This is a genomic window from Gemmatimonadaceae bacterium, assembly GCA_019752115.1.
Taxonomy (GTDB): domain Bacteria; phylum Gemmatimonadota; class Gemmatimonadetes; order Gemmatimonadales; family Gemmatimonadaceae; genus Gemmatimonas.
The window spans coordinates 1-56,943 of record JAIEMN010000030.1 but is presented as its reverse complement, the minus strand read 5'-3'; the positions used below and the strand labels follow the sequence as shown (position 1 = coordinate 56,943).

Genomic DNA, 56,943 nt, shown 5'->3' with positions numbered 1-56,943 from the left:
GCTCTGCGTGTGCAGAAGTGGGCAGGCGCCTGACCGTCGCGGTGCTTGGGGCGCGATCGAAAGAGATGGTGGTCATCGGCGTGCGCCTCCGCTTATGAGGCGCGCGAGCGAGTCCGGGTGAACCCGAACGAGTCGGCCAACCTGAATCGCTGAAAGCTCCCCGCGTCGGATCATTCGACGCACGGCGTCAGTTGAGCAGCTGAGCTGCTCGGCGACCGCGACGACATCTAGCAGTCGCGTCGAGAGTGCTGCGTTCGCAGCCATCTTCCGCATAACCCCCCCACCACACCAAAGAACCGCTGCGATCTCGCCCGCAGCACTGCGACCCTCAATAGAGAGTTTGGGTAACACCCTGCGCGTGGCCCGCTGCGCGTGTCCCCGTGTGGTGTGGTGCTGCGATTAGCAGCGCCGTGGTAAGCGGCACCTCTATGGTGACGACGATCAGCGCGCTTGTCAACACAGGTCGCCGCTCTGCAATGCAGGAGTCGCTCATCACGTTCGCACTGTTGTGCAAACCACAACACACTCGCGCTTTTCGCGTCAGTGCGGACGCAGCTGATCCGCCAACTCAGTAAGGCGAAGCGGCCTAGAGTCGCGCGCGATAAGATCGCCGAGACTTACGTATCCCTTTCGCCATGCTTCTGCACGGGTACGACCGAGGATCTTGTTCTGCGTCGTGTCGGTCTGCTCTCGAAGCCACGATTCGTACGAGCGACCACGCGGAATCACGGGCTTTCCGGCGTTCGGTCCGCTCGCCCACGTGACGATCGGCACCAGCGCGCTACGGCACTGCGGATGGCGAGGAGGTAGTGGAAGATCAGCGTCATCGATGTCGTACTCGCTGTCATCCAACGCTGCGCAAATGACGCTGGTCCGTGCATCGAGGATCGCCTCGAATCGGACGCGCGTGATCCCAGCTGCCCGCATTCCGTCAAGGGAGGCCCGCGTCTGCACAGCGGTTACCGCCGTTCGCATCACCGTGCGCGCGGCCTTCACTGTTCCCTTCCAGGCCTCGCCGCCCGCTGTTCCAGTTACCTTGCTCTTCGCGTGATGGACCCGCCGTGCGATCTGGTGCGGATGCTCGCCGCGCACGAGACCAATCTGCACCTGATCTTGTACTCGACTGAGCGCGGCCTTGGCCCCCTGCGTCCACCACTGACCGAAGTTGATTCCGCGAAGGGGGATCTCGTCGACAATGTGCGGCAGGGCTGCCGCCTGCACCGCGAGCGCGCGAGGAACCTGCGTACCCAACTCCAAGCCGATTGACGGCGGGTGCGAGACGGCCACTCCGGCGAGTGCCGCGCGCTCCGCAGCATCGATCTGCAGGAGTCCTTCGGTCGCCACTCTACGCGCATCGGCGTATGCCTCATCGATGATCTTCTCGATGCTCTTCAGTAGGGCGGTGTACCGTGCGCGAGTCGGGTTGTCGATGCCGAGCTTGGCAACGTCCTCCGCGATCTCGCGGTGGGCGTCGCGTAAGACGCGAAGGACGTCATTGGCGAGGGTCTCGCCAGCCCGGGCGCGCGCGATGATGGACCGGAGCTGCCACTCCGGGCCGAACATTTCGGTGGTGTCGTTCATCGACGCGGCTTCCGACTGCGGGGGGCGTGGCGCTTCGGCAGTTCGCGGGTGATACCATCGGATGTTGTATGGACCGCCGTTCGGGTGCGGCTCTGAATCCAACGAGCAAGCGCCTTCGTCGAGTAGAAAATTCTGCCGCCAAGTTTTGAGTACTCGGGGCCGGTACCCAGCGTTCGCATCTTGTCGAGAGTAGACGGCGCGAGCCGCACGGCGGCAGCCGCCTCCTTCACCGTCAGGAGGAGGTCTTCGTCGTCCACGGAAGGGACGGGGACTGGCAATGCTGTCATCGGGTACGCTCCAACTCACGAGTCAGGCGCGGCGCTAAGGCGCCGAGCGCGGTGACACCGTGCCCCAAGTAGCACGGTGTTGCTCGTGGTCGTCGGAAGGGGGCGCCATCGCGCAGCCCCAGTGCACCCGTGAGTGCGACCGCGAATTCAAGCCAAGAGTCCGACACCGCATCCTACAAAACGAAAGATCCGCCAGCAAGCGAGGGCTGACGGATCTGTTGTGTAGGGCTCTTGGGATATTCCTTCTTGGTTCGGGTCGCCGCGTCTTAGGGCGCAGAGGACTCTGACGGTGGCGCCGGAAGCCCGAGGCGCGCCCCCAACGTGCGGCTCGTCTTGTCGGCGAGCGCCCGCACCGATTGGTCGGCGAGGTGGGAGTAGCGCTGGGTTGATTTCGCGTCCCGATGGCCGAGCAGCTTCTGGGTGAAGTGCTGGGGCGCGCCATCGTTGGCGGTGAGCGTCGCGAAGTTGTGCCGGAGATCGTGAATACGCAGGTCCTTTAGGTCCGCCGCGTGGCGTACGGCGTCCCAGAGGCGATTCAGGCTCCTGATGGGGAAGACGCGCGGATCGCTCTTCCTACGCTTTTGCTGCCTAATGAGCTGCAGTGCATCGGCGCCCAATGCCCGGACAGAACGACCCGTTTTCGTGTCCGTGAGGACGGCAACACCGAGATCGAAGTTGAGGTCGTCCCATCCCAGCGTAAGTGCTTCAGAGAGGCGCCATCCGCTGAGCAGCAGAAAACGAAGCGCTGCCACGGCGATGGGCGAGGCCGGAATCGGCTTATCGGCCGACTTTGGCCGATGCTTGGCCGTCGTTTCTGACTTCGGCTTCTTCCGATAGCGAGGGGCAGGCGGGAGGCCGTGGAGCTCGGCCTCGGTCAGTGCTTCGCTCAGTCGATCGAACTCCTCGACGGTTAACACCCGTTCGCGCGGCGACTCCTTGAATTTGTCCACCAGCAGCGCGGGGTTCGCGCCTGCTGGGATCAGGTCACGCTTCGCCGCCCATGTGTAGAAGGCGCGAATGACGGCGAGCGCTCTGTTGCCGACGTACGCTTTCTTCTTGAAGCCCTCGTGCCATCGGACAACATCCGCGCGAGTAACTGCCTCGACGGTGCAATTGCCGAACGTGTCGGCAATCTCGCGGTCGAAGAGACGCTTGTATTCCGCCAGGACTCCCGGCTTCAGGATGCCCGCTCGGCTCTTCAGGTATTCAGCGAAGAGCATCCCAATCGTCTGTGGGGGCGCGGGTTCGGGGGCCGGTGCTGCCTTCTCGGGTCGCTCCGCCAGATAGACGAGGGCCTCACGACGGGCATCTCGCAGGCTGAGGAATTGGCGGCTGCGAGGATCCATCTCGCCGAGCTTCACGCGGCGCACGGTGCTCGCCTCCCGGCCACCGGGGGTCCGGTAGCTCACCGACCACGTCACCGAGCCATCCCGGTTCACGCGAGCCTTGAAGCCCTTTACAGACCCAAGGCCGAAATCGGGAATGTCACGGGGCCATGTGTGGGGCTCGGCGAGCACCGCGTCGATCTCTTCGGCAAAGGTCGCAGCTCGGGCTCTCGTGGGTGTCTGCTCAGTAACAGGCATTGTGGCGCCTTTGTTGGAGTCCACGGCTACACGCACGGCTACACACGAAGGGGGATTTCCGGAAATTTGCGGCAAGCATCGGAAAAGCCGTGCGGTGTTAGTGTCTATATTTGAATAATTTAGCGCATTTGTGGAAACATCGTCAGGTGGTATAGACTGGCGTGTGCCCTGACTCTGGATCAGAAGGTTCCTGGTTCGACCCCAGGAGGGGCAATCGCCGAAAGGCAATCAAAAGTGCCGTAACGACTTAGGTCGTTACGGCACTTTTTGTCTTGCGACCTCGGTGCATCACATTCCTAGTTCCTGCCGGCGGCTTTGGTCGAAGGCGCGCGGGATATCAAGGGGAACTCTGCTGGCGAACGTATCGAGCGGACAGCAAGATCCACGTCCAACTGTGGCCAATACAGGTGATCGGGGCTCGGCCACTCCACCTGCGTGAGTGCGTCAATCGTCGCGTGCCGGAACCACGGAAAGTCGTCGAAGCGCACCAGTAACTCCTCGTCGCCGAGCAGCAGCCAGAAACCGTGCCGCGAGACGTGTGTGACTTCAGGCGCCGAAGTGGCGAATCCAGGCATCGCGAATCTCCCCGGTGTGGCGTTCTACAATGTCCTGCGCCTCAGCGAGCTGACGAGCCGAGAGTCCGACCGAATCCGCCAACGCGGTCGCGGGCTCGAGCCAGAACTTGGCCTCGCCGTCCGGATGCGAGACGTGCACATGCATTCGCGGTTCCTCGCGTGAAAAGAAGAACAGGCGAAAGGGACCCTCGCGGAGCACGGTCGGCGACATAAATGGGAATATAACCGACCGTCTGCTCCGTTCGGCTTGTCCTACCGCGTCCAGAGCCCAACCACCGCGCAGTACCCGACTCCAGCATACTCCGGCGGCATCTCACTGCGCCGGTAGAACTCGAGCGCGACGATGCTCGCCGGATGGAGCTCGGTGAGCACGTCCTCTGCACGCAGTCCCTGAAGCGAGCGGGCATCGAAGCCGCTGCGCGCCGCCCATGTGCGATCGACGCCGTCCACGAAGACGCCGACGAGGCTGTCCTTCCCGGCGCACCGGGTGACTCTGACCTTTCGCACCGCGTAGCCCGCGCCCATCAGCGCGTTGATCCCGTTGAGGCGGTTGAGGGCGTCACCGAGCGAGATGCTCCGCGAGATCTCCTCGCCGACGAGAAACTGCCCGCGGCCTCGCTCCTGTCGAGCGAGAAAGTCCTCATAGCGCCGGGCCTGCAACTCCTTGGGCGCGCGGCTCGCCCTCGTGATGCGTGTTGCCAAGACCTGCGCACTGCGAAGCTGTGGGCTCCACTGTACAACACCCGTATCGGCGGCGGTCAGCACGCGATAGGCGGGCAGCACGCCAAGCCGGCGAACACCCACGATGTCTCCACCGCGTCGAACGGTCGTGAGGCGGTATCGACCGGTGGAATCGGTGCGCACCGGCGCGACGTGCCCGGTGGAGAAGACTTCCACGTCGGCGAGTGCTCGCCCTCGCTCGTCGCGAACCACACCGGTCACGCTCACCGTAAGGCGTGGGCCGCTTGCCGTCATGGCTGTTTCTGCGGGGTCGGCGTCGACCAATGACATCGAGCGAAGCGCCTGACCGTCGGTCGAAACGAGAGCTGAGAGGCGCCAGCGCAGGCTGTCGACCCGTGTCCAGAGCAGCACATCTTCCTGCTCGCGTTCACACGCCGCGTCGCAGCCCTGAACGGCCACCGCGAGGGTGATGGGCGCGTCGCTCAGGCGCGTGGGGCGATAGCGCAGGCGTAGTTCCGTAAAGCGTCCGGGTCGATCAGGGTCATCCAGATAGCTGCTGACCAGCAGATCGTCGCCGTTCGGGCTCACGCCTATCTGGGCCGAATCGAGCGCGCTCAGGCGCGGGCTGAGGCCGATCAGGCGATCCCGAAGTGCGGTGTCGCGTTCCGCGATCATCGTACGCGCCTCGGCCACCGCGTCGAGCAACTGCCGCTGCGCCCACTGCTTGCTCCATCCACCGGCTGTCCACGGGCGCTGGCGTGGAGCTTGACTACTCTCGATCACGCCGAGCCGTGAGCGCTCCGCCGTGACCACGGACTGGGCAAACGCCACGCGGGTGCTGACCATCCCGAGCAATGCGAGCCAAACGATCCGTTTGATCATGCTGATCTCCGTCGGTTCCAATCGCCGCGCCGGGTTGAACCAATGACCTCAGCATACCGGGATTTGGGCGCGCCGCAACCGCGAGTCGAGCGGGAGAGCAGTTCGGATCCGTCCGTGCAGCGTGCGGCATATCCGGGGCCTCGGCCGTCCCGGAAGGCCCTCACGGCGACCCCAGGAGGGGCAATTGCCGAGAGGCAATCGCATACGCCGCCGTCACTTACGAGTGATGGCGGCGTTTGCGTTTCTCCCGTGCGGGTATTCACGCGTCCGCGTTCGCGTCGGCCTCGCTGAAGTCCACCACCGGGCGGACCTCGACGCCTCCCGTGTGTGCGCCCGGGATGCGTGCCGCGATCTGGATGGCCTCGTTCCGGTCGCGCGCCTCGATCAGATAGAAGCCGCCCACCTGCTCGCCGGTCTCGACGCACGGGCCATCGGTCGTCGTGAGCTGGCCGTGGCGTATGCGCACGGTGGTGGCGGTATGCGTGGGCTGCAGCGCCTCGCCCGCGACGAGCTGCCCGCCATCGAGAACGGACTGCGTGAACGCCATGTACCGGCCCCGCAGGGCGTCGAACTCCTCCCTTGGCATCGCCGCCAGCGCGGTCTCCTCGTGATAGATGAGGCAGACGTATTTCATCGATGGGTTCCTCGAACGGGATGGAACGGCGTCCGGTCCGCCGAGTGCGGACGTTGGCCACCCTGTTGTCGCCGAACGGGGGCCAAATTCGACAGCCTCGCCGCGGGTCCTGATTTCCTCGATATTCCGGCGAAATACGGTCGCCTGTCGAAATCGCGCCGCCCCGCCCGACATAGTCACGGGTGAGGCATCGGGCCGCACCCGCCGACATTCTTGCCACGGGGTTTTCCTATGAAGTACATGATGCTCTTCGCCGAGCCCGAGCAGCACATTCAGCAGCGCCAGACCGCCGACGCCCCGGCGTACTGGGCGGCGTGGAGCGCCTTTGCGAAGGCGATCAACGAGAGCGGTCTGGTGGTTGAAGGCAACGCGCTCCAGGACAAAACGACGGCGACCACGGTCCGATTCACCAACGGCAAGCGGGTCGTGCAGGATGGGCCGTTCGCCGACGCCAAGGAGCAGCTCGCCGGCTACTTCATCCTCGAGGTGCCGAGCATCGATCCGGTGCTGGAGTGGGCCGCCAAGGTGCCGGGCGTCGAGACCGGTACGGTCGTCGAGATTCGCCCGATCCTGTCGGTGCGGTAAGTCGTCGGCGGAGCATCGTGCCGGAGCGGGTCACCCCATGACGGACGCCGTGCAGACCGTGGAGCAGGTCGCACGCAATTCGTACGGACGTCTGGTCGCGTATCTCGCGGCCCGCTCCCGCGATCTCGCCGCCGCCGAAGATGCCCTCGGCGATGCCTTTCTGGCCGCGCTCGATCAGTGGCCGCGCGATGGTGTGCCGCAGAAACCCGAAGCGTGGCTCCTCACGGCGGCGCGCCGTCGCATGATCGACGCGACGCGACGGAGCGCCACCGCCGACGCGGCGCTCCCGTCACTTGAATCGGCTGCGCTCGACGCTCAGCGCACGGCCGACACCGTCCGCGACTTTCCGGACGAGCGACTCGGGTTGCTGTTCTACTGCGCGCATCCCGCGATCGACGAGGCGGCCCGCACGCCCCTGATGTTGCAAACGGTGCTCGGGCTCGACGCGGCGCGCATCGCCGGGGCGTTCCTCGTCGCGCCAGCCGCGATGTCACAGCGTCTGGTACGCGCAAAGACGAAGATCCGGGTGGCCGGCGTCCCGTTCGAGATTCCGTCGGCCCGCGAACTGCCGGAACGGGTGGACGCGGTGATGGGCGCGATCTACGCGGCGTACGGAACGGCGTGGGATGACGCCTTCGGCACCGATGCGAAGCGGCGCGGCCTGGCCGACGAAGCGATTTGGCTGGCGCGCGTTCTCACCGACACCATGCCGGAGAACGCCGAGGCACATGGTCTGCTCGCCTTGATGCTCTTTTGCGAAGCGCGTCGTGCCGCGCGTCGTTCGCCCTCGGGGGCGTTCGTCCCGCTCGACCAGCAGGATGTCTCGCTGTGGTCCGCGCCGATGATCACCGAGGCCGAGCGCGCGCTGCGGACGGCGAGTGCGCTGGCGGCACCGGGACGTTTTCAGATCGAGGCGGCCATTCAGAGCGTGCATGCGCAGCGCCTGTTCGGTGCGCCCGTGCAATGGGATGCGGTCGCGATGTTTTACGGCTCGCTGGTCGCCATCGCGCCGACGATTGGCGCCTATGTGGGGATGGCCGCCGCGCTCGGCGAGGCGCGCGGGCCGGATGTTGGATTGACGGTACTCGACGGCCTGCACGAGACCGATATCGCAGACTACCAGCCGTACTGGGCCGTGCGCGGTCACCTGCTGGCCGGTGCCGGTCGGGGGGCTGAGGCGCGCGTCGCGTATACGCGTGCCATCGACCTCAGTGACGACGTCGCGGTGCGAGATTTTCTTCTGGCTCAGGCAGCGTCGGTGTTGTAGTCAGCACCGCGAGTCGCGTGTCGCGTTTCGGGATTGGTTCGCCATCGCGGCCAGTCGGCGCGTCGGCCTAACGCTCGACTAACGCCCCCCGCCGAGTTTGATGGCGCCTCCGTTGTTGGATGACCATCACCTCGAGCCGTCGGAACGCCATGCACTCGTCCCGCCAGCCGGCGTCGCGATACGCCGCCCTCCTGCTTTGGTTCCTCGTTGGGTGCGGGGGCGCCGTACAGGGCCCGCAGAGCCCTGGGACCGCGCCCGACGTCACCAGCGATCGTTGCGTCAAAAAAGAGCTGCGCGTGGGTGGCAGCGCATCCGGCAACACCGGCGGAACACTGTGCCAACTCGTGGGGGGCTCCGGGAACGTCTTTACGCTCACCGTCACGCAGTCCACGGCGATGATCCTCACGGTGAGTGGCAACAGCTTCCCGGCGTACTTCGGGATCTACACCGCCGAAGGCAAACCGCTCGACGCCAGGACCTCCAATGATTCGTCGCTCACGATGCCCGTCGTGTTGGGGCCGGGGGGGTACCTGCTGATGATCAGCAGCTTGACCCCGGCCGAGGGGCCGTACACCGTGTCGGCCCCGCCGCTCGACGCCGACCGCTGTTACGAACCCTACCGCATCACCATGACCAAGGGTGCGTCGTACACCAGCACGGTGGGGCTCTCGTCGTGCCGGACACCGAATGGCGGCCGCCGGTATCAACTGTTCACCTTCGCCACCGGCGACCCGACCACGTTCGCGGTGACCACGACCCTTGATAAGCCTGGACAGGCGGCGTGGCTCACCGAATCCAACGAGTTCGGTCCTGGCACGTGGACCGCACGTTTGCCGTCCGCTCCCGACGGGATGTTCCAGCGGAGCCGCGGGGCGCTCCTCACCAGCGCCAGTGCCTCCAGCACGTCGATTCCGCTGGCGTACACCATTCGCGTGGAGTAATCGCGCGCGCTCGACCTACGGTGAGGTGGCGGCTCCGGTCTCAGACGTGTCGGCGCTGCAACAGCGTCCGCCGGGGCCTGCCGCCTGCACCGGCGGGCACACGACGGTGCCGTAGGAGCAAAACACACAACAGTCGCCGGCCTTTGGGCGAAGCCGCGTCCCGCATCCGGCGCACTCGTGAAAAAAGACGCAGGCGTCGGTCGGCATCAGCAACGCCTCGTCATGCCCGCAGACGGGGCAGTGCAGGGTAGAGGCGAGGAGGACAGCGGTCATGCGGTCAATATAGGGAACGACCCGTCACCGCCGCTTCCGCCGCTCCGCCACGCGCCACCGTTTCACGTGGTCGATCAGCGCCTGGAGTGCTCGTGAGGCCTGTTTGCGTTGCGGATAGTAGAGCGCGTAGCCGGTGAACGGCTCGCAGAACTTGTCGAGCACCGTCACCAGCTCGCCCCGCGCCAGCTCGTCGCGGACGTGGCCGTCAATGGCCATCGTGACGCCCAACCCGGCCACCGCGAGGCGGCGATTGACGATCGATGACGTCGAGAGCACCCGCGCCGGCACCGCCACACTGAACTCTCGGCCGCCTTCGGTGAACTCCCACTTGTACGGCGCGGCGGTCGGTGAGGCGCGCCAGTTGAGACATGCATGTTTCAGCAGGTCGCGGGGATGCCGGGGCGTCCCGTGCTGCTCGAAATAGCGTGGCGCACCAATCACGACCATGCGCAGGTCGCCCGAGACCGGCACGGCGATCATGTCCTGCTCGATCACTTCCCCCAACTGAATGCCGGCGTCGAACCCTTCGGCGATGAGATCGACCGGCGACTCGCTCACGACGAGCTCGAGCCGCACGGCGGGGTGGTCGGCGAGGAACGCGGGCAGCAGGGCTTCGCTCATCATCATCACGGCGGGGCTCGCGGCGTGCAGGCGGAGCGTCCCCTGCGGTGTGTCGCCGAGCTCGCTCACCGCGGCCGCAGCCTCCCGCACCGCCGAGAGCGCCGAGCGGGCCGCCGCGTAGTAGCGGGCGCCTGCCTCGGTGAGCTGCACGCTGCGCGTGGAGCGCCGCACGAGGGGAGCACCCAGCCGCGCCTCGAGCCGCTGAATCGCCTGGCTCACCGCCGAGTGGCTGATGCCCAGCTGCTCGGCGGCGGCGCGAAAGCCGCGGGTCTCGGCGAGTGCGACAAACGTCGCCAAGCCGTCCAGTTCGTCGGTCATTGGTCACCTCAACTTACCGGTCCGGTGCGCGGCGGCAAGTAGCCCGCCGGGTGGCGGCGAGGTTGCTTCTCTCAACGACCCGCCCACGTACCCGGAGACACCCGCGATGCAGACACGATCCCTTGGCCACAGCGGCCTGCAGGTTTCCACCCTCGGCCTCGGCTGCATGGGGCTCAGCTTTGGTTTTGGTCCCCCGACTGATCACGCCGACGCGATCGCGCTGCTGCACGCCGCGGTGGAACAGGGTGTGACGTTCTTCGATACCGCGGAAGCCTATGGCCCGTTCGCCAATGAGTCGCTGCTCGGTGAGGCGCTGGCGCCGTATCGCGAGCAGGTCATCATCGCCACGAAGTTCGGCTTCGATATCGATCCGGTGACCGGCGAGAATCGCGGTGGTGTGAACAGCCGGCCCGCGCACATCCGGAGCTCACTCGAGGGCTCCCTGCGGCGCCTCGGTGTGGAGTGCATCGACCTCTACTACCAGCACCGCGTCGATCCGCAGGTGCCCATTGAAGAGGTGGCTGGCACGGTGCGGGATCTGATCGCCGAGGGCAAGGTGCGGTTCTTCGGCATGTCGGAGGCGGGGGCGTCCACGATTCGGCGTGCGCATGCGGTGCAGCCGGTGGCGGCGCTGCAAAGCGAGTACTCGCTGTGGTGGCGCGAGCCGGAGCAGAGTGTGTTTCCGGTGCTCGAGGAGCTGGGTATCGGCTTCGTCCCGTTCTCGCCGCTGGGGAAGGGGTTCCTGACGGGACAGATCGATCACACGACCGCGTTCGCGCCGGATGATTTCCGCAACCGGGTGCCGCGCTTCTCGGCTGACAATCGCGCGGCGAATCAGCGGGTGGTCGATCTCGTGCGCACGTTCGCGAGCGCCAAGGGGGTGACCCCGGCACAGATCGCGCTGGCGTGGGTGCTCGCGCAGCGGCCGTGGATTGTGCCGATTCCGGGCACCACCAAGCGGCATCGCCTCGAGGAGAACCTCGGTGCTGCACAGGTTGTGCTGAGCGCCGAGGAACTGCGGGCGATGGACGAGGCGACGCGCACGCTCGCGGTGTCGGGCGAGCGGTATCCGGAGGCGTTGCAGCGGCTGATCGACCGCTGATGGGGCTGGCGCGATGCGGGGGCGTGATCAGTATTGGGCGACGGCCCTCGCCGCCGCCGGTTCACGGCCCCTCCTCTCGCACCACGGCCATGTCTGCTCGCCTCCGCACGTCCCGCCTCGCGGCGCTGCTTGCCACGGTGTTCGTTCTGCCGCGCATCGCCATGTCCCAAGCCCCCTCCGCCGCCCAGTTCGCCAATCTCGCGCGCTATCAGGCCGAGAACGCGGCGCTGCCGGCACCGGTCGCCGGCGAGCCGCGCGTGGTGTTCTTTGGCAACTCGATCACCGAGGGTTGGGCCAAGTACTTCCCGGCGATGTTTCCCGGCAAGCCGTACATCGGGCGCGGCATCAGCGGGCAGACCACGGCGCAGATGCTGCTGCGCTTCCGGCAGGATGTGGTGGCGCTCAAGCCGGCGGCGGTGGTGATCCTGGCGGGGACGAATGACATCGCGGGGAACACCGGTCCGGCAACGCTCGAGGAGATCGAAAGCAATCTCGCGGCGATGACCGAGATCGCCCAGGCGAACAACATCCGCGTGCTGCTGTGCAGCGTGACGCCGGTGTTCGACTATCCGTGGAAGCGGGGGCTGGAGCCAGCGCCCAAGATCGTCGCGCTCAACGCCTGGATCGCGCAGTACGCCGCATCACGCGGCGCGCTGTACGTGGACTACCATACGCCGCTCAAGGATGAGCGGCTCGGCATGAAGGCTGAGTACGCCAGCGATGGCGTGCATCCCACCGAGGCGGGCTATCGTGTGATGGCGGGCGTGGTGGCGCCGCTCATCACCCGGGCATTGCGAGACGCCAAGCGATAGAATTCAGCGGCGCGAGTTGCTCGCGCTCCCGCCCATTCCTGCGCGCTCCCCACCGACCCGAGCTACCGCTTATGCGCCACTCTCCCCGCCTGCTGCTTGCCGCCGCTGTGCTGGTGACCTCCACCGCGTCGGCCGCGGTGCTCCACGATGCCTGGGAAGGCATGGTGATGGGCAAGGATGGATCGAAGATCCGCGGCGAGATCGAAATGGAAAAGGGCAAGGCGCCCAAGACCACCGTGGCCAGCGTGGACTACAAGAATGACGTGGCCGGCGCGGTGCGCCCGTGGCACGTGCACGTGGGCAGCTGCGCCAAGCCGGGCCCGGTGCTCGGCGATGCGAAGGCGTACACGCCCATCACGGTCGGCGCCAACGGTGCGGGGAAGGCCACGGCTACGCTCGCGATGGTCATGCCCGAAGACGGCAGCTACTACGTGAACATTCATGAGTCCGCCGCGAACATGAGCAAGATCGTCGCCTGTGGCGACCTGCTCATGCACGAATAGCCGCGGGCAGTACAGCTGCGGTTCGTGTAGTAGATTGCGGGACGTCACGCGACCGTCGCGTGTGCGTCCCGCCCCGCCTTTCCGGTGGAACTGTCATGGTTCGGATGCTGCTGCGGTTTGCGGCCCTGTGGCTCGTGCTCGTCCCTGCACGCGGGCGCGCGCAATCGCCAACGGTAGATTGGGCTGCGGTGGAGGCGGCCTTCGGCCGCCCGAGTGCCGCGCAGGATGGCGGCGTGCATCGCTGGAGCATGCCGCGATCAGACCTCACGGTCGTTGCGGATGGCGTGACGCTCCGCCCGGCGTTCGCGCTCGGGTCGTGGATGGCGATGCTGCCCGGCGCGAACGGTGTGCTGGCGATGGGCGATCTGGTGCTCCGCGACGACGAGCTCAATCCGGTGCTCTCGGCGCTGCAGGAGGGGGGCATCGAGCAGAGTGCGATTCACCATCACGTGATTCGTGAATCGCCGCGCATCCTGTACGTGCACATTCACGGGCACGGCGATCCGGTGGCGATCGCGAAGGCGGTACGCGCGGCGCTGACACACACCGGTACACCGGCCCCGCCCGCGACCGCCGCACCCGCCGCGCCGGTCGCTCTGGATACGGCCGCCATCACGAGTGCATTGGGTGCCCCCGGGAAGAGCAACGGCGGTGTCTGGCAGGTCTCGGTGCCGCGCATGGAAACGCTGCACGATGCGGACGTGGTGTTGCCGGCGTCCATGGGCGTGGCCACGGCGATCAACTTCCAGCCGACGGGCAACGGCCGGGCGGTGATAACCGGCGACTTCGTGATGATCGCGCCGGAGGTCAACGCCGTGATTCGCGCGCTGCGCACCGCCGGTATCGAGGTCACGAGCCTGCACAACCATCTCCTGATGGATGAGCCGCGCCTCTTCTTCCTGCACTTCTGGGGCAATGCCGACGCGGTCACGCTGGCCAAAGGGCTGCGCACCGCGCTGCAGGTTACGAACGTTCGAGGAGCTCGGTAAGTGCCGAAATCACACCGTCGGGCGCTCCTTGACTGATCAACAAAACTTGATATAATCATCCCATGTCCGCGACATCCATCGATCTCACGCACTCCGCCACGCTCTTTCATGCGCTCTCCGATGAGACGCGCCTGGCAGTGCTGGACATGCTGCGTGAGGGAGAACGCTGTGTGTGCGATCTGCAGGCCGATCTCGACACCGCGCAGTCACGGCTGTCCTTTCATCTCAAGGTGCTCCGCGAGGCTGGCCTCGTGAGCGACCGCAAGGAAGGGCGCTGGTCGTACTACCGCATCAATGCCGAGGCACTGGAGCAGGTCCATGATCTGGTGCGCGTGCTCGGCACGGATGCCACGGCCGGGAAGCGGCAGCTCAAGGTGTTCGGCCGCTGCTGCGGCTAGGCTCGTGACTTGTGGAGCGACGGCGCCTGCGGGCGCCACTTCGTTGGTTCAACGCATCAAGAAATCTTGCTGAACGGGAGCGATCATGTCGGCGAATCAGATCGATGTCACCACCCTGGTGCGCGAGAAGTACGGCGCCGCGGCACGACGGGTGCTGGAGGTTGCGGAACCGGCGGCCGGTAGCTGCTGCGGACCGGTGAACTCGTGCTGCGGCGGCGCGGCGTTCAATGGCAGCGTGGATCCGATCACCTCGAACCTCTACGTGAACGGCGAAACGGATGAACTGCCGAGTGCCGCCGTCCTCGCGTCACTCGGCTGCGGCAACCCGACGGCGCTGGCCGAACTGCGCGAAGGCGAGGTGGTGCTCGATCTGGGCTCCGGTGGTGGCATCGATGTGCTGCTGTCGGCGCGGCGGGTGGGGCCCACCGGCAAGGCGTATGGCCTCGACATGACCGACGACATGCTTGCGCTGGCCGCGCAGAACGCCGCCGAAGCCGGCGTCACGAACGTGGAGTTTCTGCGCGGTCGTATTGAGGAGATTCCGCTGCCCGCCAACTCGGTGGATGTGATCATCTCCAACTGCGTGATCAACCTGTCGGGCGACAAGCGCCGCGTGCTGGCCGAAGCCTTTCGCGTGCTCAAGCCCGGCGGACGGTTTGCAGTGAGTGATGTGGTGGTGCGCGGTGATGTTCCGGCCGCCGTACGCAAGTCGATGGAGCTGTGGGTCGGCTGCGTGGCTGGTGCGCTCGAAGAGCAGGAGTTCCGCACGCTGCTCACCGAGAATGGCTTCACCGGCGTGGACATCGAACCGACCCGCCTGTACCAGAGCGAGGATGCCCGCGTGTTCTTGCAGGAGAGTGGCATCGACGTGCACGCCAATCTCGACGAGATCGATGGCAAGTTCATGGCCGCCTTCGTGCGCGCCACCAAACCGGCCGACGCATGACGCCGACGTTTCGTGCTGCCACCGCCGCCGACGAGCCCGCGGTGACCCAGTTGCTGCGCAGTCAATCGCTCCCCACCGCCGGTGTCGCCGAGATGTTCGCGCAGGACGCGACCCAGTTCATCGTCGGCGAGGCGGACGGTGAACTCGTCGCGGTCGCGGGTGTCGAGGAATGCTGTGAGCACGCGCTGCTGCGCTCGGTCGCCGTGCGCGGCGATTGGCAGCGCCGCGGGTTGGGCAACACGCTCGTGGAACGCGCGGTGGCGCAGGCCGAAGCGCGTGGCATTCACGCCCTCTATCTGTTGACGCTCACGGCCGAAGACTACTTCCCGCGCTTCGGCTTTGAGCGGGTTGACCGGGCGAGTGTGCCACCTGCGGTGGCGAGTACGGTGGAGTTCACCAGCGCGTGCCCGGCCAGTGCCATCACGATGACCAAGTCGCTGGCGGGCGCCTCGTCGGCGGGCGCCTCGTGGGCGGGCGCCTCGTGAGCAATCCCGTTCGGGTGCTGGTGCTGTGCACCGGTAACTCCGCGCGCAGTCAGATTGCGGAAGCGCTGCTACAAACGCGCGGCGCGCAGCGCCCCGGCCGACGCGTCGAGGCGGCCAGTGCCGGCTCGCGGCCGGCGCCGCGGGTGAATCCGTTCGCCGTGGAAACGCTGGCGGCGCACGGGATCGCGTGGGAAGGGCGCGTGCCGCAGTCGATCGAGGCGCTGGGGAATGCCCCGTTTGATCTGGTGATCACCGTGTGCGACAACGCGCGCGATGCGTGCCCGTTCTACGCTGGTGGTACCGTGCAGGTGCACTGGGGGCTCCCCGATCCGGCCGATCACGAGGAGCCCGCGGCGGCGCGGGCCGCGTTCGCCGCGACGTACGCCGCTCTCGACGCCCGCGTGCAGGCGCTGCTGGCACTGCCGCTCGAACAGCTGGCGCCGGCTGCCCTCGCCGCGGCGGCAACGGCCATTCATGCCGCTGCCGAGGCCGACAGAAACGCTTATCTGAGGCGTTGTTCGGCGAACGCCGAGTCGGGGAGTGCGGCGGCGTCGAGTTCGAGCGCCGCGCGATAGAAGGCGTGCATCTGCGCCCGGTGCGCACCGGCGTCCACGAACAGCAGGGGATCGGCCTTGATTGCCGCCGGACGGATCTCCACCACGTCGTACGCCCCTCCCCAGACGGGGGTGAGGGCGGCGGCCGCACGGCTGAACGCACTGAGGTTGTTGCCACTCATCTGCAGCACCTCGGCGCCCCACGCGAACTGGAGACAGAGCACAACGCCCGCGAGGCGCTGCGCACTCCGCACGGAGCGGGCGCGGGCACTCCAGATGGCGATCGCGCCTCCGCGCTCCACGCGGAGGTCTTCGGAGTCGGCGCACTGCACCACCAGCTCGTTACTGGTGATCTGCACCGTGTCGCCATCGGCCGGCGTGCCCCACCAGCGCTCTACCAGCGCGGTGGCGGCCTGCCACTCGGCGTCGGTGAGGGCGCGGCTCAGGGTATAGACGACTTCGTGGCGCATGGGGGGCTCCGGGGCGGGCGGCGGAAAGGATGCCGTCCCTGCAACGTCATCGCCGCGCCCCAATTGGGCAAGCGCCCGTGCGTCCTTACCGGAGAATCGGGATGGTCAGGTGGCTCCCCTGCGCACCACCGAGCCACAGCGTATGCTGCGCCGCGACGAAGTCGGTGGCGTTCGCCGTAAAGATGTTCGGCACGAAGCGCTGGGGATTGCGGTCGAACCACGGAAACCAGCTCGATTGCACCTGGACCGCCAATCGGTGCCCGGCCCGGAGCGTGTGCAGTACATCCGGGAGCGAGAGGACGACCCGGGTGGCTTGCCCGGGCACAAAGGGCTCGGCGTGGGCACCGCCACGGCGGAAGCGCCCGCGAAGGATCTCGCCACGGACCAGCTGATACGCCCCGGCGGGATCGACGTCGATCACCTTCACGACCAGATCGGCGTCGGTCTCCGACGTCGCGAACCGCAGCGTCGCCGTGATCGGTCCCGCCATGGTGACGTCGCGGGTCAGGACCGGCGACGTAAAGGTTAGCACGTCTGCCCGGGTCAGCAGGCACCGTTGATCGTCGCTCATGACGAGATTGGGGGCGCCATCTTCGATTGTGGTGCCGGTGCAGCGTGCGGGAACCGGGTGGGCGGGATCGCTCGTCCAGCGGCGGCTCGCCGGTGTTGCGGGCATCGAGTCCACCGTGCCGTTGGCGGCGAGCGACCAGGTAACGGGGCGCGCACGCGGGACCGGCCAGCGGGGAACATCGCGCCAGCGGTTGGTGCCGGTATCGAACACGTGCGCCCCGACGGGCGGCGCGGTTCCCTCGCTCTTCAGGCGCGCCCGGAAGAACGCGGCTTCCACATCACGCTGCAGCTGCCACGCGAGGGAATCACCGAACATCCGCGTGCCGTGCACGGTGGGCCCCACGTTGCGTTCACTCCACTGCCGATGGCCAAATGGCCCCATGGCGAACGTGACCGCCGTGCCGGTCGCCGCCAGCGCCCGCTGCACCGCGAGCGTGCCATTGAGGTTTTCGGCATCGAACCATCCGCCGAGCAGCAGCACCGGGGGCAACCGCGTGCCGTGCGCGCGCAGCTGCGGCGGCAGTGCACGCGCTTGCCAGTAGCGGTCGCGCGTGGGGTGCGTGATGAGTGCGCGCCACCAGCTGTCGTTCTCGAGCCACTGCACGTTGGCGAGTGAGCCGAGGCGGAGCAGCCACGCATAATCGTTGGCCATCGCACTGTCGGGGATCGCCCCGAAAGCCTCCGCCCACCAGTGCGCCGCCGTGGGGGTCGGTCGCGGGGTCCCGAAGATCGGTACCGCCCACAGCGATGTCAGGACGAACGCGCCCTGGTGATGGAAATCCTCCATCCAGAAATCGGCCGTGGGTGCCTGCAGCGAGAGCGCCGCGATCGCCGGATGCTTCGACAGGGCGCCGATGGCCGCGTAGAAGCCGCCGTAGCTCACGCCGTGCAGTGCCACCCGGCCGTTGTGGCCCGCCACGTTGGCCAGCAGCCAGCGGATCGTGTCCTCGGCGTCACTGATCTCGTCGGTCTGCCCCGCCGCCCGCGCAGCGGGCGTGCGTGGCGGGCGCATATGCTCGAAGGTGCCTTCCGAGCGATAGCGGCCGCGCACTTCCTGCTGCACGAAGATGTAGCCATCGCGCAGCATCACCGGATCGGGGGCGATCGTCGGCGGAAAGACCGTGTCGGCCTCGGCGCCAGTGGAAAACGGGGTGCGGGTGAGCACCACCGGATAGCGGTGCGCGGGGCCAACGTCGCGTGGCGTGTAGATCTGCGTGAAGAGCGCTACACCATCGCGCATGGGAATGCGCGCCACCCGCTTCACATAGCGGTCGCGGGCGAAGGCGGCTTCGGCGAGTGCCGTACCGAACGACTGGGCCGTGGCCCGCACCCCGGTCAGGGCGCTCAGCAGCAGGGCGGCGCCGACGCGCGCCACACGAAACGAGCAGGGCATGCGCCAATGCTAGCCCGTTGCCGGGGCGGCCGACGCCGGTTCGCGCGCATTCTGACATATTTCTGTCATGACGACTCGTCCCACCGCGCTGATCACCGGCGCTTCACGCGGCATCGGGCGCGCGATTGCCCATCAGTTGGCTCCCACCCATCGCCTGGTACTGGTCGCACGCGATGCCTTGGCGCTCGACACGGTCGCCGCCGAGGTTCGCTCAGGCGGTGGTGACGCCGACGTGCTCGTGCTGGATGTGGCCGACGCCTCCGCAGTTGAGGCGGCACTCACCGATCGGGCGGTGGACGTGCTGGTGCACAACGCGGGCGTTGGTGTCATGAAGCCCATGCTCGAGCTCACGCCGGCGGAGTGGCACCGCATGATGGATGTGAACGTCAACGCCCTCTTTCATGTGTCGCGGGCGCTGCTGCCGGGGATGATCGCGCGCGGACGCGGCCATGTGGTGATCATCGGGTCGATCGCCGGTCGCAGCGCCTTCGTGGGTGGCGCCGGCTATGCCACCACCAAGCACGCCGTCATGGGCTTCGCCGAGAATCTGATGCTGGAAGTGCGCGACGCCGGCGTGAAGGTCAGCGTGGTGAGTCCCGGATCGGTGGAGACCGAGTTCGCCGGCCGCCGTGGTCCCAAGGGAAGTGCGCAGCTGCTCGCCCAGGATGTGGCCGCCGCCGTCCGCAGTGTGCTGGACACGCCGCCCGAGGTGCTGCTGCATCGCGTCGAGGTGCGTATTCTGTCACCCAAGCGGCCTCGCGGCGAGGAGACGGCATGACCACGCTCCCGCCGCTGGAGCATGTCGATGTGTTGATCGTGGGAGCCGGGCTTTCGGGCGTGAGCGCGGCGTGGCACCTCCAGCACGCGTGCCCGTGGCTGTCGTACACGATCGTGGAAGCGCGCACGGCAATGGGCGGGACCTGGGATCTGTTCCGGTACCCCGGCATTCGTTCGGATTCCGACATGTACACGCTCGGCTATCGCTTCCGGCCGTGGCGCGAAGCCAAGGCCATCGCCGACGGCCCCAGCATCAAACGCTATATCGAGGAGACGGCGCGCGATGCGGGCATTGACCGGCAGGTGCGCTTCCAGCACACGCTCGTCGCCGCCTCGTGGTCGTCGGAGACCGCGCGCTGGACGGTCACGCTCGCGGTGGGCGACGAGGCACGGCCGCAGCAGATGACGTGCGGGTTTCTGTTCAACTGCAGCGGCTACTACGACTACCGTGCCGGCTACACGCCGACGTGGGAGGGGATGGCGCGGTTCCGCGGGCGCATCGTGCATCCGCAGCAATGGCCGGCGGATCTCGACTATGCGGGCAAGCGCGTGCTGGTCATTGGGAGTGGCGCGACGGCGGTGACGCTGGTGCCGGCCATGACGAGCGGCGCCGGCGCAGCGGCGCATGTGACCATGCTGCAGCGCAGCCCCAGCTATGTGGCCACGCTCCCGACCGAGGACACCATCGCGGCGACACTGCGCCGGACGCTTCCGGCGGGCGCGGCGCACATGGCGATCCGCTGGAAGAACATCCTGCGCAGCATGTTCTACTTCTGGGTCGCGCGAAATCGCCCGGAGACGTTCAAGCAGGGGTTGCGCCAGGAAGCGGTGAAGCAGTTGGGCGCGTCGTATCCGGTGGATGTGCACTTTGCGCCACGCTACAACCCGTGGGATGAGCGCCTCTGCATCATCCCCGACGGCGACCTGTTTCATGCGCTGCGCAGTGGGCGCGCCGACATCGTGACCGACCAGATCACGCACTTCACCGAACGCGGCGTTGCGCTCGCGTCGGGCGCGGAGCTCGAGGCCGACGTGATCGTCACCGCGACCGGGCTCCGCATGTCGCTCATGACCGGCGTGGCGATCACGGTTGATGGCGCGCCATTCGATCTGCGCCAGCAGTTCGTGTACAAGGGGCTCATGCTGAGCAACCTGCCCAACTTCGCCATGACGGTCGGCTATACCAACGCCTCGTGGACGCTCAAGGGCGATCTCATTGCGCAGCACGTCTGTCGCCTGCTGCGTCATATGCGCCGGCATGGGTATCGGCAGGTCACGCCACGGTGCGATGCCAATATGCCCGGGCGCTCGGTGTTTGATTTCACCTCCGGCTATGTGCAGCGCGCCCAGTCGGTGCTGCCGCGGCAGGGCGATGCCCGCCCGTGGCGCCTGTATCAGAACTATCTCAAGGATCTCATGATGTTGCGACACGGCACGGTGGCGGATCGGGCCCTTGAGTTCCGGGCGGGAACCTTCGCGGCGCCGGCGCCGGGAGCGCGCGCATGAACTCGCTGCTGCTGAGTGTCTTTCTGGCCATCGCCGCGGTCTACGTCGGGCTCGTGTGGTTCGCGTGGACCACCAAGCGCAAGGTAGAGCGTTTGGTGCCGCCGCATGGCACGTTCGTGACGGTGCAGGGGGTTCCGGTGCACTACGTGTCGCGCGGCGACGGACCCATCACGGTGCTCTGCATTCATGGACTCGCCGGCAACGCGCGGCACTTCACCGCCCACGTGCTCGAGGCGTTGAGTCAGCAGTATCGCGTGATCGTGGTGGATCGCCCGGGCGCCGGATATTCCGGTGCCTTGTCGGTCACGCCCACGCCGCAGGCGCAGGCCGCGTTTCTCGCCGCCGTCATCGAGGCGCTTGGACTCGAGCGGCCCCTGGTCGTGGGGCATTCGCTGGGCGGCGCCGTGGCCCTCGCGCTGGCGACGGAGCACCCGGAACGCGTCGCTGCGCTCGCGCTGGTGGCACCACTCACGCAAGCGCCGTCGACTGTGCCGGCCGTGTTCGCGGGCCTCGTGCTCCCCAGCGCCCTGATGCGGCAGGTGGTGGGATGGACGCTGGCCATTCCGTTGTCGATTGCGCGCCGCGATCAGGTCCTCACCGCCGTGTTCAGCCCCGAGCGGGTGCCGGCCGACTTTCCGCTGCGCGGCGGCGGACTGCTCGGGATGCGCCCCTCGGCGTTTGCCTCATCGTCCACCGATCTCATGGCGGTGACGCCGCCGGAGGTCATGGCGGCGCTGACGTCGCGCTATGCCGGCATCACGGTCCCCGTGGGCGTGTTGTATGGCACGCACGACCGCATTCTCGAGCCTCGGCTGCAGGGCGAGCGCCTGATGCAGCAGATCCCGCACGCGACGCTTGAGTGGGTGGAGATGGGTGGGCACATGCTGCCGCTCACCGTGCCCGACCGTGTCGTGTCGTTCGTGCAGGAGGTGGCGGCCCGCGTGGCTCCCGCGGCGGCCACGGCCGGTTAGGTTGCCACGATGTCTCGAGCCTTTCTTCGCGATGATGCCGAGGGCGAAATGCCGCGGCGCCACTACGATCTGCCGCCGCGTGATGATCCGGGATACGATCGCGCGGCGGCGCGGGCGTTGCTCGAGGCTGCGCGCGTGAGCGAAACGCAACTCGCCGAGCGAGCCACCGGCTACTACTGGGGCGAGCCGGTGCTTCGGCCGCATGTCGAAGAGATTCGCGCGGCCGCCGAGCGCAGTGGTGACGACCGCCTGGAGCAGCTCGCGCGGCGCTTTCTGGCGTAGCGCCAGTCCCGGTCAGCGCGTCGGCCGTGGGGCAGCGCAGCGCGCGAACACCTCGTGCGCCGTGTCGGAGTCTCCGCCCGGTTCATGACTCACGAAGAGCGCCGTATTCACGCGCGCAAATGGCACGAACGTCGAGTCGGCCGGTCGGCGGTACTCCCCGCAGATAAGAATGGTGTCGGGGTGGAGCGAGAGCGTGACGCCGCGCACGGCGAGTGACGGTCCCGTCTGCAGCTTGAGGCGGAGGAGGTCCACGGTGCGCTGCTCTTCATAGCCGAGCGTTGGCGTGGGCGCGGGCGGCGGCGTGAGCGTCGGCGCGATGGAGGCCGCGGCGGTGACGCGCAACCGCTCGCGCGCTGGCGAGAGCAGATGCTGCTGGGCCACATCGTTGGCGCCCGCGATGTTCACGGCGACCACCGGTGTGGCCTGCGTGGCCATGTAGGCCGTCAGGCTGGCCATGGACAGCACCAGCAGAATGGCGCGCGCGTGCATTGGGGGAGGTGCTCCACATGGGTCAGTCGGCTGTCGTGCCCGGCATCGCGCACGATCAGCTTCCATATTCCAATCACCAGCACGCCTAATAGACGATCGGCGAGGCCTGGCGTTAACACACGGTTCGTCCCTGCCCGACCACTACTCAAATGGGCAGGAATGTTTCACTATCTGGAAGGTAGCACGCGGACCAGGCGGCGTCGAGCGCGGCAAGGCGCCCGGTCCCCACTCGTTACGGCCGTGTGACCCGGCGCTCGGCGGGGCGGACCAGGGTCCGGTACACGACGACGGACGCGGCGGCGCAGAGCGCCTGCAGCGTGGCGAGTGAATGCGCCGTGCGGCCATCAAAGAACGTCGAGACGAGCGCGCTGACGCTGGCGCCGGTCACCATCTGCCCGGCGCTCATGAGCGCGCTGGCGACGCCGGCGACTTCGGGGACGGGCTCGAGCGCTCCCTGCACGACATTGGGGCGCACCATGCCATGGCCGATGAAGCCCAGCACGGCCAGCGGCACGATCGACACGACGCGCGCCGCACCGGCGAAGGACAGGCCGAGCATGACCAGCGCGGTGCCCAGAATGGCGGCCATCCCCCAGCCGATGAGCACGTGATGTGGTACCCCGCGGCGACTCAGGCGCGCATTGGTCAGCGCGCCGACCATCAAGCCCAGCGAGGTGCAGGCGAACAGGGCACCGTAGGCACGCTTGGAGACGCCCAGCACGCCGATCAGCACCAGCGACGAGCCGGACACGTAGGCGAACAAGGCGCCGAAGTTGAGCGCGACCATGGCAATGAATCCCACGCTGACCGGCTGTCGCAGGACGCGTGCATACCCCGCCGTCACGCGTGCGAGGTGCTCCCGGGCGCGCGAATGATCCTGTCGCTCGGTCGCGAGCGATTCATCGAGCGCGAACCACGCGGCGATGGCCAGCGTGGTCGCGCCGGCGGCCAGCACCGCGTAGATCGCGCGCCAGCCGCCCATGGCGGCCACCACGACGCCCACGGTGGGCGCGATGACCGGTGCGACGCCGGCAGCCAGATTCACGTACGACTGGCGCACGCGCGCTTCCGCGCCGGTGAACAGATCGCGCACCATGGCGACCACGATCACAAAGCCGGTCCCCGCCCCGGCGCCCATCAGCAGGCGCCAGACGAGCAGGGCGCCGAGTGAGCCGGACCACGTCGCGAAGATGCCGGCCACCGCGTAAAGCGTGGTGCCGGCGAGCAGCACCGGGCGACGGCCCAGATGATCAGAGACGGGTCCGGAGACAAGCGGGGCCACCGCGAACCCGATCATGAACGTGCTGAGCGTCAGTGCCGCGCGCCCCACCGGGACGCCGAAGGTGGCGGCGGTGTCCCCCAGGACCGGCAAGCTCATGTCAGTGGCAAACGCGGAGAGCGTCGCCAGCCCGGCGAGGAGCAGCGTGAAGAGCGGGGACGTGGCCGCGAGGCGGCGGGGAGGATGCCGGGGCGCCGGCGCGGACGAGGGCATCGGCGGAACTTAGCCGCCGGTTCGGCGACCTGGATCACACTCGTCGTGTCACGCAGCGGGCACGCGTGCACCGGGTGTGATGCGCGCTACACGGAGCGTGTGCCCGTTTTGAACAAGATGCCGTCATGATGCCGTTCGTCCCATCTCTCTCGGAGACATCATGAAGCGTAGTGCTCTTGTTCTGATCGGTGGCAGCCTGACGCTGGCCGCGTGCCGCAGCGACCTGCCGACGGCCGTGGCGCCCGGACATCAGGCGCCGTCGTTCGCCGCCAATCCCTCCCCCTCGGGTCGCTACATCGTCGCATACCGCGATGAGGTGGAGGATGACGAGGACGAGGATGATCGCCAGGAGCAGGCGCTCGGCTTCAAGACCCGCCATCGGTACAACAGCGCACTGAAGGGCTTCGCTGCCGATCTCACGCCGAGCGCGGCCGACGCGCTGGCGCGCAATCCGCGCGTGAAGTACGTGGTGCCTGATCTGAAGGCCACGATCGCGGAGGCTGGCACGCGCACGTTGACCGGATCGCAATGGGGCTTGGATCGCCTCGATCAGCAGTCCACGGCGACGCGTGACAATCTCTACGGCTATCAGAACCAAGGCGATGGCGTGGAGGTCTATATCCTCGACACCGGGATTCGCTACACGCATCAGGAGTTCGGCGGCCGTGCGCTCAGTCTGTACGACTACGTCGACCTCGACGCCGATGCGCAGGAATGTCACGGGCACGGCACGCACGTCGCCGGCACGGTGGGTGGAGCGACGGTGGGTGTCGCCAACAAGGTGACGTTGTATGGCGTACGCGTCCTCGACTGCATGGGCAGCGGTTCGTTCTCCGGGATTATCGCGGCGATCGACAGCGTGACCAAGCGGAAGCAGGCACGCCCGAACATCCCGATGGTCGGCAACATGTCGCTGGGTGGCGCGGGGGTGTATCAGCCCGTGCTCGACGCCATTGCCCGCTCGACGGCAGCCGGTGTGGTGTGGGCGATCGCGGCCGGCAACAGCAATGTCGATGCGTGCACGACGTCGCCGGCGGCGGCGCCGAGTGCGCTCACGGTGGGCGCGGCGAATGGCGCGGACACGCGTTCGAGCTTCTCGAACTGGGGGAGCTGTGTGGATCTGTTCGCCCCGGGTGAGGGGATCTGGTCATCCACGAAGACGGCCGACAACAGCTACGAGAGCTGGGCGGGCACGTCGATGGCCACCCCGCATGTGGCTGGCGTGGCGGCACTGTACCTCGCGGCGAATCCGACCGCCTCGGCGGCCCAGGTGAATGCGGCGGTGATCGGCGGCGCGACGGCCAATGTGATCACGGATCCGATGGGGAGCCCGAACCGCCTGCTGTACAGTCTCATCTCAGGCGCTGCCGTGGCACCGCCGCCGCTGGCCTCCTTTACGCTCTCGGTGACGACCACGGGGACGGGCGCGGGCAGTGTGACCGGGGCGGGCATCGCGTGCGGGACGGCCGGTACCGATTGCAGCGAGACGATCACGCAGGGTGGCACCATCACGCTGACCGCGGCGCCGGCGGCCGGTAGTACGTTCGCGGGCTGGAGCGGCAGCTGCACGGGAACGAGCGCGACGTGCACGGTCTCGATGTCGGCGGCACAGTCGGTCACCGCCAACTTCGCCACCGTGGTGCCGACGCACGTCGGCGATCTGGAGGGCGCGGTGACCGGAACCTCAAAGAGCAGCTGGTCGGCCTCCTTCAGCGTGACCGTTCACTCGGAGGCGCACGCGGCCGTCTCGGGGGCCATCGTGAGTGTCAGCTTCAGCGGCTCGACGAGCGGCAATACGTCCTGTACGACGGGATCGACCGGCCGGTGCACGATCAACCGCAGCAACATCCGTGGCACGTCCGGCTCCGTCACGTTCCGCGTGACCGGCATCAGCAAGGCGGGCACGCAGTACGTGGCCAGCCAGAACCACGACGCCAACGGCAACAGCAACGGGACCCAGTTCACCGTGACCCGCTGAGCCATCCGGTCGGATGGCGGTTCGGACGCCCGCTGGCCAGGGATGGCTGCGGGCGTTCGTCCGTTCCCCCCCGCGGGCAGGCTGGGACGAGTTGCTTAATCGCGTCCGGGCGTTTGAATCAGGGATGCCTGTTTTTCCCACCCGGCGCGATGTCCTGCGCCAGCTCGCGGCCGCCTCGGCCACGAGCCTCTGCTGGCCCGCGATGGCGCGGGCCGACCGGCTGATCGCCGGCACCACCGACCTGTTCCGCGGCCGCCCGCGCCCCACCAAAGCCCAGCTCGCGTGGCAACGCGACGAGCTCGCGCTGTTCGTGCATTTCGGGGTCAACACCTTCTCCGATCGTGAGTGGGGCGACGGCAAGGAATCGCCGGCCAGCTTCAATCCCACCGCACTCGACGCGCGGCAGTGGGCGCGCGCGGCCAAGGCCGCGGGGGCCAAGGCGATGATCCTGACGGCCAAGCACCACGATGGCTTCTGCCTCTGGCCGACCAGGACCACCACGCATTCCGTCGCCTCGAGCCCGTTTCGCGGAGGCTCCGACGATGTGGTGCGCGAGTTCGTGGACGCCTGTCGCGCCGAAGCGCTGCGGCCTGGGCTCTACTGCTCCCCGTGGGATCGCAATCACCCGACATATGGGGATTCGCCCCGCTACAACGACGTCTACATCGCGCAGATCACCGAGCTGCTCACGCAGTACGGTCCGCTCGCCGAAGTCTGGTTCGACGGCGCAAACGGCGAAGGGCCGAACGGCAAGAAGCAGGTCTACGACTGGCCGCGGGTGTGGAGCACGGTGCGCAAGCTGCAGCCGAATGCGGTGATGTTCTCCGATGCGGGGCCTGACGTGCGCTGGATCGGCAATGAACGGGGCGTGGCGGGTGAGACGTGCTGGAGCACCATTCGCCCGGAGTCGGTGCCGTACATCGGCGCCGGCGGCGACGATGTCATCGACGCCTTGCAGCATGGGCATGCCGACGGGTCGGTGTGGCGGCCGGGCGAAACCGACGTGTCGATTCGTCCCGGCTGGTTCTATCATGCCGCCGAAGATGCCAAGGTCCGCTCGCCGGAGAATCTTGCCGACCTCTTCTTCACGAGCGTGGGGCGCAACAGCAAGCTGCTGCTCAACGTCCCGCCGACGCGTGAGGGGCTCTTTCACCGCGTGGATGTGGAGCGCCTGGCCGGCATGCGGGCCACGCTCGACGCCCGGTTCGCGAATGCGCTGACGCCGCGGCAGGAGCAGTGGCATCGCCGTGACAACATGTCGGCGACGCTGACGCAGCTGTTCGCCTCGCCGCAGCGGCTCCGCACCATCGACCTGCGCGAAAGCATTGAGGATGGGCAGCGGGTGTCGCGGTGGACGCTGCGCACACTTGGTGCGGCCTCGCGCGTGATCGCGCAGGGGAGCACGATCGGGTATCGCGCGCTCCGCCGCGTGGATGTCTCCGAGGTGAGCGGGATCGAGCTGGCAATCGAGACGGTGGAGCCGCCCAAGCGCGTGCAGATGATGACGTACGCGTAACGTGCGGCGCGCGAATGGCCGAGGTCGCTCGCATGCACGCTGAAACCGGCGTTATTCAGCGCCGTATCGATTCCACACGTCTCCTCGAGACGACTCTCCCAGACACCATCAGGATCGACGATTTATGAAGACACCACTCACCGCACTGAGCGTGGCGACGCTGACGCTCGCGACCGCGCTCACCGCGCAGGCACCGGCCAAGACGGCGCCGACCGGCGCCGCACCCAAGGCCATGGCGGCCTCGAATTTCGTGGCCATCCCCGGCGCGAATGTCGTGACCGTTGTGGCGAACGACTATTCGTTCGACATGCCGGCGAGCATTCCGGCCGGCCTCACCACGATGCGCTTCAGCAACAAGGGCAAGGAGTTCCATCATCTCTACCTCGTGAAGGTGGAGAAGGGGAAGAAGCCCGACGACGTGATGGCGTGGATGAAGGCTGGTGGTCCACCGCCGAAGTGGATGCGCCCCGTTGGCGGGCCGAATGCGCCGGCACCGGCGCCGGGCGCGGAGACCGACTTCACCAGCGTGCTGGCCCCCGGGGATTACATCGCCTTCTGCGTGATCCCGAGCCCGGGTGGTCCGCCGCACATCATGAAGGGCATGATCAAGCCGCTCACGGTCACGCCGTCGAACAACAAGGCGGCCGCGCCCACCGCGGATGTCACGCTCACGCTCTCCGACTACAAGTTCGAGTTCTCGAAGCCGCTCACGCCGGGCAAGCACATTCTGGCCGTGAAGAACACCGGCAAGCAGCCGCACGAGTTCTTCTTCGCCAAGCTGAACGCCGGCAAGACGCCGGAGATGATGGCCGCGTTCGCCGAGAATCCGAACGGGCCGCCGCCGGGGATGCCGATGGGCGGGATCACCGACATCGTGCCGGGTGATGTGGTCTACCTGCAGATCGACGTGCCGGCGGGCGACTACGCGTTCATCTGCTTCGATCCCGATCCGAGCGATGGCAAGCCGCACTTCATGCACGGCATGATTCAGAAGGTCGTGGTGAAGTAAGCGCGCCTCAGCGCTTCACGAACAGCCACACCGCTGACGCAAAGCCAATGACGGACACCGCAGCGCGTACCCAGCTTTGGGGTACGCGCTGCGCCGTATGGGACATCGCGAATCCACCCACGGTGGAGCCCAGCGTCATCACCGCCGCGATGGGCCAGTTGACGAGCCCCATCGTGGCGAACGTGATCGCCGCGACGCCATTGAAGCAGATGCCGTTGAAGTTCTTGAGGCCGTTCATCTGGTGGATGTTCGTGAGCCCCATGAGGCCGAACATGCCGAGCATGACGATGCCGGCGCCGGCGCCGAAGTAGCCGCCGTAGATCGCCACCAGAAACTGCACCGTGATCATCGCGGCGGTGGGGGAGATCGGCGTTTCGTGCGGCATGTCCATGCGCCGCCGCAGCCACTTCATGAATGGCCCCTGCACGGCGAACAGCACCGTGGCCCCGAACACCAGCCACGGCACGATGCTGCGAAAGCGTTCATCGCTCGTGCGCAGCAGCAGCGCGGCGCCGCTCATGCCGCCCAGAATGCTCGGAATGGCGAGCCCCAGCGCCCACTTCCGGATCCCCGGGAGTTCGCGCCGATACCCCATCATGCTCGCGAAGGAGCCGGGCCAGAGCGCCACGGTGCTGGTGGCATTCGCGGCCACAGGCGGCACCCCCAGCCCCAACAGGGCGGGGAACGTGAGCAGGGTGCCGCCCCCCGCAATCGAGTTCACGGCGCCGCCCACGGCGGACACCAGCGCGATCACACTGAGCTGACCAATGGAGGGATTGGCGAGGAGCATCTGTGAAAGGTCGCCCACTGCGGGCGAAATTTCACCCCTGAGGAAGCCGACTAGCTACGAGCGGCCAACCCCAGGCACACCCATCCGGCAATGAAGCACACGCCGCCGAGCGGCGTGATAGCGCCGAGGGCGCGCACGCCGGTGAACGCCATCGCGTAGAGCGAGCCCGAGAAGAGCACCGTGCCCGCCACAAAGAGCCAGCCGGCGGTGTTCGCCAGCGAGCCGGGAAAGCGGCTGATCACGTAGCTCACCGCCAGCAGCGCCAGCGCGTGGTACATCTGGTAGCGCGCCCCCGTCTCGAACACCTCGAGCAGACGCGGCTCGAGCTTCTCGCGCAAGGCGTGCGCACCGAACGCGCCGGCGGCCACCGAGATACCGGCCGACCAGGCGCCGATCGTGAGGAACAGACGATCCATGATTACGCGCGCGCGGCGAGCCGCTGCTCGAGAATGCCGCTCCAGATCGCGTCGAGGGCTTCGGCCTGCGCGCTGTTGTCGTGCGACGTGCCGAGGCGGTTGGCGAGGCGGCGACGGTTCCGCTGATAGCCCTGCTCGTAGCGCGTCCGTGCCTGCTCGGGGGGCAGGTTCTTGGCGTACCAGCCGGCGACGACGCCCAACGTGGGTTCGTTGAACTGGGCCAGCGGGAGCGACCCGTCCTCGTACTGCAGCACGAGCTCCCACTCGAACGAGCGATGTTCGGCGGTGAAGCTCTGCGGATTCTCTTCAGAAGACATGCGGAATTCCAGGGAAGGGGAGTGGTGGGACACTACGGCTGTAGCAGAAACTGCAACGGTTCACGCAGGCGCGCAGCCCACGAGCGTTCGGAATGCTCGGCGCCGGGATAGACCCGCGAGACAAACTGGCGGCCTTCCGCATAGCCGGCGGCCCGCAGGCGGGCATCCATACGCGATTGATACGGGGCGTAGAGCGAGTCGAGCGTTGCCGTGCCGTGATCAAACCAGAGACGGTGCGTGGCCCGGGGGGGCAGGTGATCACCCAGCCAATCCACCATCGCCCCACCGCCCGCGGGCCAATGCGTCGAGACGCACCCGGCGCCGCCGAACACCTGCGGATACCGGGCGATCGCGTACCCGGAGATCAGCCCGCCCATGCTCGAGCCCATGACGGTGGTCGCTGCGCGGGTGGGATTGGTACGGAACTGCCGGTCGATCATCGGCTTGAGCACCTCCACCAGGAAGCGCAGGTACGCATCGCTCTGCACATCGCGCCGGGCCAGCCGCATGCCGCCGACGCCGGTGTCGAAGCTGTCGGCCACGATCGCCGCCTGCGGCATGTACTCCATGAACCGCGCCGGCGTATTCCAGATCCCCACGACGATGGTCGGTCGCACGACTCGCCTGGCGAGGAGCCCGCCGAGCACTTCGTCCACTTGCCACTCGGCGCCACCGAAGGCGAGCGCCGGGTCGAAGAGGTTCTGGCCGTCGTGCATATAGAGCACGCCGTAGCGCGGGGCGCCGGGGGCGTCGTAGCCGGCGGGGAGCCAGACGTCCACGCGGCGGGGCGCCAGGTCCTTGGCGCCCACCATCCCCAGGGTGACGGCCCGTCCGGTCGAAACGACCGGTGGGGTGAGCGGTTGGCCGCGGGTGACGGTCGGCGATGCGACCGCGAGGAGCAGCAAACCGGCAAGGCGGAGGCTCAGGCGCATGTGTGAAACCTAACGGTCGGGTTGTGCGCAGGGATGGCGGGATATTGCGCCCCCCGCGGGGCAGCCATAGCCTGCTGAGGTTGTTTCCCTGCTTCCTCCCTCGGAGCCTGCATGACCCTTTTGCGATCCCGCCTGTTCGCGGCCGCGGCCCTGCTGGCCGCCGCCAGTCGCGCCGGCGCCCAGCCGGCGGCGCCCGGTGGGCCGAACGCCGGCCTCCCCCTCAAGACGGCGCGTACCCACACGTTCACCACGTCCAAGGGGACGTGGATGAGCCTCGACGTCTCGCCCGATGGGCAGACGCTGGTCTTTGATCTGCTCGGCGACCTCTACACCATGCCGATCGCCGGCGGCAAGGCGACGCGCATCACGAGTGGGATGGCCTACGACGCGATGCCGCGCTTCTCGCCCGACGGCAAGAAGATCGTCTTTGTGTCCGACCGCTCGGGCGGCGACAATCTCTGGACGCTGTCGCTCGACCTGAAGGACACCACGCAGATCACGCGTGGCAACAACAACCTGTACGTGTCGCCGGAGTACACGCCCGACGGCAAGTACATCGTGGCCTCGCGCTCCGGCGGGCTCGGCGGCGCGGCCAAGCTGTGGATGTACAACGTGGACGGCGGCAGCGGTCTCCCGCTCGCCATCACGCCCACTCCCGCGCCCACGCAGAAGCAGCTCGGCGCGGCCTTTGGCGCGAACCCGCGCTACATCTGGTACGCGACCCGCACCGGCGACTGGCAGTACAACGCCATCGGACCGCAGTACCAGCTGGCCGTGTGGGATCGCGAAACGGGGCGCGCCACGCAGATGAGCACGCGCTTCGGCTCGGGCGCCCGTCCCGCACTATCGCCCGACGGCAAGTGGCTCGTGTACGCCACGCGCTTCGAGACCAAGACGGGGCTCATGCTGCGCAATCTCGACACGCAGCAGGAAGAGTGGCTGGCGTATCCGGTGCAGCGCGACGACATGGAATCGCGCGCGCCGATGGATGCCTATCCGGGCTACTCGTTCACCCCCGACTCGAAGGCGGTGGTGGTGACCTACGGCGGCGAGATCTGGCGGGTGCCGGTCGATCGCTCGGCGCCCACGAAGATCCCGTTCGAAGCCGAAGTGAAGCTCGAGATGGGGCCGGAAGTGAAGTTCGCCTACAAGGTGGACACGTCGGCCACGTTCATCGCGCGGCAGATCCGTGATGGCCAGCCGAGCCCCGATGGCAAGCAGTTCGCGTTCGTGGCGCTCGATCGCATCTACGTGATGAGCTTTGCCGACCAGAAGCCGGTGCGCGTCACGACCGATGCGCGGGGCGAGTTCAACCCGGTGTGGTCGCCCGATGGCAAGTCGCTCGCGTTCGTCACGTGGGAAGACGCGAAGGGCGGGCAGATCATGCGCGCCGACTACGATGTGAAGACCAAGGCGTGGAAGACGCGCGCGCTCACCTCCGTCGCCGGGCTGTACACGGATCTGGCGTGGTCGCCGACGGGGGCGCGCATCGTCGCGAGCCGCGCGGCGGCGCGTGAGATGCAGGAGGCTGGTGCGGCATTCTTCGGTCCGGTGGCCAGTGATCTTGTGTGGCTCCCGGCCACGGGCGGTGCGGTCACGATGATCATGCCGTCGGGTGGGCTGGGCAATCCGCATTTCACGAAGGACACGGCGCGCATCTTTGCCTATTCGCCGAGCGCGGGGCTGCAGAGCTTCCGCTGGGATGGCACCGACATCAAGACGCACCTGCGCGTGTCGGGGCCGATGCCGCCGGGCGCTGGCAATCTGGATGCCGCGCTGGTCGAGAAGGAGTCGCAGATCAGCTTCGGTGGCCGCGCCGCGCGTCCGCTGTCGAATGCGATGCATCTCGACGAGCTCGAGAACAACCCGACGGCGCCGCCGGCTGGGCTGGTGCTGATGTCGCCGGTGGGTGATCAGGCGCTGGCGATGGTGGGGATGGACTTCTACACCATCACCGTGCCGCAGATCGGTGCCACGGCGCCCATGGTGAGCGTGGCCGACCCGCGCAGCGCGTCGGTGCCGGTCCGGAAGCTCAACACCATCGGGGGCGAGTTCGGGAGCTGGGCGGCCGATGGCAAGAAGGTGCACTGGTCGCTGGCCAATGCGCTCTTTACCTACGATCTCGATCGCGCCAAGGTGGTGGAGGACTCGCTCAAGGCCGACGACAAGCGCAAGGCGGCGTTGCGCGCGGATACCACGAAGGCGGTGAAGGACTCGATCGCCCGCGCGGATTCCCTTGCAAAGGCCGACACGACCAAGAAGGACCCGCCGGGCTACAAGCCGGCGGAGATCCGCGTGGCGGTGACCGGAAATCGCGACCTGCCGAAGGGCGTCGTGGTGCTCCGCGGCGGCAAGGCGATCACGATGAAGGGGAAGGAGATCATCGAGAACGCCGACATCGTGGTCACGAACCAGAAGATCACGGCGATCGGCGCGCGCGGCAGCGTGACGATCCCGGCGGGCGCCAAGATCATCGATGTGAGCGGCAAGGTGATCACGCCGGGGTGGGTGGATACGCACTATCACCCGCAGTGGCTGACGCCCAACGTGCACAACTCACAGACGTGGCAGTACCTCGCCACGCTGGCGTACGGCACGACCACCACGCGCGACCCGCAGACGAGCACGACGGACTTCCTGTCGTACAGCGATCGCGTGGAAAACGGCGAGATGGTCGGCCCGCGCATCTACACGACGGGCCCCGGCGTCTTCTCGGCGGAGCCGGTGCGTGACCTGGCGCACGCGAAGGAGATTCTGACGCGCTACGCCAAGTACTACGACACCAAGACGCTCAAGATGTACATGAGCGGCAATCGCCAGCAGCGGCAGTGGATCATCATGGCCGCCAAGGAGCTGGGGATCATGCCCACCACCGAAGGCGGGCTCGATCAGAAGCTCAACATCACGCACGGCCTCGATGGCTATCCCGGCATCGAGCACACGCTGCCGATCACGCCCAAGTACGACGACGTGTTCGAGTGGTACAAGGGCACGGGGGTGACCAACTCCCCCACGCTCATCGTGGAGTACGGCGGGCCGTTCGGTGAAGGCTGGTTCTACCAGAGCGAAGATCTCCTGAACGACGCCAAGCTGCGCCGCTTCACGCATCCGGTGGACTTCGACACCAAGGTGCGCCGCCGCGGCGCGGGCAACGCGCCTGGACCGGCCGGCTTTGCGGTGAAGGAGGAGTACGCGATGTGGCAGCACGCCGCGGACCTCAAGAACGCCGTGGAGAAGGGCGCTCGCATCGGCATCGGCAGCCACGGCCAGCTCCAGGGCCTCGGCATGCACTGGGAGATGTGGCTCGTGGGCTCGGGCGGCATGAGCAACCACGACGTCCTCCGCTCCGCCACGATCGTGGGCGCCGAAGCCATCGGCCTCGGCAGCGAAGTGGGCTCGCTCGAAGTGGGCAAGTTCGCCGACCTGCTCGTGCTCGAGAAGGACCCGCTCCAGAACATCCGCAACACGAACACGCTGAGCCTGGTCATGGTGAATGGGCGGTTGTTCGATGCGAATACACTGGATCAGGTATACCCATTGGCGAAGCCGCTCGCTCGGCAGCCGTGGGCGTATACGGTGCCGACGGCGGCGGCGGGAATCCGCCCGTAAGGAGAGCCGTTTACTGGCTTGGGTAAGCACTCTCCGGGTTGTGCTGGTCACTCCCTCCGTATTCTAGGAGCCAGGGGGGAGTGGTCAGGGGGAGGAAAAAGCGATGGGGCGGCGTGCCGATGGCACGCCGCCCCTCCGCGTTTCACCTCCCCCTAAGCCCTCCCGCCTGGCTCCTGAAATACGGTGGGAGTGAGCAGCTCGATCTGTCGAGTGATTACCGCCGCGAGTCGACCGCGCTCATCCTACCGCGCCCCGCCGATCACATACTCCTTCGGCGGCGTCGCCCCCATCAGGTTGGTCACGAAGTAATCCCAGCGCCGCCGCATCATGTAGTTGCCGGCCGCGCCGTAGCCGTGCGCGGCGTTCGGGATCATCAGCAGGTCAAAGTCCTTCCCCGCCTTGATCAGCGCGTCCACGACCAGCAGCGTGTTGTCGGGGGGCACGTTGTCGTCCATCGTGCCGTGCGCGAGGAGCAGCTTGCCCTTGAGGTTCTTCGCGTACGTCTGGTTCGCTTCGGCGGTGTAGTTGTCGGTCGCGCCGTTCTTCACGAGCAGGCCGTGGTAGCGCTCGCCCCAGTCGTCTTCGTAGTTGCGGTTGTCGTGATTGCCGCTCTCCGAAATGCCAACCTTGAAGAAATCCGGGTAGCGGAACATCGCGTCGGCGGTGGCAAAGCCGCCGCCGGAGTGGCCCCAGATGCCGACCTTGTCGAGGTCGATGAACTTGTACTTGGCCGCCAGCTCCTTCATGCCGGCGATCTGGTCGGGGAGCGTGTTGTCACCCATCCGGCCGTAGTACGCGTCGTGGAAGCTCTTCGAGCGGAGCGGGTTGCCGCTGCCGTCGATCATGACCACGATGAAGCCGAGTTCGGCGAGCGCCTGATGATCACCACGCGCCGGCGAGAACGCACGGCTCCCCACCGAGCCGCCCTGCGGGCCCGGATAGATGTAGTTGATGATCGGGTACTTCTTGGTCGAGTCGAGCGTGGTCGGCGTGAACAGCAGGCCGTAGAGGTCCCACTTGCCGTTCGCGCTCTTGACCATGATGCGCGTGGGCGGGCGCCAGCCGGTGGCGGTGAGCTTGGAGATGTCCGCGGTGGTCAGCGTCGCGATCAGCTTGCCGGTGTTGCCGTCGCGGAGGGCCGACGTGGGCGGCAGGTCGGGGCGCGACCAGGTGTCCACGAAGCGGGCGCCGTCCGGCGACCAGTTGATGCTGTGCGTGCCGTCATCGGGCGTGAGCAGCGTCTGCGTCTTGCCGTTGAAGGTGGCCCTGTACAGGTGCTGGAAGTACGGATCGCGGTTCGCTTCCTTGCCCGTGGCCGTGAACCAGATCGTGCGCGTCTTCGCGTCGATCCGTTCGATGCCGGTCACGGTGCCGACCCCGCTCGTGATCTGATTCTTGAGCTGGCCGGTCGTGAGGTCGTACAGATAGAGGTGCCCCCAGTCGCTCCGCTCGGAGAACCAGATCACCTCGTTGCTCGCTGGCAGGATGCGCCAGTTCTGGTCGCCATCGCCGCTTTCGAACTGCGTGGCGACTTCTTCCTTGAGTACGTCGCGCACCTCACCCGTCGTCGCATCCGCGACGCGCAGCGTGGCCACCTTGTGATCGCGCGAGTTGGACAGGAACGCCACCTTGCTGCCATCCGGATACCACTCGGCGTCGGCCAGCTTGCCCCCGCACGCGATGTGGTCGCACACCGAGCTGCGGTGCTGATCGGGGGCCATCTTGAAGCGCACGAGCTTGGGCGTCGGGCCGGACATATCGATCACGACGCGCTCGATCATCGTCACGATGCTGTCGCCCGGGAGCGGATACTTCCAGGCGGCGAGCTCCGGGTGACCGACCTTCGTGCGCACGAGGTACATGTCGCCGACCTTGCGCTGATCCTGCTGGAAGGTCGCGATCTTCTTGGAGTCGGGGCTCCAGAGCACGATGGGGCGGTCGCTGTGCGTCCAGCCGGCGTTGTCGGTGGCGTAGCCGTAGTCCTTCACGCCGTCCTGCGTGAGCGGCGATTCCTTGCCGCTCGCGACATCGCGCACCCAGAGGTTCCAGTTGCGGATGAATACCGCCTTGGTGCCGTCGGGCGAGAGCGACTCGGGCGTACCACCTCGACGGCCGCCGAACGCCGGCGGGGCGGCTGGTGCCGCGGGGCAGGCGGCCGGCGTCGGCGTACCCGCGCAGTTCGTCTTCACGCCCTTGGCGTCGACGACCCACAGCGGGTCCGAGCCGTTCGCTTCACGGGCGCGGTAGGTGAACCGGCCATCAGGGAGCCAGCTCCCCTGGGCCAGGGCGCCAGTCACGAGCGAGGCGGTGCCGGGGAGCAGCATCTTCTCGGCGCGGGCATAGTCTGCCGTCGTGAGGACGCGCGACTGAGCCGAGAGCGTGGAGGCGGCGAGCAGGGTCGCCGCGATGAGCAGAGCAGGACGACGCATCAGCGGTAGGGTGAGGAGGTGGACCGACCGCTGAAAACTGGGGGGCGGCAGGCGCCCTCAGCCAGTGCTGAGGACGAACTGATTCCCCTCGCTGTCCTTGAAAATGGCGGACGTCCCCCAGGATTCGGCCTTGGCGTCCTGGACCATCTCGACGCCGGCCGCCTTCAGGGCTGCGGCAGTCGCGAACACGTCGTCGCACTGGAACGAGATGTTCATGAACTGTCCGATCCACGCCTCCTGGCCGGGAGCGGTAAAGAGCACCACGCCGGTGTCGGCCCGTGGAATGCGCAGTTCGATCCAACGCATGCCGGGGCCGAACGGGGCATCAGTGGCGACCTTGAAGCCCAGCTTCTCGGTGTAGAAGGCGAGCGCCCGGTCCTGATCGTGGACGGGAATGCTGACGAACTTGACGCGCTTGATCATGGCGGTGGGGTGAAGGTGAGCGACGTGCCGCACCATCGCGCGCCGGCCAACTCGCGCGCAAGCCGCGCAGAGCTTACTATGGCAATGGTTGCCACCTGCCGGGAGCGCGCATGAGCGTGGAGCTGGACGCGTACATCATCGACACCCTGATGGCCGATCTGGTGGGGCATGACCGCCAGCCGTCGGCCTTTCTGGTGTATCTGCTGCTCTACCGCCGCACGACCGCCATGGGCAGATCCCAGCTGCGCGTGCCACTCGGCGAACTGGCCGAGTCCACCGGTCTGAGCAAACGCACCGTGCAGAACGCGCTCAGCTGGCTCCAGCGCCGCAAGCTCGTGACGGCGACGCGCGCCTCACCCACCGATGTGCCGGCGTATCGGGTGCATACGCCATGGAAGCGTGGTAGCGCCACTGCAGGTGTGAACCTGTGAGATCCAAGGGGAACTGATCACGCAGAGAAAAAGCGAAAAGGAGAAATGCCCGGCGCCATCGTCGCGCGCCGATGCATTTCTCCCTTTCCCCTTTTCTCTGCGTGATCAGTTCCCGCGCAACTCTCAGCCCCGAGCAATCGCTGCGGCCGTGCGCAACCCCACTGCCACGAACGTCAGTGTGCCATTGCAGCACGACGCGCTCGGCTGCGAAGGCGCCCCCGCCACCCACAGGTTCTCGTGGTCGTGCGCGCGTCCCTCGCCGTTCACCACACTGTGCATCGGGTCGGTGCCCATACGGCAGCCGCCGGCCGGGTGCTCCTGACCGAGGTCGTTGTTGCTGTTCTCCATGCGCAGGATCTCGCCGCCGCCGGCCTTGGCCATGCGACGGAAGAGATTGCGCAGCTCCTCCTCCTGCCACTCCTTGAGCGCGGCGCTTTCCGGCGCATCCTTGAAACTCACCTGCGGCATCGGATCGCCGAAACGGTTTTTGCGCGCATCGTTGAGCACCAGCTTGCTGTCGATGTCGGGGAGCACGTCGTAGTAGGCGCGCACGCGCGCCGTCGCGCCCTTGGCGCGCCCCTGCCAGTCCTTGAGCAGCGCGTCGCCAAAGAGCATCGCCCCATCATCGCCACGCAGACGCGGTTCGCGCCCCACGCTCGACTCCCAGATCCGGAGGTCGTGGCGCAGATAGCGGCTCTGCTTCCCCGGGCGCATGAACTGCTTGGAGACGAGCGAGTGCTGCACGTTCATGCCGGGGTAGAGCTCGAGCGGCAGGCGCAGGTACGCGTTGATGTTGCGATGCCCCGCGAGATACTTGCCCACCAGGCCACTGCGGTTCGCGAGACCGTTGGGGAACGCGTCACTGCGCGAGAGCAGCAGCAAGTGCGGGCTCCACACGAAGCCGGCGGCGAGCACGAACGTCTTGGCGCGCACCTCAAAGGCCGCACCGCTGGCATCGGTGCGATTGCCGGTCGCACGGGTGATGCGCCCGGTCTTGGGGTCGGCGTCGAGACGCCGTACTAGATGCTCGGTGAGCAGCGTAATGCGCTTGGCCGCTTCGAGCGCGTCCCACGTGAAGTCGGGGGAGTACTTGGCGCCGGTGGGGCACACCGGGTAGCAAGTATCGCACCGCTGGCACTGCGCGCGGCCGTCGCGAGCCACGCTCAGCTTGGCGCTGGGCGTGCTCCACGTGGCGATCTCCTGCTTGGTGGCCCACTGCTGCAACTGCGCGAGGTTGTAGTTGACGGGCAGAGCGGGCAGCGGATACGGTTTGCCCCGCGGGTCGAGCGCGACCGGCCCCTGTTCACCGGCCACGCCCATGCGCTCCTCGGCTTCCTGATAGAACGGATCGAGGTCGTCGTACGTGAAAGGCCAGTCGGTGCCCACGCCAAACATCGACTTCGTGCGGAAGTCTTCTGGTGAATAGCGCGGCGACACGCCGCCCCAATGCATCGCCAGCCCACCCACGTTCATGCTGGGGGAGAAGCCCCACGTGGTGCCGTAGGCGTTCTGATCGTCGAGGTGGTCCTGCTTCCACGGGCTCTCGCCGTACGCGAGGTAGCGCTCGCGCGCCTGCGTGCGCTGCGCGAACGGCGTGGTGGGCTTGCCGGCCTCCACGACCGTGATGCGCTGCTTGGTGTTCTCCGCCAGATGCGCCGCCATCAGGGCGGCGGTGATGCCACTGCCGACAATGCAGATATCCGTCTCGTGCACCGTGGGGGCGTCGCTCGACTGGATGATCATGCGGTGGCCCCCGCGATGGGGAGTGGCTTGCGCGGCGCCTCGTCCAGCTTGCGGCAGCTGTTGGGCGACACCTGCACGCCGAGCGCGCGGTTCCACGCATCCGGGCTCGCGGCCCAGTGCGCCAGCAGCGCGAGCACCACGTGGCGGGCGCCGAGCGGATTGGGGAGACGCTCGCCATTCGCGTCGCGCAGCGCCGCGGCAATCACCTCGCGCCGCGCCTCCACGGAGAGCTGCACGAAGCGCTGGTGATGCGTGCGCCGCGCGAGCACGTCGAGCCCGGTGAGCTGCGCGCGCCACGCCGGCGCCGGATCGGCGGGGAGGTAGCGGATGTCGCTGTAGCCGTAGCCGTGCATCTCCTCCGCGACGGGATCGTAGCCATCGACCCACGCCACGAAGCGATCCGTCGCCCCCGTGATGCCGGTGACGCCAAGGGACTCCGGCAGCACCGCCGTGGCGACGGCGTCGAGCAAGGCGCGATCGAAACCGAGGACACGGACGTTGGTGTCCTCGACCTCGGCCGTCTTCGGGTCTGCGACATGACACGCGGTCGCGCTGCCAACGGCCGCCGCCCCGACGGTGAGGACGCCGGCGGTCTTGAGGAACTCGCGACGCCCTTTCTGCGGCGCGCTCACGGCTTGCGCCCCGTGCGTGGCATCGCGACGCCATCGTTGCGATACACCGTGCCGCCCTTCATCACGAAGGACACGCGCAGGGTGGCCTCGATCTCCCGGCTCGGATCGCCGTCGGTGGCGATGAGGTCGGCCGCGTAGCCGGTCGCAATGCGACCGACGTCCTTGCCGAGGTTCATGGACTCAGCGGCGCGGCTCGTGGCGCTCACGATAGCGTCCATCGCATTCTGTCCACCCCGTCGCACGCGGCACACCAGCTCTTCGGCGTTGCGCCCGTGCGCGCCCGCCACGGCATCGGTCCCGAAAACCAGCTTGAGCCCCTTGGTCCGCGACGCCGCGCCAATGCCGGCTTCGGCGAGCGGGATGGCCTTCTCCATGGAGGCAAAACCCACCGCGTTATAGTTGCCGATGCCATCGAACCACGGCTTGTGATCGAGGTAGTTGTGGAACACCAAGCCGCATTGCGGATCAAACCAGGTGCCGTTCTTCACGAGCGCGGCGCGCGTGGCGTCATCGGCAAAGACACCATGTTCCACCTGCGTGCACCCCGCGTTCGCGGCGCGCTGCACCGCCTCGGCGGAGTGCGCGTGCACCACCGAGCGCAGCCCCAGCGCCTTCGCTTCGCCGCAGGCGGCGGTGAGCTGCTCGGGGGTCATAGTGGCCTCACCGCCGTCGCGGATGGACTTGGAGGCGAAGATCTTGATCACGTCGGCGCCGGCCTGCTTGAAGCGCCGCACCGCCGCGCGGAGGGAGTCGGGCGATCCGCCCTTGGTGCGTTCGTTGAGCGACCCCAGCGAGGTGAGCACGCGCGGGCCCGGCAGCACGCCGCGATTGATCGCATCGCGCAGCGGTGCGTTGTCGGCCTCGCCGATGCTCTGCACGGTCGTAAAGCCGGCGTGCAGGGTCGCCCACGCGTTGCCGGCATGCGCGAGCGCGCTCACACCGGGTGTGTCGCCATCGCCATCCTGGTGCAGGCGCTCCTGGGTGTTGAGGTACCAGCCGAGGTGCACGTGGGTGTCGATCATGCCGGGGAGCAGCGTGCGCGGCCCCACGTCGATCCCGCCCGCGGGGAGTGGGCCGGCGGACGGCTTGATGGCCTGGATGCGCCCGCCGGACACGACAATGTCGCGGTTGGTGAGGACCGCCCCGGTGCCGTCGAGAATGCGGGCCGCGCGGATGACGGTGGGGCGCGACGCCGGGGCGGGCGATTGCGCAGGCAGGGGGGCCGCCGGAAGGAGCGGCAGCAGGGCGAGAGCAGGGACGAGCAGGCGCATCGGCAGAGGGAAAGAGGACAGCGGGAAATGACCGGTCGCCGCGCCGGGGCGCAAGGCAAATCGGGCGTACCGCCGTCCCCATGGGACCGCCGGGGTGCTATCGTTCGGAGGGCCGGTCGGGTGACCGGCACGCCTCATCACTCTCCCTGGACTTCCCGCATGATCCGCAACGGTTCGGCCGTCTGGAACGGCACGATTCGCGAAGGCAACGGCACGCTCACGACGCCGAGCACGGTCCTCAACAACACCCCGTACTCGTTCAAGCTCCGCTTCGAGAACGAAGACGGCCTGGCGGGCACGAACCCCGAAGAGCTCATCGCCGCCGCGCACGCCGGCTGCTTCTCTATGGCGTTCTCGGGTCAGCTGACGAACAACAACTTCACGCCGACGTCGATCACCACGAACGCCGCGCTGACGATGGAAAAGACGGACGCCGGCTTCACGATCACGAAGATCCACCTCACGGTGAACGCCGTGGTGCCCGGGATCACGGAAGAGAAGTTCCAGGAGCTGGCCGGCAACGCGAAGGCGGGGTGCCCGGTGAGCCGCGTGCTCAACGCGGAGATCACGATGACGGCGACCCTCGGCGCGTAAACAGCGGGGCACGGCGGAAGCCTGTACATCGGAAGCCTGCACAACGGGAGCTGGACGACGAGAACCGCGGTTCCCGATGTCCAGCTCCCGTTGTGCAGGCTTCCGATGTATAGGCTTCCGCCGTTGAAGCTTCTGCCTTTATATTCACATGTACGTAAGTGTGAATCTCCACTCGGAGCCCGCATGGCCGCCAAGAAGATGAGTCCCGAGCTGTTGGAGCTGGTCGCCGACCGCTTCAAGGCGCTGGGTGATCGCGCCCGCCTCAGCCTCCTGCAGGAGCTCCGCAACGGCCCGCGCACGGTGAACGAACTCGTCGAAGCCACCCAGATGGGGCAGGCGAACGTCTCGCGCCACCTCGCCACGCTCTTTGCGAACGGGCTGGTGGCGCGGGAACGGGACGGCGTGTACGTGCGCTATGAGCTAGCTGACAAGGATGTGCTCAAGCTGTGTGAGCTGGTGTGCGGGCGGCTCGACTCCGAACTCAACGAGCGCAAGAAGATCGTAGCTGGTCGCTAGAGGCCAGCCACCATTCGCTCCAACGCCGCCATCGGCACCGCGCCCACCTGCCGCTGCACCTCGCGGCCCCCGTGCATGACGGTGAGGGTGGGAATGCTCCGAATGTCGAAGCGCATGGACACGTTCGGGTTGGCATCCGTGTCCACCTTCGCCACCAGAACCTGCCCGCGCTGGCGCCGGGCGAAGTCGGCAAAGACCGGCGCCATCATCTTGCAGGGACCGCACCAGTCGGCGTAGAAGTCGATCATCACCGGCACGGTGCTCTTGCCCACCACGGTATCGAAGTTCGCGTCGGTGAGCGTCACCGGCGCGTCGAGCACCAGCGGCGCCTTACAGGTGCCGCAGGTGGCGCCCGCGGCACCGGGGGCGGTGGCCTTGCTCAGGTCGACGCGATTGAGCTTCCCGCAGGCGGGGCAGGGAAGCACGGCGGACTTCGAAGCAGTGGTGGTCATGAACACACTCAGCGACTGGCGGAGGAGCCGACGCGGCAGCCGAACAGGCGCGCCGCGCCGAGGATCTTTTCGAGCGGACAGAAGTTCGTGAAGCTCGACTGCAGGAGATTGAGGCCCACGAACGCTGTGAAGTAATACCAAAGCGGCGAGACGAAGGTGCCGAGGAGCACCGAGAGCAGAATGAAGACGCCGGCAAAGCGGCGAATGATGCCGTCAGGACACATGGGAGGTCTCCGGAAGCGCAGTGGCCGGTGCGTTCTTGCGCAGCTCCCAGTAGAGCAGCGGCACCACCACCATCGTGAGGAGCGTCGCCACCACGGCGCCGCTCATGAGGGCCACCGCCAGGCCCTGGAAGATCGGGTCGAGCACCATCACCAACCCGCCCACCACCACGGCCGCCGCCGTGAGAGCGATGGGGCGGAAGCGCACCGCGCCGGCTTCCAGCACGGCGTCCACCAGCGAGCGCCCGCGCGCCTCCTCGAGCTGGATAAAGTCCACCAGCAGGATCGAGTTGCGCACGATGATGCCGGCCAGCGCGATCATGCCGATCATGCTCGTCGCCGTGAAGAAGGCGCCGCCGATGGCGTGGCCCGGCAGAATGCCGATGAGCGTGAGCGGAATGGGCGCCATGATCACCAGCGGAATCGTGAAGCTCTGGAACCACCCCACCACCAGCACGTAGATCAGCACCAGCACGATGGCGAAGGCGAGCCCGAGATCGCGGAACACCTCGATCGTGACCTGCCATTCGCCATCCCACTTGATAGCCGTTTCGCGCAGCGACGCGGGCTGCACCGCGTTGTAGATGCCCACCGAGGCGCCGTTCACCTGAATGGCCCCGATGCGGCGGTTCATGTCGAGAATGGCATACACCGGGCTTTCGATCTCCCGCGCCACGTCACCGGTCACGTAGATCGCCGGGCGCAAATCCTTGCGAATGCGGCTGCCATCGCGCACGCCATCGGTCACGGTCACGAAGCGGCCGAGTGGCTGCGGCCCCTGCATCGTGGCGATGGGGAGCGCGAGCAGCGCCTCCACACTCGAGCGCTGTTCGATGGGCAGCCGCGGCACGATCGCCACGCCTTCGAGCGCCGTCGGTGAACTCGCCAAGCCCGCCGGCGCGCCCGACAGCGCCAGGTACAGCGTCTGCGTGATCTGCTCGACGTTCGCGCCACTTTCGGCGGCGCGCACGCGGTCCACATGGAAGCTCCGCTTCTGCTGCGGCGCCTCGACGGTCCAGTCCACGTCCACCACGCCTGGCGTGCTTTCGAACACCTGCTTCACCGCCGCCGCGGCGGCGAGCCGCGCCGAGTCGTTCGCGGCGTACACCTCGGCCACGAGCGTGGAGAGCACCGGCGGCCCCGGTGGAATTTCGGCCACCTTGGCCGAGGCCTTGAAGAGGCGAGCGATGGAGTCCACGCCCGGTCGTACGGCCACGGCAATGGCGTGGCTCTGCCGGTCGCGCTCCCCCTTGGGCTTGAGGTTCACCTGCACATCGGCCACGTGCGCGCCGCTGCGCATGAAGTAGTGGCGCACGAGCCCGTTGAAGTTGAACGGGGCGGCAGTACCGGCATACACCTGCGTGCTCACGACCTCCGGCACCGTGCCGAGATACGCCGCGATCTCCTGCGCCGCGCGGTTCGACGTTTCGAGGGCCGTGCCTTCCGGGAAGTCGAGGACCACCTGGAACTCACTCTTGTTGTCGAACGGGAGCATCTTGACCTGCACTGCCTTGAAGCCGATCAGGCTCACGCTCCCCACCAGAAGCGCCACGACGACGCCGTAGAACGTGTACCGCGTGCCCTTCTGTTCGATGAGCGGGCGCATGAGGCGGTGATAGCGCGTGTCGAGCGGGCTTCCCTCCTCGGGCGGATGCTGAATGGAGCCGTGCGGTGCGCCGACATGCCCCTTGAGCAGGCGATAGGCCAGATATGGCGTTACGATGAACGCGACGGCGAGCGACGCCAGCATGGCGACCGACGCGCCCACCGGGATGGGTCGCATGTAGGGGCCCATGAGCCCACTCACAAACGCCATCGGCACGATGGCCGCGATCACGGTGAACGTGGCCAGAATGGTCGGGTTGCCCACTTCGTCCACGGCGTCGATCGCCGCGATCTCGGCCGGCCGGTTCCCCATGCTCAGGTGGCGGTAGATGTTCTCCACCACCACGATCGCATCGTCCACCAGAATGCCGATCGAGAAGATCAGCGCAAAGAGCGTGATGCGGTTGAGCGTGTAGCCGAGCGCGTAGTACACGAACAGCGTGAGCGCGAGCGTGACCGGCACGGCTACCAGCACCACGAGCGCTTCGCGCCACCCCAGGAAGATCCCGATGAGCACGGTGACGCTGATCGTGGCGATGAACAGGTGCAGGATGAGCTCCCGCGCCTTTTCGCCGGCCGTCTCGCCGTAGTCGCGTGTGACGTCGAGCTGCACGCTCGCTGGCAGCAGGGCGCCCTTGGCCTCGTTCACGCGCTCGAGCACGGCGTGGGTGACCACGGTGGCGTTGGCGCCCTTCCGCTTGGCGACCGCAATCGTGACCGCCTGTTCGGACGCGCCGGTGCCGGCGCGATGCGACACGTAGCTGGTCACATCGCCATACTCGTCGCGCACGTCGGCCACGCCGCGCAGATACACCGGCGAGCCGCGGCGTACGCCCACCACCACGCTGCCCACCTCGCGGGCGTTCGTGAGCGGTGCGCCCACGCCGATCTGCACGGTCTGGTTCTGCTGCGTGAGCTCACCGGCCAGCAGCCGTGCATTGGCCCCTTTGAGCGCCATCGCCACTTCACCGGGCGTGACGCCGCTCGCCGCGAGGCGCGCCGCATCGAGCGTGACGCGGATCTGCCGCGGTGAACCGCCGGTCACGAACGTCTCCGCCACCTCGGGCACCGTGCGGATCTCGTCCTCGAGATGCACGGCGAGCTGGCGGAGCATATTCGCGTCCGTGTCCTTGGCGTGGAGCGTGAGCGCCAGCACCGGCACGTCGTCGATCGAATGTGCCTTGACCACCGGGCCGATCACCCCGGCCGGCGCCTGGTCCATCGCGCCGGCGAGCTTGCTCTGCACGCGGGTGACGCTACGCTCCTGGTCCTCACCGACCTTGAAGCGCACCGTGACCATGGCGTAGCCGTCGCCGCTCATCGTGTACACGTGGTCCACGCCGGGCAGTTCGAGCATGCGCTGCTCTACCGGGCGCGCCAGCAGGTTCTCGGCTTCCGCCGGCGATGCGCCCGGCATGGCGACGATCACGTCGATCATCGGTACCGAGATCTGCGGCTCCTCTTCCCGCGGCGTCGCCATGATGCCGAGGAGACCCACGGCGAGCGACGCGACGGTGACGAGCGGCGTGAGCTTGGAGTTGAGGAAGGCGCGCGCCACGCGCCCGGAGATGCCCCAGGAGGGCTTGTGCTCGGACATGATCAGGCTCCGGGCTGCTTCGCGCTCGCCGGCACCACGATCACATCACCCGCCGCGAGGCCGCTGAGGACCTCGGCGTGCGTCGCCGTCGTCACGCCGATCCGCACCCAGCGGCGATCATCCGTGCCATTCTTGCGCACGATGACGCCCACGAGATCGCCGTCGCGCACGAGCGCGGTCGTCGGGACCATCAGCCCGGTCTTGCTGCCGAGCGGCAGGTGCACCACGGCGGCGCTGCCGGCGCGATAGCTGTGCTTGGGATTGGCGACGGTGGCGTTCACGGTGAACAGGTTCCCGGCGCCCGCCGGCACCACGCCTTCCACGGTGGCGGTGACCTCCGTGCCATCGATGGTTGCGCGGAGCTGGCGTCCGCGCGTGAGGCCCTTGGCCGCATCGGCGGGGGCGGAGACGCTCAGGCGCAGCGAGGCGTCGTCCTGGATCGTCACCAACGGGGCGCCGGGCGCCGCGAATGTCCCCGGATCGGCCAGGCGCATGGTCACCTGTCCTGCGAACGGGGCGCGCACCGTCGCATAGCTGCGCATGGCCTCGAATTCCGCCGCTCCCGCCTTGGCTGCGCGCACGCCCGCCTCGGCGCGCGCCAGACCGGTCTCGGCGGCGTCGAATTGGGCCTTGGTGGCGGCGCTGTCGGCGTAGAGTGCCCGGAAGCGCGATGCGTGGGTGGCGGCCTCCTTCTGCATCGCTTCGGCGTCGGCGATGGACGCCGCCACCTGATTGGCCTTGGCGGCGAGATCGCGGGCGTCGATCTCGACGAGCGTCTGACCGGCGCTCACCAGGTCACCTTCGTGCACGCGCACGGCGGTCACCGTGCCCATGAGTTTGGTGCTCACCGTGGCCTGCTGCATCGGCTCGGCGACACCGCTCGCATCGAAGGTGGCGGTGATGGTGGTGTCACGCAGGGTGAGCGGCGTGCCGGCGGTGACCACCGGCGCCACCGTGCGTGGCGCGTCTTTCGTGGCGCCGCAGGCGATGAGTGAACCGGTGGCGAGCGCGAGCACTGCCACACGAACCGGGGTCGAGGTAACACGAGGCATCGGCGTACGCATCAGCGGGCCACTCCACGGGAGTCGGAAGTCGAATCGAGCACCGCCAGCGCGCCGGGATCGGCGCCAAGGGCTCGGCGATGCATCACGAGGGCATCGATCAGGGCGTAGCGCGCCGCAGCGTGGGCGAGCGCGGCGCCGGTGGCCGCGGTTTCGGCGCCGAGTCGCTCGGCGATCGTGGCGAGGCCACCCTGATAGCGTTTGTCGACGAGTCGGAAGGCTTCGCGGCTCTGGGCTTCGTTGAGCGCGGCCAGATCGAGACGTTCGAGCGCGACGCGTACGGCGCGGGTGGCCGCATCGGCCTCGACGCGGGCATTGGTACGGGCGGCGTCGTCACCGGCCGCCGCGGCGCGCCGGCGGGCGCGGGTGCCCGCCAGGTCGGCCAGCTCGCTTGCGCCACCAAAGAGCGACCAGCTGCCCATCACGCCCACCGTCCAATTGGGCTTGCCCGCGTAGAGCGTGGTGGGGGAGTTGTAGTCGTAGCGCGCGAACCCGTTGAGCCGGGGGATGAGTGTACCGAGGGCGCGCTGTTCGTCGGCGCGGGCGGCGCGCAGGCCAAGGTGGGCCGCGTGCACGTCATCACGCGTGTCGAGCGCCGTGTTTACGTCGGCACCGGCCAGGCTGGTCGTGTCTACGGCCGCGAGGTGCCGCAGCGCGCTGTCGGCGGGGAGCGACGACGGCACCGCAAGTGCTTCGCCGGTGGTGCGACCGAGGAGCATGGCCAGCTGCTGGCCAGCGGTGGTGGCGTCGTTCCGCGCCTGCAGCAGCTCGGCGGTGACCTCGCCGGCGCGGACACTGGCCTGCAGGGCGTCGGCCTTCGTGACGAGGCCCTGTCGGACCATCGCCTCGACCTGCCGCACGCCGGCCTGTGCCGCCGTACGGGCCTCCTCGAGCATCGCGACCTTTTCGGCCGCGAGCACCGAGCCGAACCAGGCGCGCGCCACACTGGCGCGGGTGGCCACCGCGGTCCAGTCGGTCATGGCGGCGCTGGCATCGGCGGCGGTGCGGGCCGCCTTCCAGCCGGCGATCGCGTCACCGTTGAAGACCGGGACCTCGAGGACAACGCTCCCCACGACATTGTTGACTGGCGAGGGATCGTTGAGGCGAGCCGGGTCGAATGCCGCTGGGGACACGGCCCGCTGCCGGAGCGTGGTCCCAAAGGCGCCGATGGGGTCCGTGGTCCGCACCAACCCGCCTTCCACACGCGCCGCCGGCAGCATCCCGCGGAGGGGCTGGGCGGCTCGGGCCCGATCAGCGTCCGTGCCGGCGCGCGCCTGCCGATTGGCAAACGCCTTCGCGTCGGCCTCCCGGAGGGCATCGGCCAGCCGCATGGGCTGCCCCGCCGCCGGCGCGGCGACGATCAGCACCAGCGCCAGGCTTACTGGGAGAGTCTTAATAGTGATCATATCCTGATATTACGATACACGTATAAACAAAAGCAAGCACGGTCTTGCCATCGGCGACGCCCTCCCCGCTTCCCCGTGGCCCCCGACGAGTTTTTCAGCGATCTCGCCCGAGGCAGGATTCAGCCGGCGCCCAGCAAAGCTCGTCGGGGTTACGGGGGTACTGGGCGATCCGCGCGGGCTGGGAGGTCGGGTGTCACCCGAGCGTCGCAGCGAACAGATTGAGGGGTCTCGTTCAGGAGCTCCTCATGCGCCTTTGCACCCTCGCCGCCGTCTGCCTGTTCGCCCTGCCAGCCATCGCCCAGGCGCAGGACCACAGCCAGCACATGCCCGGCATGCAGCACCCCGCGCCGGCGGCCGCTCTGCCCACGCAGGGCGGGCAGGCGGCCTTCGCTGCCATTCAGGAGATCGCGCGGCTCCTTGAGGCCGACCCCAGCACCGACTGGTCCAAAGTGAACCTCGAGAAGCTCCGGCTCCACCTCGTCGACATGGATCTCGTGACCCTGCAGAGTAAGGTCACCAGCGCCGACGTCGCCGACGGTGCCACGTTCACCGTGCGCGGAACCCCTGCGGTCGCGGCGGCCATCAAGCGCATGACCGCCGCCCACCTCCAGATGGTGGAGATGGAAGGCGGTCCCAAGGTCACCCGCACCGAGCTCCCCGATGGCGTGAAGCTGATGGTTACGGCGCGCACGCCTGGCGATGCCGCGGCCGCCGCGAAGATTCGGGGGCTCGGGTTCATCGGGCTCATGGTCAGCGGCGACCATCACCAGATGCATCACCTCATGATGGCTCGCGGCGACGCGATGATGTCTCACGGGCGCTGAGCGCCACCTTCTCACCCCTCCTCGCCTCACCCATGCGTCAGTCTTCGCGCGCCCTCCTCGCGCTCAGCGTGTTTGCGTCAGCCGCCGGCGCGCAGCGCCCCGCGGACTCGGTGCTTGTCCGGTCGCTCACCTTCCGCGCCATCGGCCCCGCCACGATGAGTGGCCGCATTGCTGACGTCTCCATCGTCGAGAATCCGGCCCCCCTGCGGGGCGGGCGCCTCGGCACCACGATGTACGTCGCCGTCGCGACGGGCGGCATCTGGAAGACCACCAACGGCGGCATCACGTTCGCGCCGGTCAGTGACTCGATCGGTGTGGGGTCCATCGGCGCTGTGGCCGCGGCGCCGAGTGACGGCAACGTCGTGTGGGTCGGCTCGGGCGAGGCGAACAACATGCGCTCGAGCTCCTGGGGTATTGGCGTCTTCAAGAGCACCGACGGCGGCAAGACGTGGTCCAAGCCGATGCTCCCCAAGACCCAGCACATCGGGCGCATTGCGATCGATCCGCGCGATCCGAACGTGGTGTACGTCGCCGCCATGGGCCCGCTCTGGGCTGCCGGCGGCGAGCGCGGTCTCTTCAAGACCACCGATGGCGGCACGACGTGGACGAACACCAAGAGCATCTCGGCGCAGACGGGATTCACCGAGGTCGTGATCGATCCGTCGAACCCCGATGTGCTCTATGCCGCCAGCCTGCAGCGTGAGCGCCGCGCGTATGGTTTCCTCCCCGGCGGCACCGAAAGCGCGATCTGGAAGACGACCGATGGCGCGAAGACGTGGACTAAGCTCACGAGCGGCCTGCCCACTGGTGAACTGGGGCGTATTGGCCTGTCGGTCTGTCGTTCGCGCCCCAGCACGCTCTACGCCAGCGTGCACGCCAAGGCGGCGGGCAACGGCTTCTATCGCAGCGACGATGCCGGCAGCACGTGGCGCAAGGTGGACGCCAGCAACGGCACCGCGTGGTACTACAGCCAGGTGCGCTGCGACCCCACCGACGCCGAGCATGCGTATCGCCTGAATGCCACCAGCCAGGAGAGCTACGACGGAGGCAAGACGTGGCGGGCGTTCGGCGTGAACGGCAATGTGCATGGTGATGCGCACGCGCTCTGGATCAATCCGGACGACCGCGACCACATCGTGCTCGGCAACGACGGCGGCCTCGATATCTCCTACGATCGTGGGCAGACGTGGTACAACGTCGAGAACATCGTGGGCGCGCAGTTCTACGCTATCTCGGTGGACGATCAGTTTCCGTTCTACCACGTGTACGGTGGCCTGCAGGACAACCAGACGTGGGGCGGACCGAACCGCACGCGCACGCCATTCGGCCCAAGCAACGCCGACTGGTATCGCATGGCGGGCGGCGACGGCTTCTACAACGTGACCGACCGGTTCGATCCCAAGATTGTGTACGCCGAGTCTCAGAATGGCGGCATCGTGCGCTACGACACGCGCACGGGGCAAACGAAGGGGATCAAGCCGTTCGCGAACGCGGGTGAGAAGCACCGCTACAACTGGAGCGCGCCCATCGTGCCGAGCCGCCATGCGGCGGGTACCGTGTATTTCGCAGCCAACCATTTGTTCAAGAGCACCGCATACGGCGACGGCTGGAAGACGATCAGTCCGGATCTGACGCGCGACATCGACCGCGACAAGCTGCCGCTGCGCGGGAGTGTGCCGCCCAAGGATGCACTCGGCCGGCACGAGGGCACGGCGGCGTTCTCGAACATCAGCACGGTGAGTGAATCGCCGCGGCGCGCCGGGCTGCTGGCTGTGGGCACGGATGACGGCGTGATCGCCGTGACGCGCAACGACGGCGGCGCCTGGAGCCGCGTGACGGCGTTCCCGGGGGTGCCCGATACGACGTACGTGAGCAGTGTGCAGCTGTCCCGGCACGCCGAGGGCACGGTATATGCGACCTTTGACGGGCATCGCAGCAACGACTTCACGCCCTACGTCTACATGAGCACCGATTTCGGGAAGACGTGGACGAGCATCACCGGGAATCTGCCGGCGGGTGCGGCAGTGCAGGTCATTCGCGAGCATCATCGCGAGCCCAACCTGCTGTTCGTGGGCACCGAGTTCGGCGCGTACTTCACCATCGACGGCGGGATCACGTGGACGAAGCTCAACGCCGGCATGCCCACCGTGCCGGTGTGGGATCTGCAGATTCAGGAGCGCTGGAACGATCTGGTGCTCGGGACGCACGGGCGCGGCATCTACATTCTGGATGACCTGTCGCCGCTGGAACATCTTGCGGCCGCCAAGCGCGAGAGCGGCGCCTATCTCTTCCCCGTGCGCAACGAGATCGCGCTCACGCTCAACACCAGCCGCAACAGCGGCATGGGCTCCACCGGTTGGACGGGGCAGAACCCGGAACATGGCGTGCGCTTCGCGTACCTCATGCCGGATACCGCCGGCGTGAGCAAGGCGAAGCTTGAGGTCGTCGACGGGTCCGGGCGCGTGGTGCGTGAGCTGCCGGTGCCGAAGCGCACGGGGCTCTTCCGCCCCGTGTGGGACATGCGCGTGGGCGCACCGCTCACCGCGCCCATCGACACCACGCCCGCGGGGCGCGGCGGTGGCGCCGGCGGATTCGGTGGTGGATTCGGCGGCGGCTTTGGTCGCGGCCCGGCGACGTACACCGCGGTGCCGGGCGACTACTCGGTTCGTCTCACGGTGACGATGGCCAAGGGCGAATCGGTGGTGCGCACCCAGCGCTTTACCCTGCTGCGCGACCCCGAACAGCCGATGAGCGTCGCGCAGCTCAAGGCACTCGACGACTTCCGCCTCGACGTGGTCCGTTTCCAGCGGAGCGTCACGGATGCCCAGGCGCAGGCCGATACGGTGATCAAGCGCTACGCGGCCGCCAAGAAGGCGCTCGACAGCGCCGGCACCAAGGCCACGCCGGTGCTCAAGGATTCGGTCGTCGCCCTGGAGAAGGCGCTCGGCGCGTTCGTGCGTGAGGTGGGCGCGTCGCCGGCCTCACGTACCACGTTGGGCGCCGCCGCCCGCGCACCGGTCGACGAGGATGATGATCGTGGCGCGAGCGGGGCGCCGGATATGTCGTTCTCGAGTCGCGCGGGGTCGTTGAACAGCGCGGTGAACGCGAACTTCCCGGTCAGTGCGGCGCAGAGGCAGCTGCTTGCTGACCTGAAGAAGGAGCTTGCCGGGCAGATGACGAAGCTGTCGGCTATTCGCTCTGCCGATCTGCCGCGGCTTCTGGCTGCGTTGGCTTCGGCAGGTATTGTGGTGGCGGACGTGAAGTAGGAACTGCTCGCACAGAGAGCACAGAGCCACAGAGGACACTGGGGCGCGCTTCGAGAATGCCGGAGCGCGCCTCAGTGCCCTCTGTGGCTCTGTGTACTCTGTGCGTTCAGTTCAGCTCACAACTCGTCATCGACGTGGCCGACGCTGTGTCGCCGCCTTCTCCACCAAGCGTCGCAGCTCCTTGATCGGCTCCGGATTGTCGTCGACCTGCAGCCGCAGCACGACATCGTTGTGGAGCCACACGCCTGCGTCTTTCTTGACGATGAGCATCGCCGCGCTCTGCATGCCGCGCTTGTCGCCGCCGGCGAGCTGGCCGGCCTCAAGGGCTGCGAGTAGGCGGAAGGAGAGATGGCCTTCGGTCGCTTCGAACGCCTTCACCATGGCGTTCACCACGTCCGGGCCGGCCAGGATGTTGCCCTGGGCGGTGCAGAACTTCCCTTGCTTGTCGCCCGCCCACTCGGTGGCCTTGGGGCCGGTGTAGGCCGCGACATTTCCCTGGGCGTCGATCACGGCGAACTGGCGCCCTTCCTTGGTCCAATCGGTGGGACGCGGGTCGGGGTCATCGGTCCAGATCTTCTTGACGATGTCCTTGGGCTTCATGCCGCCACGGAGCAGGGCGATGGCCTGCGGGCCGTAGCTCACGTCCACGATGGCCTGTGTCGCCGCGGCGCCCACCCCCGCCTCGGCCCACAGCACGCCATTGCCGACCGAGAAGACGCGGCTCTGCACGGCCCCGCCGACTTCGCCGGTGGCCGGGTCGTAGCCCAGAATGGAAAACGTCGCCACCGGCGGCCACGGCGCGGCCGGCATGGTGGAAAACGTTTGCGGGGCGGACTGAGCCGCGGCAACCGCCGGCGCGAGGGCCAGCGCGAGGGAGAGGAGTCGGAGGCGCATGTGCGAGAATATGCGCGGCGGCGGGGAGATCTGTGCGGGGGGCGAGTCTGTTGTGACTGATCTGCGGAGGGGCGGAGGATCGGGGCAACAGAGCACAGCGTGAAGATTTCCGTTGCTCCGCCCCTCCGCAGATCAGGTACAGCGTCCTCAGCCGCAGCAGCGACCGAGGAGGAAAGCGCACCTTACCACGCGATTAACGCCGAGCGGAGTGCCCCGGGAGCGCGTACACTCTGGCAGTACCCCTCTCCCCGGAGCCGAGATGTCTCAGACCCGACGCTGGTTGCTGGCCAGCGCCCTCGCTGTGGTGCCGGTCGTACTGCCGGCGCAGCAGCAGGCGAACGACCCCGAGTACACCGCCAAGATCAAGGAATATCTGCAGGATGCCCGAATCAGCACCGAGCTGGTCGATCACCTGCCCGCGTCGAGCACCGTCCCCACGCCGCTCAAGTTTCACGGGCGCATTGTGGGGACGCCCGGTGAGCTGACGTACGCGAAGGACATTCACCGCTATCTCGAGGCGATCGCCAAGGCATCGCCGCGCGCCAAGTACTGGACGATCGGCAAGACCGAGGAAGGGCGCGACATGGTCGTGCTCGCGATCGCTGACGAAAAGACCATCGCCGATCTCGAGAAGTATCGCGGGGAGCTCTCCGAGCTGACCGATCCACGCAAGACCACCGAACAGCGCGCGCAGCAGCTCATCAAGACCACCAAGCCCATCTACTGGCTCACCAGCGGCATTCACTCGCCGGAGACCGGCGGGCCGGAAATGCTGCAGGAGCTGGCGTACCGCCTCGTGGTCGAAGAGACGCCGTTCATCCAGAACATCCGCAACAACATCATCACCTTCATCACGCCCGTCATCGAAGTGGACGGTCGTGAGAAGCAGGTGGATACGTACTACTACAACAAGAAGCTTCCGGCCGGCGCCACGCGCCTGCCGCTGATGTACTGGGGCAAGTACGTCGCGCACGACAACAACCGCGACGGCATGGGGCAGTTCCTGTCGCTCACCAAGAACGTCAACGACTTCTACCTCCAGTGGAAGCCGCAGGTCATGCACGATCTGCACGAAGCGCAGACGTATCTCTACAGCTCCACCGGCACCGGCCCGTACAACGACGCCATCGATCCCATCACGGTGACCGAGTGGTGGACCATGGCGCAGGAAGATGTGCGCGAGATGGCCAAGCGTGGCGTCCCCGGCGTGTGGACGTATGGCTTCTACGATGGGTGGACGCCCAACTACATGTTCTTCGTGGCGCACACCAAGAACGCCATCGGGCGCTTCTACGAAGTGCAGAGCTACGGCCCCGATAACTACGAAGTGCGGCCGCCGGCCACGACGACCAGCAAGGAGTGGTTCCGGCCCAATCCGCCGCTGGCGAGCATTAAGTGGGGCCCCCGCAACAACACGAACATCCAGGAATCGGCCGTTCTCATTTCCCTCAAGCACTTCGCCGATCAGAAGGCAACGTACCTCGAGAACTACTGGTTCAAGAACAAGCGCGCGATGGAGAAGGGGCGCTCCGGCGCCGGCCCATACGCGTGGGTCATTCCGGCGGGGCAGAAGCGCAAGGCCGATGCAGCGGACGCCGTGAACGAACTGCGCAAGCAGGGGCTCGAGCTGCATGTCGCGACCGCCGGCGGTACGTTCGGCGGCGTCACGGTGAAGGCCGGCGATTGGATCGTGCGCGGCGATCAGCCGTTCCGCACGCTCGCCGATATGTACTTCAGCATCCAGAACTACTCGCCGGCCAATCCGCAGCCGTACGACGATACGGGCTGGACCTTCCAGTTCATGCGCAACGTGGCGGTTCTCCCGGTGAGCGACAAGGCGGTACTCAACATCGCCATGAATCCGGTGACGGCGAAGGTGAAGGCGGCGGGCGGCGTCGAGGGCACGGGGAATGTGCTCCTCATTCCGCACACGACCGACAATAACCTGATGAAGTTCCGCACGACGTTCGCCACGACCAAGATGTTTGCGGCCGAGGCGGAGTTCGAAGCGGGTGGCAAGAAGTTCGGCGCGGGTACGTTTATCATCCCCGCCGGCGATCGTGCCAAGATCGCCGCGTCGCTCACCGACCTTGGCCTCTCGGCGACCGCGGTGGCCACCGCGCCGGCGGTGAAGCAGCACGAGCTCGACCTGCCGCGCATTGGGTACGCGCACGCCTGGCAGCGCACGCAGGATGAAGGGTGGGTGCGCGCCGCGCTCGATGTGTACGGCGTGCCGTACAGCTACTTCGGCGACACCGAACTCCGGAAGGGGAATCTGCGCGCCAAGTACGACGTCATCATCTATCCGTCGGTCGGCGGCAGCGCGCAGTCGCACATCGCCGGCATTCTCAAGAACGGTGACGCCCCGCTCCCGTACAAGCAGAGCGCGCTGACGCCCAACCTCGGTGCGCCCGATAGCACTGCCGATATTCGCGGCGGGCTGGGCATGGATGGACTCACGGAGCTGTACAAGTTCGTGCAGGCCGGTGGCACGCTCATCGTGGAAGGGAGCACGTCCACGATCTTCCCGGCGTACAACCTCACGAACGGCGTCACGGTGGAGAACCCGACGCAACTCTTCGCACGCGGCACGATTCTGCGCGGCGTGGTCACCGACGCCAAGAGCCCGCTGGCGTACGGCTTCGACAAGCAGCTCCCGGTCTACTTCAATCAGAACCCGGTGCTGAACGTGGCGGGCGCGCAGAGCGTCTTTGCTGGCGGCGGTCAGGGTGGTGGGGCGGCGCTCGCGCAGAACACGACGCCGAATGCGCAGCCGCTGCGGCTGTCGACGTGGAACTTCAATAACCCCGATTCAACGGGATCCGCGCCCGCGGCGGCCCCCGCGGGCGGCCCGGGCGGTGGCCCAGGAGGTGCGGGCGGCCCGGCAGAGGGCCCAGGAGGGGCGGGCGGAGCAACGCCCCCAGCCAGCGCAGGTGAAAGAAGCTCGTGCGCCGCCGCGGGATCGCGGTCCAGCACAAAGCAATCAATGTGCGCGATGACGCTCTTGACAGAGCGGTCCAGATCAAGCTCGGAAAATACGCGAT

The 56,943-nt window shown here is 67.4% G+C and carries 54 protein-coding genes (1 of these 54 only partly in view); 25 read left to right on the top strand and 29 right to left on the bottom strand.

Annotation, left to right across the window (positions count from 1 at the left end; translation table 11 throughout):
- The 9 genes from K2R93_15275 to K2R93_15235 all read right to left on the bottom strand — a co-directional run.
- Positions 1-76, bottom strand: the start of a protein-coding gene (locus K2R93_15275) for a hypothetical protein (protein MBY0491202.1). Its footprint begins 725 nt before the window's first position; 76 of the gene's 801 nt are visible here — the first part of the coding sequence; its start codon is at positions 74-76; its stop codon lies beyond the left edge, outside the window.
- Positions 73-264, bottom strand: coding sequence for a helix-turn-helix domain-containing protein (locus tag K2R93_15270; GenBank protein MBY0491201.1), 192 nt, complete (start codon positions 262-264; stop codon positions 73-75). Before K2R93_15270 ends, K2R93_15275 begins: the two co-directional genes overlap by 4 nt.
- Before the next feature lie 276 nt (positions 265-540).
- On the bottom strand, positions 541-1,581 hold the full coding sequence (locus K2R93_15265; GenBank protein MBY0491200.1) for a minor capsid protein: 1,041 nt from the start codon (positions 1,579-1,581) through the stop codon (positions 541-543).
- Positions 1,578-1,838, bottom strand: coding sequence for a helix-turn-helix domain-containing protein (locus K2R93_15260; protein ID MBY0491199.1), 261 nt, complete (start codon positions 1,836-1,838; stop codon positions 1,578-1,580). Before K2R93_15260 ends, K2R93_15265 begins: the two co-directional genes overlap by 4 nt.
- Before the next feature lie 296 nt (positions 1,839-2,134).
- Entirely contained in the window at positions 2,135-3,487 is a 1,353-nt protein-coding gene (locus K2R93_15255) for a site-specific integrase (protein MBY0491198.1), read from the bottom strand.
- Positions 3,488-3,747: 260 nt separating this feature from the next.
- A complete protein-coding gene (locus K2R93_15250; GenBank protein MBY0491197.1) occupies positions 3,748-4,026 on the bottom strand; it encodes a DUF2442 domain-containing protein in 279 nt (92 codons plus the stop codon).
- The gene (locus tag K2R93_15245) at positions 3,998-4,237 is read right to left on the bottom strand and encodes a DUF4160 domain-containing protein (protein ID MBY0491196.1); all 240 of its coding nucleotides are present in this window, start codon (positions 4,235-4,237) and stop codon (positions 3,998-4,000) included. Before K2R93_15245 ends, K2R93_15250 begins: the two co-directional genes overlap by 29 nt.
- A 41-nt stretch (positions 4,238-4,278) precedes the next feature.
- On the bottom strand, positions 4,279-5,589 hold the full coding sequence (locus K2R93_15240) for a carboxypeptidase-like regulatory domain-containing protein (GenBank protein ID MBY0491195.1): 1,311 nt from the start codon (positions 5,587-5,589) through the stop codon (positions 4,279-4,281).
- A 259-nt stretch (positions 5,590-5,848) separates the two neighbouring features.
- Positions 5,849-6,223, bottom strand: coding sequence for a YciI family protein (locus K2R93_15235; protein ID MBY0491194.1), 375 nt, complete (start codon positions 6,221-6,223; stop codon positions 5,849-5,851).
- Between the two features lie 231 nt (positions 6,224-6,454).
- On the opposite strand from K2R93_15235, the gene K2R93_15230 reads away from it, so the two are divergent.
- The 3 genes from K2R93_15230 to K2R93_15220 all read left to right on the top strand — a co-directional run bounded on the left by K2R93_15230 (position 6,455) and on the right by K2R93_15220 (position 9,016).
- A complete protein-coding gene (locus tag K2R93_15230) occupies positions 6,455-6,808 on the top strand; it encodes a YciI family protein (protein MBY0491193.1) in 354 nt (117 codons plus the stop codon).
- A gap of 37 nt (positions 6,809-6,845) precedes the next feature.
- Complete coding sequence (locus K2R93_15225; GenBank protein ID MBY0491192.1) at positions 6,846-8,075, top strand: hypothetical protein; 1,230 nt, start codon at positions 6,846-6,848, stop codon at positions 8,073-8,075.
- A gap of 119 nt (positions 8,076-8,194) precedes the next feature.
- The gene (locus tag K2R93_15220; protein ID MBY0491191.1) at positions 8,195-9,016 is read left to right on the top strand and encodes a hypothetical protein; all 822 of its coding nucleotides are present in this window, start codon (positions 8,195-8,197) and stop codon (positions 9,014-9,016) included.
- Positions 9,017-9,313: 297 nt separating this feature from the next.
- Here K2R93_15220 and K2R93_15215 read toward each other — a convergent pair whose 3' ends face one another.
- A complete protein-coding gene (locus K2R93_15215; protein ID MBY0491190.1) occupies positions 9,314-10,228 on the bottom strand; it encodes a LysR family transcriptional regulator in 915 nt (304 codons plus the stop codon).
- 106 nt (positions 10,229-10,334) lie between these two features.
- Between K2R93_15215 and K2R93_15210 the strand changes: the two genes are divergently transcribed.
- The 8 genes from K2R93_15210 to K2R93_15175 all read left to right on the top strand — a co-directional run bounded on the left by K2R93_15210 (position 10,335) and on the right by K2R93_15175 (position 16,038).
- Entirely contained in the window at positions 10,335-11,330 is a 996-nt protein-coding gene (locus tag K2R93_15210; protein MBY0491189.1) for an aldo/keto reductase, read from the top strand.
- A 161-nt stretch (positions 11,331-11,491) separates the two neighbouring features.
- Positions 11,492-12,142, top strand: a complete 651-nt coding sequence (locus K2R93_15205; protein ID MBY0491188.1) for an SGNH/GDSL hydrolase family protein — start codon at positions 11,492-11,494, stop codon at positions 12,140-12,142.
- Positions 12,143-12,213: 71 nt separating this feature from the next.
- Positions 12,214-12,645, top strand: coding sequence for a hypothetical protein (locus tag K2R93_15200; GenBank protein MBY0491187.1), 432 nt, complete (start codon positions 12,214-12,216; stop codon positions 12,643-12,645).
- Positions 12,646-12,740: 95 nt separating this feature from the next.
- Positions 12,741-13,634 (top strand): DUF1259 domain-containing protein, encoded by an 894-nt coding sequence (locus K2R93_15195; protein MBY0491186.1) that lies wholly within the window; start codon positions 12,741-12,743, stop codon positions 13,632-13,634.
- A 62-nt stretch (positions 13,635-13,696) separates the two neighbouring features.
- Positions 13,697-14,032, top strand: coding sequence for a metalloregulator ArsR/SmtB family transcription factor (locus K2R93_15190; GenBank protein ID MBY0491185.1), 336 nt, complete (start codon positions 13,697-13,699; stop codon positions 14,030-14,032).
- Between the two features lie 85 nt (positions 14,033-14,117).
- Positions 14,118-14,978 carry an arsenite methyltransferase gene (locus K2R93_15185; GenBank protein ID MBY0491184.1) on the top strand — a complete coding sequence of 287 codons (861 nt, stop codon included), beginning with the start codon at positions 14,118-14,120 and terminating at the stop codon, positions 14,976-14,978.
- Entirely contained in the window at positions 14,975-15,463 is a 489-nt protein-coding gene (locus tag K2R93_15180; protein MBY0491183.1) for a GNAT family N-acetyltransferase, read from the top strand. The genes K2R93_15185 and K2R93_15180 overlap by 4 nt, the downstream gene beginning before the upstream one ends.
- Complete coding sequence (locus K2R93_15175; protein ID MBY0491182.1) at positions 15,460-16,038, top strand: arsenate reductase ArsC; 579 nt, start codon at positions 15,460-15,462, stop codon at positions 16,036-16,038. Before K2R93_15180 ends, K2R93_15175 begins: the two co-directional genes overlap by 4 nt.
- On the opposite strand, the gene K2R93_15170 is transcribed toward K2R93_15175, so the two are convergent.
- Positions 15,966-16,487: a hypothetical protein gene (locus tag K2R93_15170; GenBank protein MBY0491181.1), complete on the bottom strand. Its 522-nt coding sequence runs from the start codon at positions 16,485-16,487 to the stop codon at positions 15,966-15,968. The genes K2R93_15175 and K2R93_15170 overlap by 73 nt on opposite strands.
- Positions 16,488-16,572: 85 nt before the next feature.
- On the bottom strand, positions 16,573-18,450 hold the full coding sequence (locus K2R93_15165; GenBank protein ID MBY0491180.1) for a CocE/NonD family hydrolase: 1,878 nt from the start codon (positions 18,448-18,450) through the stop codon (positions 16,573-16,575).
- Positions 18,451-18,517: 67 nt separating this feature from the next.
- On the opposite strand from K2R93_15165, the gene K2R93_15160 reads away from it, so the two are divergent.
- From K2R93_15160 to K2R93_15145, 4 genes are read left to right on the top strand one after another with little or no spacing between them, the layout of a single operon-like run.
- A complete protein-coding gene (locus tag K2R93_15160; protein MBY0491179.1) occupies positions 18,518-19,228 on the top strand; it encodes an SDR family oxidoreductase in 711 nt (236 codons plus the stop codon).
- Positions 19,225-20,733, top strand: a complete 1,509-nt coding sequence (locus K2R93_15155) for an NAD(P)/FAD-dependent oxidoreductase (GenBank protein ID MBY0491178.1) — start codon at positions 19,225-19,227, stop codon at positions 20,731-20,733. Before K2R93_15160 ends, K2R93_15155 begins: the two co-directional genes overlap by 4 nt.
- Positions 20,730-21,704 carry an alpha/beta hydrolase gene (locus tag K2R93_15150; protein MBY0491177.1) on the top strand — a complete coding sequence of 325 codons (975 nt, stop codon included), beginning with the start codon at positions 20,730-20,732 and terminating at the stop codon, positions 21,702-21,704. Before K2R93_15155 ends, K2R93_15150 begins: the two co-directional genes overlap by 4 nt.
- Positions 21,705-21,713: 9 nt before the next feature.
- Positions 21,714-21,986, top strand: coding sequence for a hypothetical protein (locus tag K2R93_15145; protein MBY0491176.1), 273 nt, complete (start codon positions 21,714-21,716; stop codon positions 21,984-21,986).
- A 12-nt stretch (positions 21,987-21,998) separates the two neighbouring features.
- Here the strand turns inward: K2R93_15145 and K2R93_15140 are convergent, their stop codons facing one another.
- Positions 21,999-22,475 (bottom strand): hypothetical protein, encoded by a 477-nt coding sequence (locus K2R93_15140; GenBank protein ID MBY0491175.1) that lies wholly within the window; start codon positions 22,473-22,475, stop codon positions 21,999-22,001.
- Between the two features lie 232 nt (positions 22,476-22,707).
- Positions 22,708-23,967: a multidrug effflux MFS transporter gene (locus tag K2R93_15135; GenBank protein MBY0491174.1), complete on the bottom strand. Its 1,260-nt coding sequence runs from the start codon at positions 23,965-23,967 to the stop codon at positions 22,708-22,710.
- Positions 23,968-24,127: 160 nt separating this feature from the next.
- Here K2R93_15135 and K2R93_15130 point away from each other — a divergent pair, with 160 nt between their 5' ends.
- From K2R93_15130 to K2R93_15120, 3 genes are all read left to right on the top strand, one after another.
- Positions 24,128-25,945 (top strand): S8 family serine peptidase, encoded by a 1,818-nt coding sequence (locus K2R93_15130; protein ID MBY0491173.1) that lies wholly within the window; start codon positions 24,128-24,130, stop codon positions 25,943-25,945.
- A 124-nt stretch (positions 25,946-26,069) separates the two neighbouring features.
- A complete protein-coding gene (locus K2R93_15125; protein MBY0491172.1) occupies positions 26,070-27,461 on the top strand; it encodes an alpha-L-fucosidase in 1,392 nt (463 codons plus the stop codon).
- Between the two features lie 124 nt (positions 27,462-27,585).
- Positions 27,586-28,470, top strand: coding sequence for a hypothetical protein (locus K2R93_15120; protein MBY0491171.1), 885 nt, complete (start codon positions 27,586-27,588; stop codon positions 28,468-28,470).
- Between the two features lie 7 nt (positions 28,471-28,477).
- Here the strand turns inward: K2R93_15120 and K2R93_15115 are convergent, their stop codons facing one another.
- From K2R93_15115 to K2R93_15100, 4 genes are read right to left on the bottom strand one after another with little or no spacing between them, the layout of a single operon-like run.
- Entirely contained in the window at positions 28,478-29,260 is a 783-nt protein-coding gene (locus tag K2R93_15115) for a sulfite exporter TauE/SafE family protein (GenBank protein MBY0491170.1), read from the bottom strand.
- Between the two features lie 50 nt (positions 29,261-29,310).
- Positions 29,311-29,676 (bottom strand): DUF423 domain-containing protein, encoded by a 366-nt coding sequence (locus K2R93_15110; protein ID MBY0491169.1) that lies wholly within the window; start codon positions 29,674-29,676, stop codon positions 29,311-29,313.
- Between the two features lie 2 nt (positions 29,677-29,678).
- Positions 29,679-29,993, bottom strand: a complete 315-nt coding sequence (locus tag K2R93_15105) for a hypothetical protein (GenBank protein MBY0491168.1) — start codon at positions 29,991-29,993, stop codon at positions 29,679-29,681.
- A 32-nt stretch (positions 29,994-30,025) separates the two neighbouring features.
- Complete coding sequence (locus K2R93_15100; GenBank protein MBY0491167.1) at positions 30,026-30,925, bottom strand: hypothetical protein; 900 nt, start codon at positions 30,923-30,925, stop codon at positions 30,026-30,028.
- Positions 30,926-31,036: 111 nt separating this feature from the next.
- On the opposite strand from K2R93_15100, the gene K2R93_15095 reads away from it, so the two are divergent.
- On the top strand, positions 31,037-34,534 hold the full coding sequence (locus tag K2R93_15095) for an amidohydrolase family protein (GenBank protein ID MBY0491166.1): 3,498 nt from the start codon (positions 31,037-31,039) through the stop codon (positions 34,532-34,534).
- A 242-nt stretch (positions 34,535-34,776) separates the two neighbouring features.
- On the opposite strand, the gene K2R93_15090 is transcribed toward K2R93_15095, so the two are convergent.
- Positions 34,777-36,963, bottom strand: coding sequence for a S9 family peptidase (locus K2R93_15090; protein ID MBY0491165.1), 2,187 nt, complete (start codon positions 36,961-36,963; stop codon positions 34,777-34,779).
- 57 nt (positions 36,964-37,020) lie between these two features.
- Positions 37,021-37,386 carry a VOC family protein gene (locus tag K2R93_15085; GenBank protein ID MBY0491164.1) on the bottom strand — a complete coding sequence of 122 codons (366 nt, stop codon included), beginning with the start codon at positions 37,384-37,386 and terminating at the stop codon, positions 37,021-37,023.
- A 110-nt stretch (positions 37,387-37,496) separates the two neighbouring features.
- Between K2R93_15085 and K2R93_15080 the strand changes: the two genes are divergently transcribed.
- Entirely contained in the window at positions 37,497-37,817 is a 321-nt protein-coding gene (locus K2R93_15080; protein MBY0491163.1) for a helix-turn-helix domain-containing protein, read from the top strand.
- Positions 37,818-37,940: 123 nt separating this feature from the next.
- Here the strand turns inward: K2R93_15080 and K2R93_15075 are convergent, their stop codons facing one another.
- Genes K2R93_15075 through K2R93_15065 form a run of 3 tightly spaced genes read right to left on the bottom strand, consistent with a single transcriptional unit; the run spans position 37,941 to position 41,463 of the window.
- Positions 37,941-39,560, bottom strand: coding sequence for a GMC family oxidoreductase (locus K2R93_15075; GenBank protein MBY0491162.1), 1,620 nt, complete (start codon positions 39,558-39,560; stop codon positions 37,941-37,943).
- Entirely contained in the window at positions 39,557-40,192 is a 636-nt protein-coding gene (locus K2R93_15070) for a gluconate 2-dehydrogenase subunit 3 family protein (GenBank protein ID MBY0491161.1), read from the bottom strand. The genes K2R93_15075 and K2R93_15070 overlap by 4 nt, the downstream gene beginning before the upstream one ends.
- Positions 40,189-41,463: an amidohydrolase family protein gene (locus tag K2R93_15065; GenBank protein MBY0491160.1), complete on the bottom strand. Its 1,275-nt coding sequence runs from the start codon at positions 41,461-41,463 to the stop codon at positions 40,189-40,191. Before K2R93_15065 ends, K2R93_15070 begins: the two co-directional genes overlap by 4 nt.
- 159 nt (positions 41,464-41,622) lie before the next feature.
- Here K2R93_15065 and K2R93_15060 point away from each other — a divergent pair, with 159 nt between their 5' ends.
- A complete protein-coding gene (locus K2R93_15060; protein ID MBY0491159.1) occupies positions 41,623-42,057 on the top strand; it encodes an OsmC family protein in 435 nt (144 codons plus the stop codon).
- Positions 42,058-42,240: 183 nt separating this feature from the next.
- Entirely contained in the window at positions 42,241-42,573 is a 333-nt protein-coding gene (locus K2R93_15055; GenBank protein MBY0491158.1) for a metalloregulator ArsR/SmtB family transcription factor, read from the top strand.
- On the opposite strand, the gene trxA is transcribed toward K2R93_15055, so the two are convergent.
- From trxA to K2R93_15030, 5 genes are read right to left on the bottom strand one after another with little or no spacing between them, the layout of a single operon-like run.
- The gene (gene trxA, locus K2R93_15050; GenBank protein MBY0491157.1) at positions 42,570-43,025 is read right to left on the bottom strand and encodes a thioredoxin; all 456 of its coding nucleotides are present in this window, start codon (positions 43,023-43,025) and stop codon (positions 42,570-42,572) included. The two genes, K2R93_15055 and trxA, sit on opposite strands and share 4 nt — an antisense overlap.
- An 8-nt stretch (positions 43,026-43,033) precedes the next feature.
- Positions 43,034-43,249 (bottom strand): DUF2892 domain-containing protein, encoded by a 216-nt coding sequence (locus K2R93_15045; protein ID MBY0491156.1) that lies wholly within the window; start codon positions 43,247-43,249, stop codon positions 43,034-43,036.
- Positions 43,239-46,448, bottom strand: coding sequence for an efflux RND transporter permease subunit (locus K2R93_15040; GenBank protein ID MBY0491155.1), 3,210 nt, complete (start codon positions 46,446-46,448; stop codon positions 43,239-43,241). The genes K2R93_15045 and K2R93_15040 overlap by 11 nt, the downstream gene beginning before the upstream one ends.
- A 2-nt stretch (positions 46,449-46,450) precedes the next feature.
- Entirely contained in the window at positions 46,451-47,500 is a 1,050-nt protein-coding gene (locus K2R93_15035) for an efflux RND transporter periplasmic adaptor subunit (GenBank protein ID MBY0491154.1), read from the bottom strand.
- Positions 47,501-47,511: 11 nt separating this feature from the next.
- Positions 47,512-48,915 carry a TolC family protein gene (locus tag K2R93_15030; protein ID MBY0491153.1) on the bottom strand — a complete coding sequence of 468 codons (1,404 nt, stop codon included), beginning with the start codon at positions 48,913-48,915 and terminating at the stop codon, positions 47,512-47,514.
- A gap of 245 nt (positions 48,916-49,160) precedes the next feature.
- Here K2R93_15030 and K2R93_15025 point away from each other — a divergent pair, with 245 nt between their 5' ends.
- Both K2R93_15025 and K2R93_15020 read left to right on the top strand, forming a co-directional pair.
- Positions 49,161-49,739: a hypothetical protein gene (locus K2R93_15025; GenBank protein MBY0491152.1), complete on the top strand. Its 579-nt coding sequence runs from the start codon at positions 49,161-49,163 to the stop codon at positions 49,737-49,739.
- Positions 49,740-49,771: 32 nt separating this feature from the next.
- The gene (locus K2R93_15020) at positions 49,772-53,005 is read left to right on the top strand and encodes a hypothetical protein (protein ID MBY0491151.1); all 3,234 of its coding nucleotides are present in this window, start codon (positions 49,772-49,774) and stop codon (positions 53,003-53,005) included.
- 126 nt (positions 53,006-53,131) lie between these two features.
- On the opposite strand, the gene K2R93_15015 is transcribed toward K2R93_15020, so the two are convergent.
- Positions 53,132-53,899, bottom strand: a complete 768-nt coding sequence (locus tag K2R93_15015; protein MBY0491150.1) for a DUF1028 domain-containing protein — start codon at positions 53,897-53,899, stop codon at positions 53,132-53,134.
- Positions 53,900-54,158: 259 nt separating this feature from the next.
- Between K2R93_15015 and K2R93_15010 the strand changes: the two genes are divergently transcribed.
- Positions 54,159-56,943 (top strand): hypothetical protein (locus K2R93_15010; protein ID MBY0491149.1); only part of this gene is annotated, 2,785 nt, incomplete at its 3' end.

Bases quoted from the DNA above. Each gene is read 5' to 3' on its own strand.
- K2R93_15250 (MBY0491197.1), bottom strand. From the start codon at position 4,026: ATGCCTGGATTCGCCACTTCGGCGCCTGAAGTCACACACGTCTCGCGG.
- K2R93_15125 (MBY0491172.1), top strand. From the start codon at position 26,070: ATGCCTGTTTTTCCCACCCGGCGCGATGTCCTGCGCCAGCTCGCGGCC.
- K2R93_15095 (MBY0491166.1), top strand. From the start codon at position 31,037: ATGACCCTTTTGCGATCCCGCCTGTTCGCGGCCGCGGCCCTGCTGGCC.
- K2R93_15065 (MBY0491160.1), bottom strand. From the start codon at position 41,463: ATGCGCCTGCTCGTCCCTGCTCTCGCCCTGCTGCCGCTCCTTCCGGCG.
- K2R93_15155 (MBY0491178.1), top strand. From the start codon at position 19,225: ATGACCACGCTCCCGCCGCTGGAGCATGTCGATGTGTTGATCGTGGGA.
- K2R93_15035 (MBY0491154.1), bottom strand. From the start codon at position 47,500: ATGCCTCGTGTTACCTCGACCCCGGTTCGTGTGGCAGTGCTCGCGCTC.
- K2R93_15230 (MBY0491193.1), top strand. From the start codon at position 6,455: ATGAAGTACATGATGCTCTTCGCCGAGCCCGAGCAGCACATTCAGCAG.
- K2R93_15165 (MBY0491180.1), bottom strand. From the start codon at position 18,450: ATGCCCTGCTCGTTTCGTGTGGCGCGCGTCGGCGCCGCCCTGCTGCTG.
- K2R93_15060 (MBY0491159.1), top strand. From the start codon at position 41,623: ATGATCCGCAACGGTTCGGCCGTCTGGAACGGCACGATTCGCGAAGGC.
- K2R93_15075 (MBY0491162.1), bottom strand. From the start codon at position 39,560: ATGATCATCCAGTCGAGCGACGCCCCCACGGTGCACGAGACGGATATC.
- K2R93_15020 (MBY0491151.1), top strand. From the start codon at position 49,772: ATGCGTCAGTCTTCGCGCGCCCTCCTCGCGCTCAGCGTGTTTGCGTCA.
- K2R93_15120 (MBY0491171.1), top strand. From the start codon at position 27,586: ATGAAGACACCACTCACCGCACTGAGCGTGGCGACGCTGACGCTCGCG.
- K2R93_15170 (MBY0491181.1), bottom strand. From the start codon at position 16,487: ATGCGCCACGAAGTCGTCTATACCCTGAGCCGCGCCCTCACCGACGCC.
- K2R93_15235 (MBY0491194.1), bottom strand. From the start codon at position 6,223: ATGAAATACGTCTGCCTCATCTATCACGAGGAGACCGCGCTGGCGGCG.
- K2R93_15220 (MBY0491191.1), top strand. From the start codon at position 8,195: ATGACCATCACCTCGAGCCGTCGGAACGCCATGCACTCGTCCCGCCAG.
- K2R93_15245 (MBY0491196.1), bottom strand. From the start codon at position 4,237: ATGTCGCCGACCGTGCTCCGCGAGGGTCCCTTTCGCCTGTTCTTCTTT.
- K2R93_15105 (MBY0491168.1), bottom strand. From the start codon at position 29,993: ATGTCTTCTGAAGAGAATCCGCAGAGCTTCACCGCCGAACATCGCTCG.
- K2R93_15040 (MBY0491155.1), bottom strand. From the start codon at position 46,448: ATGTCCGAGCACAAGCCCTCCTGGGGCATCTCCGGGCGCGTGGCGCGC.
- K2R93_15110 (MBY0491169.1), bottom strand. From the start codon at position 29,676: ATGGATCGTCTGTTCCTCACGATCGGCGCCTGGTCGGCCGGTATCTCG.
- K2R93_15215 (MBY0491190.1), bottom strand. From the start codon at position 10,228: ATGACCGACGAACTGGACGGCTTGGCGACGTTTGTCGCACTCGCCGAG.
- K2R93_15200 (MBY0491187.1), top strand. From the start codon at position 12,214: ATGCGCCACTCTCCCCGCCTGCTGCTTGCCGCCGCTGTGCTGGTGACC.
- K2R93_15090 (MBY0491165.1), bottom strand. From the start codon at position 36,963: ATGCGTCGTCCTGCTCTGCTCATCGCGGCGACCCTGCTCGCCGCCTCC.
- K2R93_15045 (MBY0491156.1), bottom strand. From the start codon at position 43,249: ATGTGTCCTGACGGCATCATTCGCCGCTTTGCCGGCGTCTTCATTCTG.
- K2R93_15180 (MBY0491183.1), top strand. From the start codon at position 14,975: ATGACGCCGACGTTTCGTGCTGCCACCGCCGCCGACGAGCCCGCGGTG.
- K2R93_15130 (MBY0491173.1), top strand. From the start codon at position 24,128: ATGAAGCGTAGTGCTCTTGTTCTGATCGGTGGCAGCCTGACGCTGGCC.
- K2R93_15100 (MBY0491167.1), bottom strand. From the start codon at position 30,925: ATGCGCCTGAGCCTCCGCCTTGCCGGTTTGCTGCTCCTCGCGGTCGCA.
- K2R93_15025 (MBY0491152.1), top strand. From the start codon at position 49,161: ATGCGCCTTTGCACCCTCGCCGCCGTCTGCCTGTTCGCCCTGCCAGCC.
- K2R93_15140 (MBY0491175.1), bottom strand. From the start codon at position 22,475: ATGCACGCGCGCGCCATTCTGCTGGTGCTGTCCATGGCCAGCCTGACG.
- K2R93_15030 (MBY0491153.1), bottom strand. From the start codon at position 48,915: ATGATCACTATTAAGACTCTCCCAGTAAGCCTGGCGCTGGTGCTGATC.
- K2R93_15145 (MBY0491176.1), top strand. From the start codon at position 21,714: ATGTCTCGAGCCTTTCTTCGCGATGATGCCGAGGGCGAAATGCCGCGG.
- K2R93_15195 (MBY0491186.1), top strand. From the start codon at position 12,741: ATGGTTCGGATGCTGCTGCGGTTTGCGGCCCTGTGGCTCGTGCTCGTC.
- K2R93_15210 (MBY0491189.1), top strand. From the start codon at position 10,335: ATGCAGACACGATCCCTTGGCCACAGCGGCCTGCAGGTTTCCACCCTC.
- K2R93_15055 (MBY0491158.1), top strand. From the start codon at position 42,241: ATGGCCGCCAAGAAGATGAGTCCCGAGCTGTTGGAGCTGGTCGCCGAC.
- K2R93_15015 (MBY0491150.1), bottom strand. From the start codon at position 53,899: ATGCGCCTCCGACTCCTCTCCCTCGCGCTGGCCCTCGCGCCGGCGGTT.
- K2R93_15205 (MBY0491188.1), top strand. From the start codon at position 11,492: ATGTCCCAAGCCCCCTCCGCCGCCCAGTTCGCCAATCTCGCGCGCTAT.
- K2R93_15160 (MBY0491179.1), top strand. From the start codon at position 18,518: ATGACGACTCGTCCCACCGCGCTGATCACCGGCGCTTCACGCGGCATC.
- K2R93_15150 (MBY0491177.1), top strand. From the start codon at position 20,730: ATGAACTCGCTGCTGCTGAGTGTCTTTCTGGCCATCGCCGCGGTCTAC.
- K2R93_15080 (MBY0491163.1), top strand. From the start codon at position 37,497: ATGAGCGTGGAGCTGGACGCGTACATCATCGACACCCTGATGGCCGAT.
- K2R93_15115 (MBY0491170.1), bottom strand. From the start codon at position 29,260: ATGCTCCTCGCCAATCCCTCCATTGGTCAGCTCAGTGTGATCGCGCTG.
- K2R93_15085 (MBY0491164.1), bottom strand. From the start codon at position 37,386: ATGATCAAGCGCGTCAAGTTCGTCAGCATTCCCGTCCACGATCAGGAC.
- K2R93_15185 (MBY0491184.1), top strand. From the start codon at position 14,118: ATGTCGGCGAATCAGATCGATGTCACCACCCTGGTGCGCGAGAAGTAC.
- K2R93_15190 (MBY0491185.1), top strand. From the start codon at position 13,697: ATGTCCGCGACATCCATCGATCTCACGCACTCCGCCACGCTCTTTCAT.
- K2R93_15225 (MBY0491192.1), top strand. From the start codon at position 6,846: ATGACGGACGCCGTGCAGACCGTGGAGCAGGTCGCACGCAATTCGTAC.
- K2R93_15270 (MBY0491201.1), bottom strand. From the start codon at position 264: ATGGCTGCGAACGCAGCACTCTCGACGCGACTGCTAGATGTCGTCGCG.
- K2R93_15265 (MBY0491200.1), bottom strand. From the start codon at position 1,581: ATGAACGACACCACCGAAATGTTCGGCCCGGAGTGGCAGCTCCGGTCC.
- trxA (MBY0491157.1), bottom strand. From the start codon at position 43,025: ATGACCACCACTGCTTCGAAGTCCGCCGTGCTTCCCTGCCCCGCCTGC.
- K2R93_15240 (MBY0491195.1), bottom strand. From the start codon at position 5,589: ATGATCAAACGGATCGTTTGGCTCGCATTGCTCGGGATGGTCAGCACC.
- K2R93_15135 (MBY0491174.1), bottom strand. From the start codon at position 23,967: ATGCCCTCGTCCGCGCCGGCGCCCCGGCATCCTCCCCGCCGCCTCGCG.